Source organism: Vibrio sp. 1874 (genome assembly GCF_033344395.1).
In the GTDB taxonomy this organism is placed as follows: Bacteria; Pseudomonadota; Gammaproteobacteria; order Enterobacterales; family Vibrionaceae; genus Vibrio; species Vibrio alginolyticus.
The window spans coordinates 115,344-173,014 of sequence record NZ_JAWPOR010000009.1 but is presented as its reverse complement, the minus strand read 5'-3'; the positions used below and the strand labels follow the sequence as shown (position 1 = coordinate 173,014).

Here is a 57,671-nt window from a genome sequence, read left to right as displayed (position 1 = left end):
ATTTTTTTCGATTCAGGCATGATGTCCCATTCTACTGACTTATGCTTCTCGTTGAGATTGATAAAATTACCAGATTGATTTAGATCAATTTTTAGAGTGCTACTTTCTGTCGTTTCGAGCGAAATTCCCATTGAGTCACGATTAATCGTGATTATTTCTCCTTCAATTGTTACATCGCATCGTTCTTTTTGTGAACAGTCAACGCTATTAACACTCTCGTGTGTAAAGGTACGCCAGAAAAATGCGCCTATTAAAACACTGAGCATGATTAAGATTTGTGCAAGTCGCGCCTTTGTTAACTTTTGTGCAGGCATAATTACTAATATCCTTGTTACAAACTTCAAACTTTTTAAATAAAAAATGATTTCCAGAGGTCCAGTAAGGTTACTACCCTGTCATTGAATTGTTAATTCAAGTATAGTGTCACGCTGAAAATGCCACTTTTTATTAAAGTCAGCAATGGAAATAAGGTGATGATAACACTTGAATTCTAGAGTTTACTTGGGTGGTGTTACGACGCAAGTCGTGTTGGAAGTAAAAGTGTAGTTAATTAGAAATTGGAAGCATGCAAATGAGCCAAGTAAAGCAGCTTGAACAAAACTACAACTATACAGTCGTTCGCCAATTTACCCTTGTGACCATTTTATGGGGCATAGTTGGTATGGCTGTTGGTGTTTTGATTGCCGCTCAATTAGTTTGGCCACAGCTAAACTTTGATACGCCGTGGTTGACGTACAGTCGCTTACGTCCACTGCATACTAATGCGGTAATTTTTGCGTTTGGTACCAGTGCTCTGTTCGCAACGTCTTATTATGTTGTACAGCGCACATGTCAAACACGTCTTTTTGGTGGCCCACTCGTTGCCTTCACCTTTTGGGGTTGGCAAGCAATCATCCTGGCAGCAGCCATTACTTTGCCTCTCGGTTTAACATCGGGTAAAGAGTATGCTGAGCTAGAATGGCCTATTGATATCGCAATTGCGCTAGTATGGGTATCATATGCGGTGGTGTTCTTCGGCACACTAGTGAAGCGAAACACGTCACATATTTATGTGGCAAACTGGTTCTTCGGTGCCTTTATTATCACAGTAGCAGTACTTCACATCGTGAACAGCATGGCTATTCCTGTGTCACTTGGTAAATCTTACTCGATTTACTCGGGCGCAGTAGATGCGATGGTTCAGTGGTGGTATGGACACAATGCGGTAGGTTTCCTACTGACCGCTGGTTTCCTAGGTATGATGTACTACTTCGTTCCTAAACAAGCTGAACGTCCTGTTTATTCTTACCGTCTATCTATCGTTCACTTCTGGGCACTTATTTCTCTATATATTTGGGCAGGCCCTCACCACCTTCATTATACAGCGCTACCAGACTGGACTCAGTCTCTAGGTATGGTTATGTCGCTGGTTCTATTTGCTCCTTCTTGGGGTGGTATGATCAACGGTATTATGACGTTATCTGGTGCATGGCATAAGCTTCGTTATGACCCTATCCTACGTTTCCTAATCGTTTCACTGTCGTTCTACGGTATGTCTACCTTTGAAGGCCCGATGATGTCGATTAAGACGGTTAACGCACTTTCTCACTACACAGACTGGACCATTGGTCACGTTCACTCTGGTGCGTTAGGTTGGGTTGCGATGGTTTCTATCGGCTCTGTATATCACTTGGTACCTCGCCTATTTGGCCAAGAGCGTATGTACTCTGTTGGTCTAGTTAATGTGCATTTCTGGCTAGCAACAATCGGTACCGTTCTTTACATCGTTGCGATGTGGATCTCTGGTGTAATGCAAGGTCTTATGTGGCGCGCGGTTAACTCTGACGGTACGCTAACTTACAGTTTTGTTGAATCTGTAGAAGCGTCTTATCCGTTCTACTTTGTACGTTTCCTTGGCGGATTTATCTTCCTATCTGGTATGTTCCTAATGGCATACAACACGTACAAAACGGTAAGTGCACCTAAAGAAAGCCTAAAAGCTATCCCACATCCGGCATAAGGAGATTTAAGAATGAGTAATAATTCTAATAATCGCCATGAAATCTTAGAACGTAATGTCGGTTTGTTGGCTATTTTTATCGTGTTTGCTATCAGTTGGGGTGCTCTTGTAGAGATCACTCCTCTGATTTTCCAAAAGCAAACGACTGAACCTGTAGAAAATCTGCGCGCTTACACTCCTTTGGAGATGGAAGGCCGTGATATCTACATCCGTGAAGGTTGTAACGTCTGTCACAGCCAGATGGTTCGTCCTTTCCGCTCAGAGACTGAACGTTACGGTCACTACTCTGTTGCTGGTGAGAGTGTTTGGGAACACCCATTCCTTTGGGGCTCTAAGCGTACAGGCCCGGATTTAGCTCGTGTTGGTGGTCGTTATTCTGACGAATGGCACCGTGTTCACCTGTTAGATCCTCGTGAGCTTGTACCTGAGTCAAACATGCCAGGTTTCCCGTGGCTAGCTGAAAACGTTTTAGACGGTAAGCTAACTCAGAAGAAACTTGAGCTATTTCGTGATCAGTTCGGCGTTCCATACACTGATGAAGAGATCGCGAATTCGGCTAAAGAAGTAGAAGGTAAAACAGAGATGGATGCAATCATCGCTTACCTTCAGTCTCTTGGTCATGCAATGAAGTAAGGGGATCATATGGATTTCGGTACAATTCATAGTATTTATACCGTTGTACTCTTCGCTAGTTTTATTGGCATCGTATGGTGGGCATTTAGTAAAAAGCGTAAAGCACGCTTTGAAGAAGATGCCAACTTGGTGTTTGCTGACGAAGAACAAAAGACCCCTAATAACCAAGGAGTGAAGAAGTAATGACTACATTCTGGAGTCTCTGGATTATCGTGATTACTGTCGGTACGCTAGTAGGCTGTGCGATTCTCCTGACTTGGTGCGCTAAAGATAAAATGGGCGTCGAGGAAGGGGAAGACATGGGCCACGAGTACGATGGTATTCGCGAGCTAAACAACCCTCTACCAAAGTGGTGGACTTACCTGTTTGTAAGCACATTTGTGTTCGCAGCAGTTTACCTTGCCCTATTCCCAGGTCTAGGTAGCTTCAAGGGCTTTTTAAACTGGCAGAGTTCGGCTCAAACCGTTCGCTCACTAGAAGAGTCAAAAGAAGCCATCGCTGCAGCACAAGAGAACAAGCAACTAAACCAATATGCAAAAGAACTGGATGATGCCGACGCTTACTTCGGCGAAGCATTCCGTAAACTTGCGCACAATGACAGTGGTCTACGCCCAATTCCTGAAATTGCGCAAGATCCTGAAGCATTAAAAGTTGGTCAGCGTTTGTTTTTGCAAAACTGTTCTCAATGCCATGGCTCTGATGCACGTGGTCAGAAAGGCTTCCCTAACCTGACTGATGATGCATGGCTATATGGTGGCGAGCCAGCAGCGATCGTTACAACCATCATGCACGGCCGTATTGGTCAAATGCCAGCATGGAAAGATGCCCTTGGTGAGCAAGGTGTTCAAGAAGTTGTAAGTTACACACTTAGTTTATCTGGTCGTAAAGTAAATGCTCGTGAAGCCGCGGCAGGTAAAGCACGCTTCGTAGTGTGTGCTGCTTGTCATGGTACCGATGGTAAGGGTAACCCTGCAGTCGGTGCGCCTGACCTTACAGACCAAGACTGGTTATTTGGTGACTCTCGTGCAGCTGTAACAGAAACCGTAATGAACGGACGCTCAGGCGTAATGCCTGCGTGGAAAGACATTTTGGGTGAAGATAAAGTTCAGCTCGTTGCCTCATATGTCTGGAGTTTAAGTAACTCAGAGAGTAAGTAACTGAGATATTACGTAACATAGCAATAACAGCCCCTTTCATAGGGGCTGTCTTTCCTTTAAATTTAACGCCTTACATTTTTTCATTTAGCTGTTGAGAACTTTTTTATGGTAAAGCCTTGGTATAAACAATTTTGGCCGTGGTTCCTAATCATCCTTCCTCTTACTGTCGTAGTTTGGACTGTGATTACTGTGGTCGTTTTCTCGAACAACTCTGTTTCTTTAGTCGCCGAGGATTACTATAAAAAAGGCAAAGGCATTAATATCGACATTAGTAAAATGAATGTCGCTCGTGACCTAGGTCTTAACGCTGAGATTTCCTCTGAAAATAACAATGTTGTGATTGTTTTCGCTAAAGGGAAGCTACCTCATTACCCTGCTCTAACGGCCACTTTCACTCATCGTACTCTTCCTGATCGTGACTTCACAAAGCTTGTAACAGCGGATGCATCTGGTAATTACCGACTAAAAGCTGAGGAATCTATTCAAGGACCATGGTTTGTTGAACTACAACCACACGACAAGCAATGGATGATCCAAGGTAAAGTTGAGTTTCCTGCCTCTTCAACACCGTTAATGAAGTAAGCATATGTGTAAATCCTGTTATCACTGCGGTGAAGATGTACCAGCCAACACGGATTTCAAAGTAGAAATATTGGGTGAAATTCGCGACATGTGTTGTCCGGGCTGCGAAACTGTGGCGCAGACTATTGTCGATAGTGGTCTTGTATCATATTACCAATACCGCACTGCGCCTGCAGAAAAGGCAGATCTAGTACCAGAGCAACTCCAAGCTTTAATTCATTATGACAATGCGGATGTACAATCTGAATTCGTACGAAATCGCGAAAATGTTTCTGAAGTAACCCTTTCTTTGGAAGGCGTTTCATGTGCCGCTTGTGCGTGGTTAATCGAAAAGCAAGTTTCTAATACGGCCGGGTTGGTATCTATCCGTGTTAATACAACCACCAATCGAGCGTTACTAGCCTGGGATAAAACTCAGGTACGGTTAAGCGAGCTCCTTTCCGTTATTCATAAACTTGGTTACAAAGCTGCACCTTTTGAAGCAGATAAGCAAGAAGCCTCTTACCATCGAATGATGAAGCAATATCTATATCGGCTAGGTATTGCAGGTTTAGCAACCATGCAGGTCATGATGCTCGCCGTTGCACTGTATCTCGAAGTCTTTGGTGATTTAGAGCCAGAGTTTAAAAGTTACTTTCGTTGGGTAAGTTTGATTTTTGCTACTCCTGTTTTGCTTTATTCCGCTCTTCCATTTTACTTAAACGCATGGCGCAGTATCAAAGGCCGAACCCTTGGTATGGATGTCCCGGTTTCTATCGCGTTGATCTTTGCCTATGTTGCAAGTTTAGTTGCAACAGTAACTGAACAAGGCGAAGTCTTCTTTGAATCTATCTCGATGTTTACCTTCTTTTTGTTAGTAGGTCGATTCTTAGAGATGCGCGCTCGTCGCAAAGCTGCTGCTGCGAGTGGTAACCTTCTTAAGTTGATTCCTGCAATTGCTACAACGCTGGACGGTGATCAGATACCCGTGAAGACGCTAAAAGTTGGCGATCGTATTCGCGTTCTACCTGGTGAACATATCCCCGCTGACGGTAAAGTTATTTCAGGCCGTATTCATATTGATGAATCCATGTTAACGGGTGAGTCAGTGCACGTTGTGAAACGAGAAGGCGATGTCGTCTATGCGGGAACGCTAAACGGAGACGAATCATTTGAACTTGAGGTAGTAAGCTCAAAGGCCGATTCAATGATTTCTAACATCGTGCGTTTACAAGATGAAGCTCAACACTCCAAACCTAAAATTGCGGAAATTGCAGACATTGTCGCCCGTTACTTTGTTGGTGTGATTCTTATTATCTCTGCTGGTACTTGGTTTTACTGGCATCAAACAAAACCAGATGATGCGTTTTGGATCATGCTGTCTGTGTTAGTCGCTACATGCCCATGTGCGCTATCTCTGGCTACTCCGACCGCTCTCACTTGTGCTACCTCTAGAATGGGTAATTTTGGCATTTTGCTTCGTAAAGGCCATGTGTTTGAGACACTATGTAAGATCAACCACTTAGTTGTAGATAAAACAGGCACTCTAACGAAAGGTGATATTGAGATCTGTGAAACAAAGGTACTTAGTGATCTCCCACAGAAAGATTGTCTATCACTAGCTGCAGCTTTAGAGGCTCATGCAAACCACCCTATCGCTCGTTCTTTTGCAACTTACACCAATGATGACTTTATCGTGTCTGACGTGCAAAACGTGATTGGTTCAGGGATTGAGGGTATGTGGAATGGCAAAATCGTTAAGATAGGTAGTGCTGCTTTTGTTCAAGGCAAAGAAAGTGGTGAAAGCCAGGCGGTCTATCTGTCGGTTGGTGGCAAGCATGTCGCTAGCTTTTACTACCGCGACCCTATCCGAAAAGAAAGCAAAGCCTTTATTCAACGTTTTGCTGACGCTGGAATTAAGACAACCCTGCTAACTGGTGATTCTCTCTCAAACGCCCAACCAGTGGCGAATGAAATTGGTATCGATCACATCGTCGCGTCAGCAAAGCCAGAAGATAAGCTTGCATACCTTAAGAGCTTGGACGAAAACAGTATCACTATGATGGTTGGTGATGGAATCAATGACGCGCCGACTCTCGCCGGAGCTCACCTTTCTGTCGCAATGGGCGGTGGTACAGATGTCGCTAAAGCTTCTGCAGATATGACGTTACTTGGGGATAATCTCGAAAAGCTACTAGAAGCACGTTTGCTTGCACTGCGTACAAGAAAGATTATTCGAGAAAACTTGGCTTGGTCTTTGGGTTACAACCTGTTAATTTTGCCTTTGGCGGTCGCAGGTTTAGTGGCTCCCTACATTGCAGTAGTTGGCATGTCTGCAAGCTCAATTATCGTTGTATCTAACTCTTTGCGCCTGCTCAAAGAGAAATAAGTAGAGAAAGCAAACATGGAAAGTCTTTATATATTGATTCCCATCGCTATCGTTCTCGTTTGTGTTGCTGTCGCCGTTTTTCTTTGGGCGGTAAGAAGCGATCAGTTTGAAGATCTTGAACGGCAAGGGCACAACATTCTTCTCGACGAAGAAGACCAATCTAATAGTGATAAAAAGTAGCGACCTTTATGACTCCTGATTTTATCGGTGCGTTGATGATCGGCTTAGTAGGAGCCGGTCATTGTATGGGTATGTGTGGTGGTATCGCGTCTCTACTTACCATGGGCTCTTCTGCTAAAAATAAAACTACCCCTCTTATCCCCCTCTTCTACAACCTCGGACGATTGATCAGTTATACCTTAATAGGTGCATTAGTGGGTGGTGCTATATCAGGTTTATCTGAGCTTAGTGGGTTAACGCACTCTCTTGCTTGGTTAAGGCTGATTGCTGCGTTATTCATGATCCTGGTCGCGCTGTATATTGCTAAATGGTGGCAAGGCTTACTTTTAATAGAAAAGCTAGGGCAGTATATCTGGCGCTTTATCTCGCCGGCAGGGAAGAATCTGTTGCCACTAAAGCATCCTCTTCACGCGTTGCCATTTGGCTTTATTTGGGGTTGGTTACCATGTGGCTTAGTTTATTCAGCGCTTACTTGGTCGGCGGTTTCTGGTAGTGCGATGAACGGCGGCCTAATTATGCTTGCGTTTGGGCTCGGAACGCTACCTGCAATGCTTATTATTGGATACGGTGCCAATCATTTTCAGAAATTACAAAAATCATTAATATTTAGAAATATTTCAGCATTAATCCTTATTGGCTATGGTACGTATACCGCTGTAGGAGCCTTAGCGTTACTCGGTTTCATATAACGTTAAACTCTATTGAGGTGACATTTTTGCTACCCTTTAGGATTAAGCGATGCTAAAATATTGATGTATATCAAATAGTGAAAGGTTGTTATGATTTCTGAAAAACCTGCAACAAAGCGTATCCAATCAGGCGGTTGCGCCATTCATTGCCAAGATTGTAGCATTAGTCAACTGTGTATCCCGTTCACTCTAAATGAGGCAGAACTTGATCAGCTTGACCAAATCATCGAACGTAAGAAGCCTATTCAAAAAGGACAAGAGCTTTTTAAGGCCGGTGATGAGCTAAAATCGCTATACGCTATCCGCTCTGGTACCATCAAGAGCTATACGATCACAGAGCAAGGTGATGAGCAAATCACAGCGTTTCACTTAGCTGGAGACTTAGTCGGTTTCGATGCTATCACTGGTGACTCCCACCCTAGCTTTGCTCAAGCACTCGAAACGTCGATGGTATGTGAAATCCCATACGAAATTTTAGACGATCTATCGGGTAAGATGCCTAAACTTCGCCAGCAAATCATGCGTTTGATGAGTAACGAAATTAAAGGTGATCAGGAAATGATTTTGCTTCTTTCTAAAAAGAATGCAGAAGAGCGACTAGCTGCTTTCCTTTACAACCTATCAACACGTTTTTCTCAGCGTGGCTTCAGCCCTAGAGAGTTTCGTTTAACTATGACTCGTGGTGATATTGGCAACTACCTTGGTCTTACAGTCGAAACGATCAGTCGTTTGTTAGGTCGTTTCCAGAAATCTGAGATCCTAAGCGTAAAAGGCAAATATATCACTATCTTAGACCACGATGCATTGATGGAACTTGCTGGTGTAACTAAAGAATAATACACCCTAATTATTGATGTAGCTCGAAAATGAGCTACATCATATTTCTCATAAATTCCTTTCGAAAGTCCTCAAAAAGTTCTCCAAACTAAGCTACAGTAAAAATGTACGGTGAGTACTCCAAAATACTGATTTAATTTACATTCAGTATCTGGTTTTGCAATAGAAGTGGGCTTAGTTATGAGTATATACAGTAAGATCCTTGTTGTAGCTGACATCAATAATGATGAGCAGCCCGCACTTGCAAGAGCTGTTCAATTAGCTCAGAAAAGTGTATCTAGAAGCCGAATCACTTTCTTTTTATCCATTTACGATTTCTCGTATGACATGACGTCAATGCTATCAGTGGATGAAAGAGATGCTATGCGTCGAGGTGTCATTCATCAGCGTGAGCAGTGGATGCGTAAAATTGCTCAACCATACCTAAACGATGGCTTCGACTTTGATGTTTGTGTTGTCTGGCACAACCGCCCTTATGAGGCGATTATTGCTGAAGTCTATGCAGGCAATCATGACCTAGTCATCAAAGGCACACGTAAGCATGATGTTTTAGAGTCTGTCATTTTCACACCGACAGATTGGCACTTGTTGCGAAAATGCCCTATTCCAGTGCTTCTTATCAAGAATGCTGCTTGGCCGGAACAAGCAAGTATCCTTGCCTCAGTACATGTGGGCTCAGAAAACCCGACTCATATTGATCTCAACGATACGATGGTCGAGCGATTAAAAGAAATCACCACTCGGCTTGAGGCCAAGCCATATCTTGTTAACGCCTACCCCGTTACACCGGCGAACATTACGATTGAACTTCCTGAATTTGACCCAACGACTTATACCGATGCAGTGCGAGGTCATCATTTAACGGCTATGAAAGCACTACGCCAAAAACATGGTCTTGATGAAGAACAAACGATAGTTGAGCAAGGTTTACCTGAAGATGTCATTCCGGCAGCTGCAGAGCGCTTGAACGCAGCAATGGTTATTTTAGGTACCACAGGGCGAACAGGGCTTTCTGCTGTCTTTATTGGTAATACAGCGGAGCACGTAATTGATAAAATAAATTGCGACGTGTTGGCTCTAAAACCAAAAGGCTACATTAGTCCTCTCGATCCAAATACAGCAACCTAATCTCTCTTTAGTATTGTTATGTATTGAGCGCTTTCAAATAAGCGCTAATAAATCCCCCCGAATACAGGGGGATTTTTGTTTGGGAACAGTTAAAGCGTTGGGTACAAAAAAGGAGGTCTAATTGACCTCCTTTTTTACGAGTTAGATGTTCGTAACATCGATGAACATTGATTCATCAATATTCGTCGAAGAAACGACAGCCTCATTAAATTCATACTCTTCGCGGTTACCTTCACGATCTAGCGGTAAGTTAACAAAGTCGAACAATTCGCGGTCTGCTAGTTGGCTTGGGCTTACGTTTTGAATTGATTTAAAAATCGCTTCTACACGCCCTGGCGTCTTCTTATCCCACTCAATCAACATTGCTTTTATAGATTGACGTTGAAGGTTCTCTTGAGAGCCACAAAGGTTACACGGAATAATTGGGAAATCCTTGTGCTCAGCGTATTTGATCAGATCTTTTTCACGACAGTAAGTCAATGGACGAATGACCACGTTACGGCCATCATCAGAGCGTAGCTTTGGTGGCATCGCTTTAAGGCGAGAGCCGTGGAACATATTCAAGAACATTGTTTCGACGATGTCATCCATGTGATGGCCTAGCGCAAGCTTAGTTGCACCAATCTTCTCTGCAAATGAATACAGCGTACCACGTCGCAGGCGTGAACACAGACCACAAGTGGTTTTGCCTTCTGGTACCTTCTCTTTTACGACGGAATACGTGTCCTTATCGACAATATAGTAAGGGATATTCAGTGTTTCGAAATACTCTGGCAGAATGTGCTCCGGGAAGCCCGGTTGTTTTTGGTCTAGGTTTACTGCAACCACTTCAAATTTGATTGGCGCAGCTTTTTGAAGATTCAACAGGATATCAAGCATCGCGAATGAATCTTTACCACCGCTAATACATGCCATCACAACATCGCCTTCTTCGATCATGTTGTAATCAGTAATGGCATTTCCAACATGTCTTCTCAGGCGTTTCTGAAGCTTGTTGAATTCTAGGGTTTCTTTTCTTGTATCTATTTGGTTCATTGCGGGCTCTCACATCGCCGATAAATCGACTAGGACTTCCTAACATGGGTTTCTTTGGGGCGTGGATTATACGAGCTTTTTACACAGGATTAAATGCTTGTCTTATTGAGTCTTTAAGAAAAGAGTGTGAAAGATACTTTAGTTACGGTCACAAATGAAAAAAGAGCTGCGATTGCAGCCCTTTCTAAACGTTCAGTGTTCATTTCTTTGCGTTAGGTAGATAAGGTAACACTCGCATCGTCGGTTCTGGTAGTGTCATTGTGCCACCTTGCCCTATTTCACTTAGTGCGACTTGTATCTTGCCATTGACAATTGGCTTTTCGGTTCCGTTTGAGAAAATCACTTTATCATTCAGTTGATTTGCAAACTCCATCGTCACACCTTGAACTTCCGGTGTAAACCAACCCGCAAACATACCGCCTAAATCTTCCAGCATCGTCTGCATTTGAGGTAGAAGAGGCTTAAGTTGCTCGTAAGAAACGTTACCCTGTAATGGTTCTTTGGTCATCACGACAAGTGAGTAATCGCAACGTGTATCTTTTTGGGTATCGATAAAAACCAACGGATTCGCTGACTTTAAGTTTTTATCAACAGGTAAAGGCAACTCTTGTGAAGCAGGGATAACAAACTCTTCATAGTGCTCTTCTTTTTCCATCCAAGCTTTTTCTATCGTACAAATTTGTTTAGTTTTTGCGTCCACAAAAAAGACACCAACTTTCACATCGTCATGCCCTTCTTTATTGTTGTTTTTTAGTTGAGTGTATAACTTTGAGTACGTGAACATGTACTCTTGAGCTTGGGTTATCGGCGATACAAGAATTAGCGCCGCACTTCCCAATAGACTTAGGCTTAACTTTTTCATTTTATCCGTTATTTTATTGCGTCCAGTAGGCGTTGTTATGACGAATCATAGCGCGAAGATCGTGTACATAGGCGATGCCACGTTCAGAATAGGCTAGCAACCCATGCGTTAACTCTGACGCGGTTGCAACCGTTAACAAGCCCTTGTTCTTTTCAGCCAGAGATGTTCTGATTTCACGCAGGTCTGCATACGCTGGGTTTCGATTAACATTCATAAAGTAGCCATGAACAGACTGTTGTACAGAATCGAATTTTTCAACTTCATGAACTTTGTTAGCGCCACGTTGCGCTGGAACAATTCCACAGCCCTTTTTATAACACCATTGGCCGAACAAGTTGTTTGCTTGAGTAGCAAAACGAGAAGTGCCCCACGCAGATTCATTTGCCGCTTGAGTTAGAACCAAGGCTTCAGGTAAGACGTTCACTCGCACAAGCATCTCGTCTAGCCATGCTTGATCAATCTTATCGTTACTCAAGGGCAACGAATACAGAGATGATAACCGCTGAGCATACTCTTGTTGTTCTTGCGTCACTTGTCCCACCTTTAAAGAGGTAAGAAAGGCCCGCTCATGACGAATTCGTTGATTCTCAAGAGCAATTTTAGGCCTTAAAAAATCAAAAAAAGCAGCTTTTTTCTCTTTCGTATCTTTTATTGAATTGAAGTCTGGGATATCACCGATGTATGGCAAGTGTGATAAATCGACATGCTTAATCTTGCCAGAGAGTACGTCAGGATTTTCCACATATTTAAACTGTTTCTCGTAGTGTAAATATGGGCCTATAGAAATGAAAGTGGCGGCTATACAGGTTGCCGCCACTCGTAAACTTATTGATTTCAAAGAATTAGGCATCAAACACCTGTGAGTTACCATCGTGATCATTATCGTTTTTCTGTGTTGTAACGATCTTAAGCTTAATTCCAAACATTTCGCGGTAGAGTATGCCTTTCAAATGGAAGAAGAATGGCAGCACAAAAATCAAGCCAATACCGTAGAACATTGCTGCAATAATAAACATTAACATCACGCCTAAGTAAAGCCCCGCGACCACAAAAATCTTCTTGTTGATTGCGCGAAGTGATAACAGCAACGCTTGCATTGGTGGCACCCTTTTCTCACAAATCAACAAAATAGAGTGACTAAATGCCAAGGAAAGATACAGCGACAGTAAAGGAAAAATCATACCAACCACACCTTGTAGCATTAAGCTCATGAGCGTTGCTAGAATAACAGGAATGGTGAACTGCAACCCCTTTCCAACATGGCGCAACTTAGTCTTCAGGCCAGCGACATGGCTCATAGCCATCAAGCTGATCCCCGCATAAATTGGTGCGCTAATCACCTCATAACTGAAATTCGCGACATAAATAGAAGACACAATATCGTTTGTGAACGACTCTGGGTTCTCAAATGCATCAAGAATAACGGTCAAATCGCCCAACTGCAGTTTTAATGCAATATAGAAAATACCTAATTGGACAAAAAGCAATACAATAATGGCAGGAGAAAATGATAAAAAGTGCTGGATGGTTGCTCGCCAAGCTTCGTTAAAAACCGCGCCAGCTTTAAGCTCGTAGTTGCCAGACAAAGCTCGCTCTACACTCCCCCCAAGATTGAAATCTTTCTCAAAATCGTCGTTCATAGTTTATCCAAGACTAACTTGTAAAATTTTGACTGGAATTCCAGTCAATTAATGTAATCGTCATTATAAAGAAATCTTTCCACATCTAACATCACAACTCACCTACAATCCTTGCAATCTCAACTGTATGGTTGATAATTAACCACTTTCAAGGTCATGAAATTGAAACAATTGTTGAACAAAGTTTAGTGCTATCAAACTGTGTCTAGATGCCAATTAATCTCATAAAAACAGTATGGTAAGGAATGATGGCTTTTTCCTGCAAAATTATTTCTGTTTCAAGATAAGAAAATGCTTTAATTTCACACTTTTGGTGATTATGATGCGCGCCTCAAAAGTGAATGGTTAGTGTCACATCAGCTGGGATAATCCCGGCTTGAACGTGGGGGAAATACAGACGTTGAACGCAAAACCGCAAGCAGGAAAGCCAGTTATTCGTTTATCTGGTATTAGTAAAAGTTTCGATGGTAAGGAAATCATCGGTAATTTAAATCTGGATGTTAATCATGGTGAATTTCTGACGATTCTCGGGCCTTCTGGTTGTGGTAAGACAACAGTTTTACGCATGATTGCAGGTTTTGAAACGGCAGATAACGGTCAAATTATTTTGGATGACCAGGATGTAACACAGGTTCCTGCAGAGCAAAGGCACGTCAACACGGTATTTCAAAGTTACGCATTGTTTCCACACATGACCGTATATGAGAATGTCGCTTTTGGTCTTCGTATGCAGAAAACGCCTACTGCGGACATTGAACCACGAGTAATGGAAGCGCTACGCATGGTGCGCCTAGAAAAAATGGCTCAGCGTAAGCCTCATCAGCTTTCTGGCGGTCAGCAACAACGTATCGCCATTGCGCGTGCGGTTGTTAACAAACCAAAAGTACTGCTGCTAGATGAATCTCTATCTGCACTTGATTACAAACTGCGTAAGCAAATGCAAATCGAGCTTAAACAGCTTCAGCGTCAACTTGGTATTACCTTTATCTTCGTTACGCACGATCAGGAAGAGGCCCTATCGATGTCTGACCGCATTATTGTTATGCGCGACGGTGTTATCGAGCAGGATGGTTCTCCACGTGAGATTTACGAAGAGCCGAAGAACCTATTTGTTGCTCGCTTTATCGGTGAGATCAACGTATTCAACGCAACCATGCTAGAGCGTATCGACGAGAAACGTATCCGTGCAGAAATCGAAGGTGTCGAGTCTGTTGTTTACTACGATCAGGAAGCGCAAGCAGGTGACAAACTGCAAGTACTACTTCGCCCAGAAGACTTACGTATCGAAGAGATCAAAGAGTCTGAAGAAAAAGGCATCGTAGGTCACGTAACAGAGCGTACCTATAAAGGTATGACGCTTGATTCCGTTATCCAATTGGATTCAGGCATGCGTGTAATGGTTAGCGAATTCTTTAACGAAGATGATCCTGATGTGGACCACTCACTTGGCCAGAAAGTCGCTATCACTTGGGTTGAGAGTTGGGAGGTAGTCCTCAATGATAAGCAAGAAGATTAATCTTCAAAACGCGATCATTACCTTAATCGTCGGTTGGTTAACACTTTTCGTGTTGGTACCAAATGTGATGATTATCGGTACGAGTTTCTTAACGCGTGATGAAGCAAACTTAATCGAAATGACATTTACTTTCGACAACTACTTACGTCTACTCGACCCCTTGTATGCGAAAGTGCTGATGCACTCGTTCTACATGGCGATTGTGGCGACGTTGTTGTGTTTAGTAATTGGTTACCCATTTGCTTACATCATAGCGAAAATGCCAGAGAAATGGCGCCCATTCATGTTGTTCTTAGTTATCGTACCTTTTTGGACAAACTCTCTTATCCGTACTTACGGCCTGAAGATTGTTCTGGGTACACAAGGTATTTTGAACAAATCATTAATGGCGATGGAAATCATCGATAAGCCATTACGTATTATGTACACCGAAACAGCAGTAATGATTGGTCTTGTGTACATCCTGCTTCCATTTATGATTCTGCCGCTTTACTCGGCAATCGAGAAGTTGGACAACACTTATATCGAGGCGGCGAAAGATCTTGGTGCGAACAAGTTCCAAACCACTACGAAAGTGATTCTACCTCTTACAATGCCTGGCATTATCGGTGGTTGTTTGTTGGTTCTGCTACCAGCACTAGGTATGTTCTACATCTCTGACCTTCTTGGTGGTGCGAAGAACCTACTGATCGGTAACGTCATTAAGAGCCAAGTATTGAACGCTCGTGACTGGCCATTTGGTGCTGCGACCAGTATCGCCCTCACCTTCGCAATGGCTGTGATGCTTTACGCTTACTACAGAGCAGGCAAACTATTGAATAAGAAAGTGGAGCTAGACTAATGGGACGCACAGTTAGATTTAGCTTTATGGCGCTGGTATATGCATTTTTGTATCTGCCGATCATCGTCCTAATTGTTAACTCATTTAATGCCAACAAATTTGGTATGAAATGGGGCGGTTTCACCACGAAATGGTACGAAACCTTAGTAAATAACGACAGCCTAATGCAGGCTGCATGGCATTCATTGAACGTAGCGGTATTTTCAGCGACAGCAGCAACCATCATTGGTAGCTTGACGGCTGTTGCCCTATTCCGTTACTCGTTCAAAGGTAAAGGCGCGGTAAACGGCATGCTGTTTGTCGTAATGATGTCTCCAGATATCGTAATGGCGATTTCATTACTTGCTCTGTTCCTTGTATTGGGCGCACAGCTAGGCTTCTTTACTCTATTGATTGCTCACATCACCTTCTGTCTACCTTTCGTTGTGGTAACAGTGTACAGCCGTTTAAATGGCTTTGATGTGAAAATGTTGGAAGCTGCAAAAGACCTTGGTGCAAGCGAATGGGTTATCTTGAAACAGATCATCCTTCCTCTCGCTAAACCAGCGGTTGCCGCAGGTTGGTTATTGAGCTTTACCCTGTCTTTGGACGATGTGATCATCAGCTCGTTTGTAACGGGTCCAACATACGAAATCTTGCCATTGAAGATTTACTCCATGGTTAAGGTGGGCATTTCACCAGAAGTGAACGCCCTAGCAACGGTGATGTTGATTGTTTCTTTGGTCTTGGTAGTAATTTCTCAGTTGCTAGCAAGAGAAAAAGTGAAGTAGAATCCGCACCTGTTAACATCACGAAACAGAATGGTTACATGCCATTCTGTTTTTCTATCTATCGTCCAAAATTGGACAACGTTTGGTTTGGAGCTAACGTCAATGAAAAAATGGGCTACTCTATTAGCTGGTAGTGCATGTGCGCTTTCTCTGTTCTCTGGTACAGCGACAGCGGATGATAAAGAACTAGTATTTATGAACTGGGGTCCTTACATCAACAGTAATATCCTAGAGCAATTTACTAAAGAAACTGGCATCAAAGTGATCTACTCGACTTACGAGTCGAACGAAACTTTGTATGCAAAGCTAAAAACCCATAACCAAGGTTATGACCTAGTAGTACCTTCAACGTACTTCGTAGCGAAGATGCGTGACGAAGGCATGCTACAAAAGATCGATAAGACTAAGCTGAAAAACTTCGGCAACCTAGATAAAAACTACCTAGACAAGCCTTACGATCCAAGTAACGACTACTCTATCCCACACGTTGTTGCGATTACAGGCCTAGCGGTTAACGCAGACATGTACGATCCAAACGACTTCCAAAGCTGGGCTGACCTATGGAAGCCTGAGCTTGAAGGTCAAGTAATGTTGATGGACGACACTCGTGAAGTGTTCCATATCGCTCTGCGTAAACTTGGTTACTCAGGTAACTCAAAAGACCCTAAGCAAATCGATGAAGCGTACGCTGAGCTACAAAAGTTGATGCCTAACGTTTTAGTTTTCAACTCTGACAACCCTGGCGCACCTTACATGTCTGGTGAAGTGGGCGTCGGTATGCTTTGGAACGGTAGCGCTGCAGCCGCACAAAGTGAAGGCCTGAACCTTAAACTCGTTTTTCCTAAAGAAGGCGGTATCGGCTGGGTTGATAACTTCGCTATCTCTTCCGGTGCGAAGAACGTAGAAGCCGCTCACAAGATGATCGACTTCTTACTGCGCCCAGAAATCGCAGAGCAAATCTCTCGTGATACTGGCTACCTAACGGCGGTTGAGGAATCGAATGCTAAGTTTAAAGACGTTGCCCCACTATTCCCTTCTCAAGAAGACCTTGACCGCGTTGAATGGCAAGATGCGGTTGGTGATCTAACCGTTAAATACGAAGATTACTTCCTCAAGCTGAAAGCGGGACAATAATCTAGCTTGTGTAACAAGTCATCAACCATAGGAAAATAGGCAGCAATACGCTGCCTATTTTTGTCTTAGGCTGATATAATCGCGCGTTGCTAGGTTTATTTGTCTTGGTATCATAGATTTATCGTCTCATAACAAGGAGACAACGATATTCAAGCTAAATGAACATATTTGTGCTTACTGCGATTTGGCTCAACTTGATAACTCCAGCTAGTATTGACTTGTCCAATCGCGAAACAAAACGGAAAACAAATGAAAAGTAAATTCTACGCAAGCGCTCTATGTGCAGCGACGCTCATCGCTACCCCTGCAATGGCTGCTGATCAAGAACTGTATTTCTACAACTGGTCGGAATACATTCCAAACGAAGTTCTTGAAGACTTTACAAAAGAAACCGGAATCAAAGTTATTTACTCTACATACGAATCTAACGAGAGTATGTACGCAAAACTAAAAACTCAAGGTTCTGGTTACGACTTGGTAGTACCGTCTACCTATTTCGTCTCTAAAATGCGTAAAGAAGGCATGCTACAACAGATCGACAAAGAGAAATTATCTCATTTTGCCGATCTTGATACTAACTTCCTAAACAAACCGTTCGATCCGAACAACAACTACTCTATCCCATACATTTGGGGTGCGACCGGTATTGGTATCAATGCTGACATGCTAGACAAGTCATCGGTTTCTAAATGGGATGATTTCTGGGATAGCAAGTGGGAAGGTCAACTAATGCTGATGGATGATTCTCGCGAAGTATTCCACATTGCATTGACTAAGCTTGGTTACTCACCAAACACGACTAACCCAGAAGAAATCAAAGCCGCTTACGAAGAACTGAAAAAGCTAATGCCAAACGTATTAGTATTTAACTCAGACTTTCCTGCAAACCCTTACCTTGCGGGTGAAGTTTCACTAGGCATGCTTTGGAACGGTTCTGCATACATGGCTCGTCAAGAAGGCGCGAACATCGACATCATCTGGCCAGAAAAAGGCACTATCTTCTGGATGGACAGCCTAGCAATTCCAGCTGGTGCGAAGAACGTTGACGCAGCTCATAAGATGATCGATTTCCTACTACGTCCTGAGAACGCAGCTAAGATTGCACTTGAGATTGGTTATCCTACGCCAGTTAAAACGGCACACGATCTGCTACCGAAAGAATTTGCTAATGATCCAAGCATCTTCCCACCACAAGAAGTGATGGACAGCGGTACTTGGCAAGATGAAGTTGGCGAAGCGAGCGTAATGTACGATGAGTACTTCCAAAAGCTAAAAGTGAACAACTAATTCGTTAGTTTTAAAGATATGAAAAAGCGGCTCATGAGCCGCTTTTTTGTTCTTAATGACAAGAAAAAAACTCTTCCTGTTGAAGTTATTACGCTCTTTCTTTTCCTTCTAGAGCCAGTATCTCGTCAACTAATTTTGGAACCTCAACGCTTGCTTTTCCGTAGCGTTTTTCCTCAAATTCACTTTCTACCGCACTAGGTTCTAGGTTAATTTCAATGGTATGTGCGCCGTGCATTTTTGCATCATGAACAAAACCTGCTGCGGGATACACAACGCCAGAAGTCCCAATAGAAATAAACAAATCTGCTTCTTCTAATGACGCGTAGATATCACCCATTCGCAGTGGCATTTCACCAAACCAAACAATATGTGGTCGCATTTGTGAAGGGATCTGACAACAGTGACAAAGCTCGCCGGTCTTAATGTCCTCATTGTGCTCTACTACTTGGTTAGATTCACTACAGCGGGCTTTGAGCAACTCACCATGCATGTGAATCACATTCTGACTGCCGCCTCTTTCGTGAAGGTTGTCTATATTTTGAGTGATGACCGTCACTTTACCTTCTAACTCAGCCTCTAAACGACCCAATGCTTCATGCGCTGCATTAGGCTTTATCGCATTATCTTGAAGTTTCTTGCGGCGTTGGTTGTAAAAATCTTGAACAAGGTCCGGATCGCGAGCAAACCCTTCAGGCGTTGCTACATCTTCGATACGGTGATTCTCCCATAGGCCATCTTGCGCACGAAATGTTTGAATACCAGATTCGGCCGAGATACCTGCACCAGTAAGTACTACAATATTTCTATAAGGGAAATTCATAACTCATCCTTGCTGTTTTTTCATTAGCTTAACACTGAAAGAATAGCAACAGTAGTAATATGGATTAGACCATAGTCGTAATGGTCACTATTAGAATTACAATTTAAGAGGAACAGCAATGAGACAAGTATCTCTAGCGTTTATATTGCTTATGACTTTGGCAGGCTGTCAACTTACCAATGTTGAAGGCGAAGTCGATGATGTAAAGGTAAGAGTCAGCACCAATGATGATGACCATCGAGGTAATGGTAATTTCTGTCCTCCTGGCCAAGCCAAGAAAGGCAATTGCTAAAAGAGCGGCTTTATGCCGCTCCCATATTGGCCTCAATCCTCGTTGGTCGAAGATATTTTATGAATGGCTAGGTCAGCGCCATTGAATTCGTCTTCTTCTGAAAGCCTTAGTCCCATACTGGTATTAATCGCGCCGTAGACTGCAAGTGCCCCAAGCACAGCGATGGAAAGGCCCAAAAGCGTTCCTAGAAGCTGAACGATAATGCTCACGCCACCTAGCCCACCCAATGCGCTTTGACCAAAAATCCCAGCGGCAATACCACCCCAAGCGCCACATACACCGTGTAAAGGCCAGACACCTAGCACATCATCAATCTTGGTTTTGTTTTGTAGGTGGGTAAAAAGATAAACAAATAGCACGCCAGCAATCGCACCTGTTACTAAAGCACCGATAGGATGCATTAAGTCTGAGCCCGCACATACAGCAACCAAGCCAGCTAGTGGGCCGTTATGAATAAAGCCAGGGTCATTCTTACCAGCCAACAGTGACGCGACAATGCCCCCGACCATTGCCATCAATGAGTTCATAGCCACCAAGCCACTTATGCCTGACACAGTTTGAGCTGACATGACGTTGAAGCCAAACCACCCCACACATAAGATCCAAGCTCCCAAAGCCAAAAACGGAATATTCGAAGGTGCAAAGTTGGTATGCTTTCCTGCTCGAACTCTGCCTTTTCTCATGCCCAAAAACACAACGGCAACCAGCGCTATCCAGCCGCCAACACCATGTACAACGACTGAACCTGCAAAATCGTGGAAGTCATAACCAAAGGTATTTTCAAACCAAGCTTGAACACCAAAGTTTCCGTTCCAGATCATTCCCTCAAATAACGGGTATACGATGCCGACAGTGAAAAATGTTGCGATAAGAATCGGATAAAAACGAGCTCGCTCTGCGATACCACCAGAAACAATAGCAGGAATCGCTGCAGCGAAGGTCAGCAAGAAAAAGAACTTCACCAACTCGTAACCATTGCCTTGAGATAATGTCTCTGCATCAGCAAAGAAGGTGCCGCCATAAGCGACCCAGTATCCAATGAAAAAATACGCAATGGCGGAAATACCGAAATCGGCCAAGATTTTAACTAAAGCATTAACTTGGTTCTTTTGGCGCACGGTTCCTACTTCAAGAAAAGCAAAACCAGCATGCATCAAAAAGACCATGATTGCGCCAAGTAGTAAGAAAAGTGTGTCGGAACTTTGCGTGAGAGTTTGTACAGCGCCGTGTACCTGATTGGCAGTTACACTCATTATGATTGTCTCCGTTGATCTGTAGCGCACTTATCCTGTGCATCAAAGTTAGGCTCATCACTAATTTGGTGAACTTAGTTTATAGAGCGTCTAACAGAGCAATTCTCATTCCATAATTTACATTTCTAACACTTACACTTTAATTTATTGTTTTGTATGAACTTTAATAAAATTATGCATTCTTGAAATGGTGCTTAACACGCTAATAAATGCACCAATGTGGTTTTAGTGCACCAACATAATGCGCACCATACAGCTCAACAAGCAGCAAACTCCCCACCATAAACATAAAAGCCACCTCATGAGAGGTGGCTTTTATACTGAATGGCTAACTAAAGGAGTTTATCGAGTGATCTTCCCTGCTTTTACTTCTTCTAGCCAACGCCCCTCGACGAGATAAGGAGGAAGCCAACCAGTTTCAACTGATAAACGGTTGCCTTTGTCGTACCACATACAGGCCATGCCAAGAAGAGGGAAAGATATGAAAGTTTCTATAGAAATCAAGTCCTCTGGCTTATCGAGCCTCATTTGGTATTGCTCTTGGAACTGTAGGTTCTTAATGAGTACCTCTTCAAAGTCATAACCGATGTCAGTTGTCAGGGCAGCAAAAGTTTCCAAAATACCCATGGCGATTTCTAACGCCCAATCATCACCCTGAGCAACTGCCGCGTCCATCGCGGCCACCAGTTTATCAGGGTAGTCTGCTGTACGTTGATGGAACGACTGAATTACGTCTACTAACATATAAGACAGCTCACCCGCTTTGGTAGAGCTCTGTCTCATCAAAGAAGTTGGAAAGTTCGCCAATGCGTCTAAACTTGGCCTGTCACGCACAATTGTCGATATGAAATACATATCAATCCATCTATTAGGATTTATGCACCCCGTTTTTAAAATACCCTCCCCGTCCCACTTTACTTCAGGATAGTCGAGAATCTTTATAGTTAGTTCATCATTGGGATTCATAGCAAGTCTATGATAACAAGCACCCATCAATGAAGTTTCGTAAAGACGTAATGTACAAATTTGTTCGTCTTCATGTGAAGTTTGAAACCATGTATACCAGCGAACCTGGTCAATGGCAAAATCACCAAAACTAACCAAGTTTTCTCGCCTGATTTTAAGACCTTCTTTGCGCTGATCTAATATCTTATTGATGAATTCTTTCTCAGAAGAAACTCCACTTTCACTCAACTCAGGATTTGCTTTGCGTTCTACAACTTTACTTTGCATTTTAAATTAGTCCTTTGGAATCAATTTTAAACTCTGCCGCATCTACTATTACGTCTGAGGCATTTCCACTTTCAGGGATGCTTGTTTGAGTATGTATATATCGAATAGGTATGCCGAACGAAGCTGCATGTTGAATTTTTCTTGCTGCTATTTTTTCAGTCGTTCCTTCTTTATTTTTCGACATTAGCCTGGTGATTTCTGCAGTGTATTCCGTTGTCCCTTGCTGATATGCCATATTTCCAATCTTGCGGCTGCCCAGCGGGCTGCTCCCTCCTTTGGCCTCAACAATTATAATTTCACCTGGTGGCGGCTCTTCCACCTCGTAAACCATATCAAAATCGCCCGGCTTCGAAATTGAGGTTCCAATATCTTTGGGATGAAGCAGCTTAGCATTAGGACGTTTACTCCGGACAAAGTCATCCGCGGCCAACTCACCTATTTTTGCAGACTGTTGGTTAATATTACCAATTTGAGCGTTATATCCCTCTTCGCCAGATCGAGCGTCCATTGCCTCTTGACGCTCTTTCAAGCATTCATCAATTTTTGCTTTGTTTCTTTCTGTTAGCTCATAATCACTCGTATTGAGTTCAGAGTTTTCTTTATACTCTGCTTTATTTAGCACAAGATCTTCAGTAAAGATCGTGCAACCTTCTTCCCCGCCAACTTTCTCTGAGTCAAAAACATGCGCATTGACAAACTCCTCAATCCCAACAACATACTGCACTTCGTGTCGGCTGCCATCTGAATGATTGATATGACGATAAAAAGTAATCTCGTTTCTTTCGCAATCAATATGGTCTAAATCGTATTCATATCGAATATGATTTTTACCTTTGGGTTTTCGGATTTTGACTTGCGAGCGAACGCCATCTTCTCCGACGGATGATTCTTTTGCTGCCTCTAAAATCTGATCGCAAACCTCTTGGGGGACATCGCTTTGCGCCTGATACTCTGCCTACATTTGACCCAAGCGTTTTAGCCCTTCTTCACACAAGAAGCCTGTTGGGTCAATCCACTGGATAGGATTGACTGCATATTGGTAATGCCACTATTGACAGTTCAACTAACAAGCTCCCAATCATAAATATAAAAGCCACCTCGTAAGAGATGGCTAAAAAAATACCCGAGGAGCTCTAAAAAGGACGCCATTCACTTTCTGACTTAAATACCACTCCTGAAAAATCTTTGTTCTCGATTAATTCAGCCAGTTTTTCATCGACACATAATAACCACTCGATAGCATCCAGTTGAAATATAGTTTTCTGCATTTCAATATCTTTCTTAAGGACAACTCGATCAATTGAATCAACCTCTCCATCAAACTCACTAAATATTGAATGATTTCTATCCAGTAAATCGCAAATCGCAAGAACATTTAAAAAATAGTATTCACCAAAACTTTTACCTTGGTAATTAACCTCAATCGGTAGGAATTCAACTTCACTCGTTTGTGTGTGCTTAGAAATTAAATCAGATAACCGTCGACTCACGATTAATAAAGGACCACTAAGAAAACTATCCGCAGGCTTGTCATCTGATATGACATCAATAGTAACTTTTGGCCATTTGTCTCCTAGGGCAACGCCTCCCGTCAGATTCAATCCTATTAATACACTAGACTGCGTTACTTTGCCTTGAGTAAAATCGGAGTCTCTATCTACCTTGTTGGTCCAAATTTTAAGTGTCATTACTACTTCCTACTTTTCCATTGCGGATCATCCAATTGCGATCGAGCTTCATTCTTTTCCAGAGCATTCCTAATGTTACTTTCTGTTTTTCCAATTTCATCTACAAAAATCATATCATCGATCAAACCACGACCATACTTAGTTTACAACGCTCTCATTTCTCGTCGAACTAAAGCACCTGAGAACCTTGGTGCCTTGCACTTAGATGTCTACCCACGTGTCAGGGAAGGCCTATTTCGACAGATGTTTTAATATTAGTTGGAAGTGCAATCCCATTTGCACCTCTGTTAATGTTGTAATCAAGTTCGGTAGCTCTATGCATGACCGGATATTCCTGAGCAATATTGATACTAATTTGGTGATTTCCAGCATGGTTTTCAGGTAACCCGCCAACTATTTCGTTATTTAACTTGAGCCCACAACCTCTTCTTAAAGAACCGCCATAATAATTCGCAACACTCCCCTCCTTTGAGTTTTATTTAAGGGGATGATTTGGACAATTTCCTCTATACCTACAACATATTGAACTTTGCGTTTACTACCATCTGAATGATTGATATAACGATGAAAAGTAACTTCGTTCTTCTCGCAATCAATATGGTCTAAATCGTATTCATATCGAATATGATTTTTAACTTTGGGTTTTCTGATAATGCCACGAATGATTGGTCGTTCGGCAAACAACAAACTCCCCACCATAAATATAAAGCCATTTCAAGAGAAAGATGGCTTATAGACTGAATTGCTAACTAAAGGGTGTTATTGAGTGATCTTCCCTGCTTTTACATCTTCTAGCCAACGTCCTTCAACAAGATAGGGTGGAAGCCAACCGGTTTCAACAGATAGACGGTTGCCTCTGTCGTACCACATGCAAGCCATGCCAAGCAGAGGGAAATTAATGAACGTGCGGAGCCCTATTCTATCTGGCCCTAATTCTCTAAGATGATATTTCTCTTGGAACTGTAGGTTTTTAACGAGCACTTCCTCAAAATCATAACCAATATTAGTAGTGAGCGCTGCGAAGGTTTCTAGGATCCCCATCGCAATTTCCAACGCCCAATTATCCCCTTGAGCTACCGCTGCGTCCATTGCTGCAACCAGCTTATTAGGATAATCCGATGTGCGGTTGTGGAACGACTGAATGACGTCTACTAGCATATAAGACAGCTCACCCGCTTTGGTAGAGCTCTGTCTCATCAAAGAAATCGAAAAGTTCGCTAACACATCCATGCTAGCTTTGTCACGAACGATGACAGAGGTAAAATACGCATCTAGCCACATTGAGGGGCAAATGAAGCCTGTTTTTAAAATACCTTCGCCTTTCCATGTTACTTCTGGATAATCAGGTAATTTAATGCTTTGAGGCTCGCTTGGCTTGATGGCAAGTTGATGGTAAAAAGCACGCATCAATGATGATTCATATAGACATAGCGTGCCGATTCTCTCATCATCGTCTAATGGAGGTAACCATGTATACAGACGGAGCTGATAAGAAATACCATCGCTCAAGTAAACCAAGTTTTCTCTTTTTATAGATATGCGCCTTTTCCTTTTGTCTAAACTCTCTTTTATTTCTTCTCGATAAGCTTCTCTTTCAAAATCACTTAGTTCAACATGAGCTACTCGTTCAACCTTTTTTACCTCTGAGCTATCAACCACTTCTGAACTCTCCTATATCTATATCAAACTCTTTTGCTTTGAACTTGGAAACCTTACCGCTAGAGGGTATTTCTGCTTGTGTATGTAATTTCAGTTGGTGCCTCGTAAATCATATCAAAGTCGCCTGGCTTCGAAATTGAGGCTCTATGTAACAACAGTTCAAAGGCTGAGCATATATTCCAAAAATGCCTCAAATGTTGTCCATGATTGGGCTTCTTTACCAAACAATTCATCTATGAAAAGGGCTACTTGCCCCGATCTTTCTGATTCATTTGAAAATAAAAAGTAGTAGCCACCTCCGGCATAGCGCTCTAATACGCAACCGTTTTGTGGTATTTTCTCAAAATCACTCGGTATCTCATCCTCGCGAAGTTCAAGAGTGCGCTCAACTGTAAGATAGTCCTCATCTTCAGAGTATCCATAAATCGTATGACCAAACCACTCAACGTAACCATATTTTCTTAGAAAAACTTTATATGGCTCCGGAAAGGATAATCCTAGCTGATTTTCCATTTCATGAATTGATACGTCATTCAACTCTCCAAAGCACTCAAACCCTTCTTTTTCGGTGAATTGATCGAGCATTACGTCTAAGCTTCTCATATTTAAAACTCTATTTTTGATATATATTTTGCCTTCATCGTACCAGTGCAATCGCTTATTGTACTTCTGATGAGGCTTGGAATTCATTACCCTGAAGTTATTGAACGAGTTATCCCCTTTCCGAAATAAAAGAGGTCTTATGGTGAATGATTAAATCCGTCGAGAAGTCTTCCTGATTTAATCATTTTGAACAACTGCTTTGAAGTAAAACGCTTCGCTGCCTCTTTTGTAATCGCGTAACAACGAACCCCTCACCATAAACTTATAAGCCACCTCGTAAAAGATGGCTTATAAGTAAAGAGAATTTATCTAGTGATCTTCCCTGCTTTTACATCTTCTAGCCAACGTCCTTCAACAAGATAGGGTGGAAGCCAACCGGTTTCAATAGATAGACGGTTGCCTTTGTCGTACCACATACATGCCATGCCAAGCAGAGGGAAGTTGATAAAAGTTCTGATGCCTATCCTATCTGGTCCCAATTCTCGAAGATGATATTTCTCTTGGAACTGTAGGTTTTTAACGAGCACTTCCTCAAAATCATAACCAATATTAGTAGTGAGCGCTGCGAAGGTTTCTAGGATCCCCATCGCAATTTCCAACGCCCAGTTATCCCCTTGAGCTACCGCCGCGTCCATTGCTGCAACCAGCTTATCTGGGTAGTCCGATGTGCGGTTGTGGAACGACTGAATGACGTCTACTAGCATATAAGATAACTCGCCCGCTTTGGTAGAACTCTGTCTCATCAAAGAAATAGGAAAGTTTGCCAATACGTCCATGCTAGCTTTGTCACGCACAATCACCGAAGTAAAATAAGCATCTAACCATCGATTAGGGTGTAAACATCCAGTTTTCAAAATACCTTCGCCTTTCCATGTCACTTCTGGATAATCAGGTAATTTAACGCTTTGAGGTTCATTTGGTTTAATGGCAAGTTGATGGTAAAAAGCACGCATCAATGATGCCTCATAAAGGCAAAGCGTTCCGATTTGTTCAGTTTCTATTGAAGATGGAAAGCAACTATACCACCTCACTTGTTCTGAAACGTCGTCGCTAAGAGCGACTAAGTTCTCCCTGCGGATTGCTATTAGCTCTTTGCGCTCATCTAAATCTTCATTGATATACATTTGGTAGTCAGCGACATCATTTGGTGTCAATTGAGGTTCCGCCTTTCTCCTCATGCTAACTTTCTTTTTATTATCAGACATTTAATCCAGTCCTAATTCTACGTTAAATTCTTTTACATTAACTGAAGAAACCTCTCCAGCATCAGAAATAGCCGCTGCGGTGTGAATATATCTAACAGGAGTTTTTTTTCTCAATGCTTTTTATACTTCTGGCCGCTTTCTATTCGGTTGTATCTTTGTCCTTTTGAGCCATTAGATCAGTAATTGCAGTTGCATATTCAGTTGTCCCTTGCTGATATGCCATATTTCCAACCTTACGGCTGTCTAGTGGGCTAATACCTCTTAACGTCTACGAGAATAATTTCCCTGGGTTTTGGGTTCTTCTACAAGGTAGGCCATACCGTAGTCTCCTGGTTGTAAGAAAACACGCCATTATTTTTTAGGGGACAACTCCTAGTTAAGTGACATACCGTTGAGTCTTAGCCATAAAATGCCATGTGTCACGAAACATGAACGCCAAAAATAGAGATCTAACCTATTTTTTCCAGTACCCTCTAGATGCTCGCTCTGGGATTACCAGATTCCAAACAGATTTACTGCCTATAGATTCGTAAAACTCGGCGGCCCCGATCTCTTTAGTGGACGGCTGAAACCAATGAGGTTGAGGCACTTTTTTAGAATTCCATTAGAAACTGCCATAGCAATTGCTGTTTCACAGCACTCAACGTCGGTCAAGCCTTTGAAGGGGCCCTCCTTATATAAAATAAGTTTTTTCCGAGCCACTATATTGAGCAATTACAGACGTAACTGCCTTTCTATCACCATTATTTATTTTCAAAGTAAGTCCTGACTTTCCTAGCAAGGCTTTTAAATCGCACTCATTATTAGTAACCCACTTTTTAAGAGCCATATCATTAATAATGTTATCTCTGAAATTTATGAGTATAGTCACAAGATCATCTTCAAAATTCATTTTATCCTCAACTTTGTAATGGGATAACCTAGCTATCGTCCCAACTTTTAGTTTCTCCTAGAAATTGATTAACTCCACCTTCACCGACTGCTGGGTAAAAATCGCTCGTAGGCTCCCATCCAACGCTTAATGCCCCCAAAAAGGGCGAGATACCGTTAGTTTTATTAATTCATTGACTGGAATTTTGACTAGAGCTTCTGATATGTTTTTTACCTTTTGGCTTTCGGATTTTGACTTGCGAGAGAACGCCATCTTCTCCGACGGATGACTCTTTTGCTGCCTCTAAAATCTGATCGCAAACCTCTTGGGGGAAAGTTATTTTGTGCCTGATACTCTGCCAACATTTGCTGTAAGCGTTTTTCACAGAGGAAACCTGTTGAGTCAATCCACTAGATGGAGTTGATTGAATATCGGTAAACATATAATCCACCTCGTGAAAGGTGGATTATTTACTGAATTGCTAACTAAAGGATTTATCGAGTGATCTTCCCTGCTTTTACATCTTCTAACCAATGTCCTTCGACGAGATAAGGAGGAAGCCAACTGGTTTCAATAGATAGACGGTTGCCTTTGTCATACCACATACATGCCATACCAAGCAGAGGGAAAGATATGAAGGTTTCTATAGAAATTAAGCCCTCTGGCTTATCGAGCCTCATTTGGTATTGCTCTTGGAACTGTAGGTTCTTAATGAGTACTTCTTCAAAGTCATAACCGATGTCAGTTGTCAGGGCCGCAAAAGTTTCCAAAATACCCATGGCGATTTCTAATGCCCAATCATCACCCTGAGAAACTGCCGCGTCCATCGCGGCCACCAGTTTATCAGGGTAGTCCGACGTGCGGTTATGGAACGACTGAATGACATCTACTAGCATATAAGACAGCTCACCCGCTTTGGTAGAGCTCTGTCTCATCAAAGAAACCGGAAAGTTCGCCAATACATCCATGCTAGGTTTATCACGCACAATCACCGAAGTAAAATAAGCATCAAGCCACATTGAAGGACAAATAAAGCCTGTTTTAAAAATACCTTCACCATCCCATGTCACTTCTGGATAGCCGAGTATCTGGATACTTAATTCTTCATTGGGATTCATAGCAAGTTGATGATAACAGGCTCCCATTAAAGAAGTTTCGTAAAGACGTAATGTACAAATTTGTTCGTCTTCATGCGTAGTTTGAAACCAGGTATACCAGCGAGCCTGGTCGATGGCAAAATCACCAAGACTAACCAAGTTTTCTCGCCTGACCTTAAGACCTTCTTTTCTGTTATCTAAAACCCGGTTTATAAAATTTTTTTTACTCACAATGGCTTGTGTGTCAAGTTCAGGATTTGCTTTGCGCTCTACAATCTTGATCGATTCTTTACTTTGCATTTTGACTTAATCCTTTTGAATCAATTTTAAACTCTACTACTTCTACTACTACGTCTGAGGGCTTCAAGCTATTCGAGTAAAAGGGCTTAGGTATCTTTAAAAAGGACACATAATGCCAAGTGTAACGCAACAAAACGTCAGAAATGATGACCTAGCTCCCTTTGAATCTTAGCGAATTATATTTCCGGCTTTTACATCCTCTAACCAACACCCTTCGACGAGATATGGAGGAAGCCAACCAGTTTCGACAGATAAACGGTTGCCTTTGTCGTACCACATACAAGCCATGCCAAGCAGAGGGAAGTTAATAAAAGTGCGGATGCCTGTCCTATCTGGTCCTAATTCTCGAAGATGATATTTTTCTTGGAATTGTAGGTTTTTGACTAGCACTTCCTCAAAGTCATAACCAATGTTAGTAGTGAGCGCTGCGAAGGTCTCTAGGATCCCCATCGCAATTTCCGACGCCCAGTTATCCCCTTGAGCTACCGCTGCGTCCATTGCTGCAACCAGCTTATCAGGATAATCCGATGTGCGATTGTGGAACGACTGAATGACGTCTACTAGCATATAAGACAGCTCACCCGCTTTGGTTGAGCTCTGTCTCATCAAAGAAATCGGAAAGTTCGCCAATACATCCATGCTGGGTTTATCACGAACGATGACAGAGGTAAAATACGCATCTAGCCACATTGAAGGACAAATGAAACCTGTTTTTAAAATACCTTCGCCTTTCCAAGTTATTTCAGGATGATCAGGTACCTTAACCGTCAAAGGGCTTTCAGGTTTTTGAGCTAGTCGATGATAGCTAGCTTGCATTATCGAGGCTTCAAATAGACGCAGCGTTCCTATTCGGTCATTTAGTTCAGACACTGGAAACAAAGTATATAACCTAACTTGCTCCCAAACCCCGTCTGTTAGATATATCAAGTTTTCGCGCTTTATTGTGATACGATGTTTTCTTTTCTCTAAGTTTTTTTCTATTTGTTTTGTATAGTAATTAAGTTCCTCAGTATTCAACTCGTAGGCTGCTTTTCTATTTATCTTTTTCATACTAACTTTACTTCCCTTAACCTAATTCTTCGAGGCTAATATCAAACTCTTTTACATTCACTTTAGATACGCCATCTGAAGCATCAATTTCTGTTGTACCAGCTTTTTGTTCAGACATTAATTTAACGATTTCCGCCGCATATTTGCTTGTCCCTTGCTGATATGCTTCATTGCCAATTTTACGACTGCCGAGCGGCCTGCTGCCACCCTTAGCCTCGACGATGATGATTTCTTCAGTATCATCTGAGAGGTACACCATATTGAAATCACCTGGTTTCGATCCCTAAGTTGCAAGGTCTTTGGGATGGCTCAACTTAGCATTAGGGCGTATATTCCGAATAAAGTCATCCGCGACCAACTCACCAATTTTTGCAGACTGCTGGTTAATATTACCAATTTGAGCGTGATATCCCTCTTTGCTAGCTCGAGCGTCCATTGCCTCTTGACGCTCTTTCAAGCATTCATCAATTTTTGCTTTGTTTCTTTCTGTTAGCTCATAATCACTCGTATTGAGTTCAGACTTTTTTATACTATGCCAGTATTGGCTGCCCCAAACCTGTTGGGTCAATCCACTGGATATGGTGGACTGCATATTGGTAATGCCACCAATGATGGAGCGTTCAACAAACAACAAGCTCCCCACCTCAAACGTAAAAGCCACCCCATGAGAGATGGCTTGTATATTGATTTGCTAAAGGAGTTTATCGAATGATCTTCCCTGCTTTTACATCTTCTAGCCAACGTCCTTCGACGAGATAAGCTGGAAGCCAACCAGTTTCAACTGACAAACGGTTGCCTTTGTCGTACCACATACAGGCCATGCCAAGAAGAGGGAAAGATATGAAAGTTTCTATAGAAATCAAGTCCTCTGGCTTATCGAGCCTCATTTGGTATTTCTCTTGGAAATGTAGGTTTTTAACGAGCACTTCCTCAAAATCATAACCAATATTAGTAGTGAGCGCTGCGAAGGTTTCTAGGACCCCCATCGCAATTTCCAACGCCCAGTTATCCCCTTGAGCTACCGCTGCGTCCATTGCTGCAACCAGCTTATCAGGATAATCCGATGTGCGATTGTGGAACGACTGAATGACGTCTACTAGCATATAAGACAGCTCACCCGCTTTGGTAGAGCTCTGTCTCATCAAAGAAATCGGAAAGTTCGCCAATACGTCTAAACTTAGCCTGTCACGCACAACTGTCGATATGAAATACATATCAATCCATCTATTAGGATTTATGCACCCCGTTTTTAAAATACCTTCCCCGTCCCACTTTACTTCAGGATAGTCGAGAATCTTTATAGTTAATTCACCATTGGGATTCCTAGCAAGTCGATGATAACAAGCGCCCATTAGAGAAGTTTCGTAAAGACGTAATGTACAAATTTGTTCGTCTTCATGCGAGGTTTGAAACCAGGTATACCAGCGAACCTGGTCAATGGCGAAATCACCAAGACTGACCAGGTTTTCCCGCCTGATTTTAAGACCCTCTTTTCGCTGATCTAGTATCTTATTGATAAATTCTTTCTCAGAAGAAACTCCACTTTCACTCAACTCAGGGTTTGCTTTGTGTTCTACAACTTTACTTTGCATTTTAACTTAGTCCTTTGGAATCAATTTTAAATTCTGACACTTCTACTTTTACATCTGAGACATTCCCACCTTCAGGGATGTTTGCTTGAGTATGTATATATCGAATAGGTATACCGAACGAAGCTGCATGTTGAATTTTTCTTGCTGTTATTTTTTCAGTCGTCCCTTCCTTTTTTTCAGACATTAGGTTGGTGATTTCTGCAGTGTATTCCGTTGTCCCTTGCTGATATGCCATATTTCCAATTTTTCTACTACCCAAAGGACTGCTCCCCCCTTTGGCCTCAACAATGATAATTTCACCTGGTGGTGGCTCTTCCACCTCGTAAACCATATCAAAGTCGCCCGGCTTCGAAATTGAGGTTCCAATATCTTTGGGATGAAGCAGCTTAGCATTAGGACGTTTACTCCGGACAAAGTCATCCGCGGCTAACTCACCAATTTTTGCAGACTGTTGGTTAATATTGCCAATTTGAGCGTTATATCCCTCTTCGCCAGTTCGAGCGTCCATTGCCTCTTGACGCTCTTTCAAGCATTCATCAATTTTTGCTTTGTTTTTTTCTGTTAGCTCATAATCACTCATATTGAGTTCTAAGTTTTCTTTATACTCTGCTTTATTCAGCACAAGATCTTCAGTGAAGATCGTGCAACCTTTCTCCCCACCAACTTTCTCAGAGTCAAAAACATGCGCATTGACAAACTCCTCAATCCCAACAACATACTGCACTTCGTGTCTGGTGCCATCTGAATGATTAATATGACGATAAAAAGTAATCTCGTTTCTCTCGCAATCGATATGGTCTAAATCGTATTCATATCGGATATGATTTTTAGCTTTTGGGGAACGTTATTTGCGCCAGATACTCAGCCAGCATTTTCTGCAAGCGTTTTAGCCCTTCTTCACAAAGAAAACCTGTTGGGTCAATCCACTGGATGGGGTTGATTGAATATCGGTAAACATATAAGCCACCTCGTGAAAGGTGGCTTATATACTGAATTTCTATATAAATGATAATTTATCGTGTGATCTTCCCTACTTTTACATCTTCTAGCCAACGCCCTTCAACGAGATAAGGAGGAAGCCAACCGGTTTCAACAGATAAACAGTTACCTTTGTCGTACCACATACAAGCCATGCCAAGCAGAGGGAAAGAGATGAAGGTTTCGATTGAAATCAATTTTTTAGGAGCATCCAAGCGCATTTGATATTGCTCCTGGAACTGCAGGTTCTTAATGAGTACCTCTTCAAAGTCATAATCAATATCGGTTGTCAGGGCGGCAAAGGTTTCTAAAATGCCCATGGCGATTTCTAATGCCCAGTCATCACCCTGAGCAACTGCAGCGTCCATTGCTGCGACTAGCTTATCGGGGTAATCCGATGTGCGGTTGTGGAATGACTGAATCACATCCACCAGCATGTAAGAAAGCTCACCAGCCTTCGTAGAACTTTGTTTCATCAGAGAAATCGGAAAGCTCGCCAATACGTCCATACTTGGCCTGTCACGCACGATCACCGAAGTGAAATAAGCATCAAGCCATCGGTTAGGGTGTAAACACCCCGTTTTTAAAATACCTTCACCTTTCCAGGTTACTTCCGGGTATCCAGGTAATTGAATACTTTGAGGCTCGTCAGGTCTCATGGCGAGCTGATGATAAAATGCACGCATTAATGATGCTTCATATAGACATAGTGTGCCGGTTCTCTCATCATCATTTAATGGAGGTAGCCATGTATACAGGCGAATTTGCTCAGACACATCATCACTCAAATAAACCAAGTTTTCTCTTTTTATCGCAATGCGCCTTTTTCGTTTATCTAAGTTCTCTTTTACTTCTTCTCTGTAAGCATCTATTGCCGCTTGAGTTAGACTAATATGAGCCAATCGCTCAATCTTTTTTAATTCCTTGGCATCAAACATTTCCAAATTCTCCCATGTCTATATCAAATTCTTTCGCTTTAATTTTCGAGACTTTACCATCTGAAGATATTTCTGCTTGTGTATGAATATAACGAATCGGAATATCATCTTTGATAGCGGATTTGATGTGATTTGCAGCAATCTTTTCCGTTGTACCTTGTTCTTGCTTAGACATCTCACCAATAATTGCTGCTGTATATTCAGTTGTCCCTTGCTGATATGCCATATTTCCAATTTTACGACTGCCGAGCGGGCTGCTGCCACCCTTAGCCTCGACGATGATGATTTCTTCAGGATCATCTGAGAGGTACACCATATCGAAATCACCTGGTTTCGATCCCGAAGTTGCAAGGTCTTTGGGATGGATCAACTTAGCATTAGGGCGTATATTCCGAACAAAGTCATCCGCGACCAACTCACCAATTTTTGCTGACTGCTGGTTAATTTTAGCAATTTGGGCGTTATGCCCTTCTTCGCCGCTACGCGCATCCATTGCCTTTTGACGTTCTGCTAAACACTTATCAACCTTTTGTTTGCATTCTTCAGAAAGTTTGTATTTCTCATCCTCATCCTTATTATTGAATTCGAATTCTGAGTTATCCTTGTAATCCGCTTTATTCAGCACTAGGTCCTCGGTGAAGATGGTGCAGGTCTTATCGCCACCGACCTTCTCTGAATCAAACACGTGAGCATTAACAAACTCTTCTATCCCGACTACGTACTGCACTTCATGTTTGCTTCCGTCAGAATGATTAATGTGGCGATAAAAAGTAATCTCGTTCTTCTCGCAATCAATATGGTCTAAATCGTATTCATATCGAATATTGTTTTTACCATTGGGTTTTCGGATTTTGACTTGCGAGCGAACGCCACCTTCTCCGACAGATGACTCTTTTGCTGCTTCTAAAATCTGATCGCAAACCTCTTGGGGAACATCGCTTTGCGCCTGATACTCAGTCAGCATTTGCTGTAAGCGTTTTAGCCCTTCTTCACAAAGAAAACCTGTTGGGTCAATCCACTGGATAGGATTGACTGCATATTGGTAATGGTTAATGCCACCAGCAATAGATATCGGGTCTTGTTGGATAAAACGTCCTAGCTTAGGGTCGTAATACCGAGCGAGGTTGTAGTGTAAGTTGGTTTCTTGATCGAAATACTGTCCTTGAAAACGCAATGGATTTACTACTTTTTCAATATGTACATGAGCAAAGCCGTTAGCATCGTAGCTGGCACTCCATACAACATTCCCTTCGCAATCGATTAGTCGCTCTGGTTTACCAACTTGATCGCACTGGTACCAATAAATAACGTCATTTTCTAGCAGTGCCACTGGCGTGTAAGTTTCGGGTTGATATAGGTACCAACGGAAAGCACCTGAAGAGCGTTCACCAATTAAACGTTCACCTTCCCACAGGAACTCCTTAACGCCTTTTTGTGTAATTTTTTTCGTTCTGCGCCCTAATGCATCATATTCATATTGACTGATACCATCGTCGGTGTGAACTTCAATGAGCTGATTTAACGCATCAAATACGCGAGTCTGAACGTGTCCTTGCCCCTCACGTTTTGTCTGGTTTCCTTGCGCGTCATATTTGAACCGTACATCATCGTGTACTTCAATACGATCAGCGAATACATCTGAAGTTGGCAAAGTAGGATTGCCAAAACTATCGTATTCAAATTTAGTCACATCTCCGGAAGCATTGACTCGTTTAAGTTGCCCTAAGGTATCGTACTGATAGTGCGTTGCTCCTGCCGTATTATCAATGATTGATGAAATACGGTTTTGTGCGTTGTAAACGTACTTTTTCTCTCTATCTGGCCAATGCTGTTCAACCAAACGACCAACACCATCATAAATGATGCGCTCATTAAAATATGCCGTTTCAATTTGGGAAACTCGTCCCATTTCATCGTAATGAAATTTGATTTGAGGTAAATCTAGGTTTCCAAACCGAATCGCTGAAAAACGCCCATATCGATCGTAAGAGAAGTTCAGTTCCGTATTATCTGGCAGTACCTGAGATACGCGTTGGCCAACTCTGTTAAACTCCTGCGCTATCTCAAACTGGCCTTGAATGCGCTTTGTTAAATGCCCAAATGAAGAGTATTGGTATTGCAATGTTTGATGGCGATTGGATGCTAAAGTAAGTCGCCCACCAAGCGTATAATTGAAGTGGTTCTCTACAATACTGCTACCATTTCCTGCTTTGACGTGCATGAGATAACCCGCAGCGTCATAGCGATACAGCACCGTTCTATCGGCGACTTGCTTACGATGGAGCCGCCCCATATGATCATAATCAAATTGGCTTTGTAGATTATCAAACCCAATAGTTCCTGATAGCTGGCCTTCATCGTCATACAGGAATTCGAACTCTAAGCCGTCACTCCGAACTAATTTAGTCAGGTTACGTTGTTGATCGTATTCGTAAGAAATATGGCTGCCATCGGGAAAGATGACTGCTTCTTGTTGCGCGAGTGCTCCCCATTGATACGAGGTAATGCCTGCTGGCGTCCGAATCTGAGCAACACGACTGTGCTCATCGTAAGAATATTCTTCGCTATAACCGGCTTTGTCTTCGTCGTTAAAATAACGAACTGATGTACGCCTGCCAAATTGATCATAAGCGAGTTGAGCAATACACCCATCGGGATAAGCAACGCCATTCACTAAATCTTCTTCATTGTAGCTGTAACGAAGTAATGTACCGTCTATTTCATTCGCGATAAGTCTTTGTTGTTCATCCCACCACCATTGACTTTTCTTACCATCTTCAGACTCTTTTTTGACGACTTGCCCGTGTTTATCGTAATCATATTCCGTGACACAGCCAAACTGGTCGGTATCCCAAACTCTTTGACCGAGGCTATTGTAGTAAGCCTTCTCGATATCCCCATCTGGCGAAACCGTTTTAACTAACTTACCTAAGCCGTCATAGCCATATTGAATTTCTTTGCCAGAGGAATGAAACTTAGAAACCAATTGACCATGCTGATTATATTGATAATTGACCGTTGACTGATCAGGATAGATAGCTTGTGCTTTTCTTCCTAATTCATCATATTGCCATCGCCAAGTTTTACCTGTGGGGCTTATTTTCTCGAGTAAGTTACCCTGCTCGTCATGCAAGAAAGACCATTGATGATCTAACGAGTCAGAATAAGAAGAGTGATTTCCCTGATAATGGAAGCGATAGTCATAAATTCCTGCGTCCCCAACGTTCCTGATGCATTTCGCGTTAGCACCTTCGCCATCCCATTCAAAATAATGAGTAAAGCCAGTTGGTCGTACACGCTTAACAATTAAATGGCCGCGGTATTGATACTGTTCCTTTAAGCCTAAATGATTAGTTGCACTGACCAAATCATCGTGCTCATCATAGGTATAAGTTGTCAGAACTTTTTGGGACTTTGCATTAAGCAGTTCTACAAGGCGTCCTTGCTTATCATATTGACATTCAAGAACCGGACGCTTGTTATATGCGATCTCGATCAATCGATGGTTTCGAGAATACTGCAATTGAAACGTTGAAAACGTGCCATTTCTAACTTGTTTAACAAGCCAGCGATCATCTTTTTGCTCAAACCGATATTGATGCCCATTAGCGAGCGTTACAATCCGAGTTGTTGAGCTCAGGAAATAACAGCTCGCACCAGCGTATATTTGATAACTTGTTGCTCCAATATCTACTGGCTCAAATTCTGTGATATCGGCCTTATCGTCAACAAACTCCCAAGCGATAACATTGTCTTTCTCGTTCGTCTTTTCGCGTAATTCAAACTGAAATGCATGTCGCCAACCAAAGCCCATTCCATGATTTACATCCGACTGCGAAGAGCGGTAAGTACGCTGCCAAGTAGTACCTTGTTGTAGCTCGATATCATAGAGTTCGAGAATTTCTTCACCCGTCACAAGTGATACAGGATCACCGGCTTTCTCATGTTTTTCGCTGCTTTGTTGCTGAGGCTTGGCGGATGCGGCACTTCTGCCACTCTTTTTATTCGACTTCCCCTTTCCCTTCGATGGTTTTGCATTGACGGTATTTTGAGTCGGTGGAGGCGTAACCGCCGACGAGAGTGCGTAGTTTTCGCCGGTAGGTACAATTCGAGCGACATGCAAGTCACCGTTCACCAAAGCATTGGCAAACGTTGAATTATAGTGTTGGGAAGTAAGCTCACCGTCAGGTATGTTTGGCTTGAATTGACCAATCGCATAGAACAAATCCTCGACATAGCGAAGGTCAAGCTCACCAAAGCTCTCAAGAAACTCTATTGCCTCTTGTTTGGTCACGAATGTTTTAGGTTCGCCGCTAGTAAGTAACTGACCAGAGAAGTGATAACTTTCGCCAAAGCGATTCGTGATAGGAATGACGAATTGAGGGATCATAGCCGTAACGTGTTTGTCCTTTTCTTACCTTGCCGCATCATTTAATGCTCGTTTCGCTCTTTTTATTTGTGAGAGCAAGATGCCTTAATCAAACATCCTCCGATAGAGATTCCTCTGTATGCGTAGACTGAATGTATTGATGGCAATTTTCACGTATGCAACTCTTTGAATTTCTGAGCGCAGCGTACTTTAACGGGACGATGAATCCTGAGTAAATGAACAATAGCGTGAGTGAGACTAATGTCTCATCGTGACGCGATTTTTTTACATGTTTCTTACTTAACTATGATTTTCTGCCCAGTTACGTAAATTCACTCAATAAGTTGCATCAAGTATCACCACTGCGACTCAACGCTTCATATTTGAGACAAAACAGCAACAAAAAAACCGCCTATTACGGCGGTTTTTCTTAAAGAATACTGATTAAAGGTTTGGACCTGTCGATGGTCTGTGTGGTTGGTTATTGAGCAGTTGCTGCATCCCTTGAAACATTCGCATAAACCACACCAAGATGGCTAATGCAGCAAACACCATCCCTACCCAAGGAATAAAGTAAGCGATGGTTTCAAGCAAAGTACTATGCAACCAATAATCACTCACGCCAACGAGTACACCGTTAGAAGTCGCGACGGTGACGATCAACACAACAAAAAACGTCAGGTAGAGAAAGAAGGTGCGAATTAAACCGTAGTAATGAGAAATCACTACGTCGCTGTCTTCTCCCTTATCTAATCGGTAACCCGCATAGATAATTGCGATAACGCCTGAGATCAGAAACGTAAACGGGGTCAGACAGCTCAGGATGTACGCAACCCAAATCCCGTTATGAGGTTTGTTCATTCGCTTTCGCTCCTTTTACTTCCGTTTGTGCCGTATCTGTTTCACCCATCGCTTCTTTGGACTTCACTTCCTCATACCAAAGATCGTGATGCTCTTTCGCCCATGTTTCATCAACTTCACCTGTCACCATGCCTTCTAGCGCACCTTCCATACCGAATAGACCAATATAGATGTGGAAGATAAAGCCACAGATTAGAATCAGCGCCGAAATCGCATGAATTAAGTTAGAAAGCTCCATGTCGCGGCGAGTTTGGCCAAAGATAGGAAAGTCCAGAACTAAGCCACTCACTGCCGCGATAGCACCAAAGAAGATTAACAACCAATAGATTGCCTTCTCACCACCGTTTGAGAAACCAGCTGACGGATGTGTGCCTTTGTGTTTACCAACCATGCCGCCCATTTTCATAAACCAACGAACATCTGTCATGTTTGGAATCGACTTGCGCCACCATTTAAAGAGCACGAGCATCAGTAAAATGAAGAACAATGGTCCCATGTAATTGTGGTACTGCTTCGCCAACATGACGATAAAGCCCCAGAACTCAGTAGGAACGTACGGTTTTAAGAAGTGCTTACCGTAAACCAGCATCAAACCACTGAATGCCAGCGTTAAGAATGTAAACGCCATACTCCAGTGAAGCGCGCGGTCTAAACGAGACCAACGCTTCATCTTTTTACCAGTACGCGGCTTGCTAAGCATCAAAGGACCAACGAATACGTAAGCCATGATAACCATCGCGATACTGCCGAAAATCGCGACAGCACCAGCAGGAGACATCCATTTCTCTTTTAGAATGTACCAAGTCTCACCAGGTTTACTGATCAATACGCCATGTTCTGGCGATTGGGACGTGGTGTAGCCTTCTTGCCCCTCTCTGACTTCGCGCCAATAGTCTGCCCCGGCGAGTTGCGTGATCTCCTGTTGAATAACTTTAGAAGATTGTTCCTCTCCTGAAGCAGGCATTGCGAAAGTCAGCAGCAATGCCGTCATCATTGACAGCATTGCTAGAGATGCACGTTTAAGCGTGTTTAACATGTGCCTCTCCTTACTTAGCTTTTCGTCGCATCGTAAGAAAGATCGTTTCCGTCTGTCCAACCTGCGTTTTTCGCGCCGCGTTCTACCACACGTTGACGGAAAATGTCAGAGACTTTCTCTGCGTCACCCGCAAGCAGCGCTTTGGTTGAACAAAGCGATGCACACATCGGTAACTTGCCTTCTGCGATACGGTTCGCACCGTATTTTTGACGTTCTTCCTCAGAGCCAGGCTCTGTTTCTGGGCCGCCCGCGCAGAAAGTACATTTATCCATTTTGCCACGTTCACCAAACGCTTCTTGTTTAGGAAATTGAGGTGCGCCAAACGGACAAGCAAACAAACAGTAACCACAACCGATACACAGATCTTTATTGTGAAGAACGATGCCGTCTTCGGTATGTTCGAAACAGTCTGCTGGACAAACTGCCATACAAGGTGCATCGGTACAGTGCATACAAGCAACAGAGATAGAGTTTTCACCAGCTTCACCGTCGTTTAGTGTTACCACGCGACGACGTTGAATGCCCCATTCAAGCGCATCGTCGTTTTCGTTCTTACATGCAGTAACACAGCCGTTACACTCGATACAGCGCTTGGTGTCACATAGAAATTTCATTCGTGCCATTGTCAGACTCCTTACGCTTTACGAATGTTACATAGGGTTACTTTGGTTTCCTGCATCAAGGTAACCGGGTCGTAACCGTAAGTGGTTGCCGTGTTAGCCGATTCGCCAACAACGTAAGGTTGTGTACCTTCTGGGTATTTAGGGCGTAGGTCTTCACCTTCGAACTTACCGCCAAAGTGGAACGGAATGAACGCCAAACCAGGTTTCACACGACGTGTTACCATCGCTTTCACCTTGATTCGTCCTTTCTCTGCACCTTCAACCCAAACATCATCACCATCTCTAAAGCCAAGATCGTTCGCGTCTTTCGGGTTCACTTCAACAAACATTTCTTGTTGAAGCTCGGCAAGCCAAGGGTTTGAACGCGTCTCTTCACCACCACCTTCGTATTCAACCAGACGGCCAGAAGTCAGAACGATTGGGTACTCGCCCGATTTGTCTTGCTCTTGAATGGATTTATACAACGTAGGAACACGGAAGATTGCATCTTTGTCTTCCCAAGTTGGGTAATCCGTTACAAGGTCACGACGTGGTGTGTAAAGTGGTTCACGATGCAGTGGCACACGGTCTGGGAACGTCCAAACAATCGCACGCGCTTTCGCGTTACCAAATGGAATACAACCGTGCTTGATCGCGACACGCTGAATACCGCCAGAAAGGTCAGTCTTCCAGTTTTTACCCTCTGCTGCCACTTTCTCTTCAGCAGTTAAGTCGTCCCACCAACCAAGTTGTTTCAACAACTTGTCAGTGAACTCTGGGTAACCGTCTTTGATTTCACAGCCTTTCGAATAACTGTCTTCTGCAAGAAGGCTCTTGCCTTCAAATTCCACACCAAAGCGCGTACGGAAGTTACCGCCACCTTCTGCAACCGTCTTAGACGTATCGTACAGAATGTGTGTACCTGGGTGTTTCATTTCTGGTGTGCCCCAGCATGGCCAAGGTAGACCATAGGTTTCACCGTTGACAGGGCCACCTTCCGCTTCCAATGTGGTTTTGTGGAACGTATGCCAGTTTTGTTGGTGCGCTTTCAAACGCTCTGGGCTTTGGCCTGTGTAACCAATCGTCCACATGCCTTTGTTGAATTCACGCGTTAGGTCTTCAATCACCGGCTGGTTGTTTTCAACACGGATGTTTTTGAACAGAAGATCGGAATAGCCCAGTTTCTTCGAAAGCAGGTACATGATTTCGTGGTCTGGTTTTGATTCAAACAAAGGTTCAATCACCTGATCACGCCATTGTAGAGAGCGGTTAGATGCGGTAACGCTGCCGTGTGTTTCAAACTGTGTTGTTGCAGGAAGCAGGTAAACGCCGTCGGTACGGTCGTTCATTACCGCAGCAACCGTTGGGTATGGGTCCACAATCACCATCATGTCCAACTTCTGCATCGCTTTTTTCATCTCAACACCACGTGTTTGAGAGTTCACTGCGTGTCCCCAGTAGAACATTGCACGGATGTTTTCGCGTTGACGAATGTTGTCTTTGTTTTCCAGTACACCATCAACCCAACGAGATACAGGAATACCTGCACTGTGCATTGGTTTCTGACCGCTATAAGCGTTGTCATCGAAACGACCTTTGATCCATTCGTAATCGATTTCCCACACTTTTGACCAATGACGCCAAGCGCCTTCAGAAAGGCCGTAGTAGCCCGGTAGCGTGTCAGAGAGCACGCCAAGGTCGGTTGCGCCTTGTACGTTATCGTGACCACGGAAGATGTTTGCACCGCCGCCTGATTTACCAATGTTTCCAAGCGCTAGCTCAAGCACACAGTAAGCACGTGTGTTGTTGTTACCAGTAGTATGCTGAGTACCACCCATACACCAAACAATACAGCCCGGGCGATTTTCAGAAAGCAGTTTTGCTGTTTGGTAAACGTCTTCTTCGCTTACGCCTGTTACGCGCTCAACTTCTGCTGGCGTCCATTTCGCCACTTCAGCACGGATCTCATCCATACCGAATACACGTTGACGGATGAACTCTTTATCTTCCCATTGGTTTTCGAAGATGTGCCACAACACACCCCAAATGAATGCTACGTCAGAACCAGGACGAAGTGAGACATAGTGATCCGATTTTGCTGCCGTACGTGTACGACGAGGATCCGCTACGACGATCTTACAGTTGTTCTTCTCTTTTGCGATCAGAATGTGCTGCATCGCTACTGGGTGTGCTTCAGCTGGGTTTGAACCAATGAATAGCATCGACTTACAGTTGTGCATGTCATTGAAAGAGTTGGTCATCGCACCGTAACCCCAAGTATTCGCTACACCCGCCACGGTTGTTGAGTGACAAATACGCGCTTGGTGGTCAACGTTGTTCGTACCCCAAAGTGATGCCATTTTTCGGAACAAATACGCTTGTTCGTTGCTGTGCTTTGCGCTTCCCAAGAAGTAAACCGAATCAGGGCCGGACTCTTTACGGATGTCCATCACCTTGTTACCGATTTCTTCGATCGCTTGATCCCAAGAAAGCTTTTTCCACTTACCGTTTTCAAGCTTCATTGGGTATTTAAGACGGCGCTCACCGTGGCCATGTTCACGCAGTGCTGCACCTTTTGCACAGTGACCACCGGCGTTAAATGGGTGGTCGAATGCAGGCTCTTGACCCGTCCAAACACCATTTTGAACTTCTGCGTAAATACCACAACCCACTGAACAGTGAGAACAGATAGTACGTTTTACTTCTGTTTTCGCTTCTGGATCGACTGATTTTGCTTGCGCTTTTTTCATCATTCCCGGTGCGAATAGACTAGCACCAACCACTGCGCCACCAGCGGCAAGCGAAGTGTTTTTCATGAATGCACGACGAGATACGCCAAGCTGGTTCGTTTCTTTGCTCACACTGTCGGAGCGTTTGACAAGTTTCATCCGTTATCTCCTAAAGTGTGTCGTAGTAATCGCGAATGTGTTGAGTTTCACGATACCCTTTCTTCTTCACGTCGTTTTCAGAAGGCTCAACCGTTTCTGAAGCAACGGCCACTTTCGTGGTTCCCGCAACAACAGCACCGGCAACGGCAGCGGTTGTGAAGCCTTTTAGGAGATCCCTACGGCTTGTGTTTATTTCTTTATTATCTTTCATCATTGCTTCCTTACCTTACGGTAGATCTTTGGAGACTCATGCCTCTCTATCGATATGACCAAGTACTGCTCGATTACTCGTAATCAGTGACGTTTTTCACATCAATTTTTAATTTGTTCTTACTGCTTTTGGTGTTCACGCTAAAGCGGACTTGCTCTAACGTTAAAAATGCATCGCAAAGCTGTGCAGCTGGCTTGTAGAAGTTCACGCTTTCGGCGCTCTCTAGTTGGCGCGTAAAAGATTGGAACCAAGGAGCAATGTGTTTGTTAAACACCGCTTGTTGAAGTTCTTCCTCTTCACCTGTCAGCATTGCCATCACTTCGCACAGTGCAGAAATATGGTCTTCAGGCTCTTTCACGTTCTCTTCTCGTTCGATGCCTAAAAGATCCAAATCGCGACGAATTTCCGCTAACGGTTTTTCCATCATCGAGCCAGTGCGATGCCAAGATCCGAATGGCACAACTTCACCACGTCCAATGCCAATAAACAGATCTTGATATTCTTCTTCTAACGCTTCTCGCTGCGCTTCGTTCGCGGCTTGTTGCAGTGCGAGCCAAGCTTTTTGCATCGCGCTCTCAGACGGTTCAATTTCTAGCGATTTCAGGAACGCCAGCATTTCATCACTAGGCGCACTACGAAAAAGTGCAGATAGAACGAGATAAATGTCTGTTCTCAGTGTTTGTTCTTGTTGTGTGTCCACTGCGAGCTCCTAGTATTTCAGTTGTTTCATTGGGTCTTCTGCCATCGACTCAAACATGTCGATCACACGGCAGTCTTCACACATCGCGATACGATTGATCGCCGCTTCATCAGAGAAGTGAGAGTGACCGCGTAACTTGTTTTGTAGCATGTCGATCATCGATTGCGGAGCAAAAGGCTTGTGACAACGAATGCACTCGGCTGCCTTTTCTTCATGAATCACAACCGCTTTCTGGCGTTCTTCTTTCACCCAGTTCATACGAGGAGTAAGCGTCAGCACTTTCTCTGGACACGCTTTCTCGCACAGCCCACATTGAATGCAGTCTTGCTCGACGAATTTAAGTGACGGAGATCGACCGTCCGTATGCAATGCACGTGTTGGACACACCGCCACACAGCTCATACACAACGTACAATCTTTGCTCTCACAAGAAACAGTGCCGTAAGGTGCGTTTGCTGGCAGTTCAACAATATTCTCAACTGGAATACGAGAAGACGACATCGCATCAAGCGCCGTAAATAGACGCTGACGTTTGTTACCTTGCAAATCACCTAATGCCAAATCAAAAGACTCTGTACAAAGTGTCGGAGCACCTTCACGTAGTGACTCTAGATACAGAATGTCGATGGTTTCTTTGGCGATACCAAGCTGACCGAGCAGCTCTTGAGCAATACCTACTTCGCTATTAAGCACACGAATAATGGTTTGAGGCATAAAACGTGAAGCCGCAAACAGCACCTGAGTAGCACCATTCACAAGCGCGGCGAACCAAGTATCAATACCAACCGAAGGCAGTTCTTCCACCACAATTGGAATCACATTATCTGGCAGTGCTTTTAGTGCCATCACGTTGTAGCTCTCGTGGCGAGAACTGCAAATCAATACGATAGGATCTAAACCACCCGCTTGCTCATAGTTGGCGAGCGTACGTTCAATAAACTTTTGCGTATCTTCAGGGTTTGGCAGTGCGTAATGAATCGCTTCTGTCGGACACGCTGTAGCACAAGTACCCACGCCTTGACATAGGTATGGGTTGATCTCGATGCGATGGCCCGTTTTGTCGCTGCCTTCACTCGATAGTGCCCCTGCCGGACAAGCATCCACACACCGTTCGCAACCTTTTACGCCACGAGAGCTGTGTGCACATAAATCGGTATCTAAACGGAAGAATTTCGGTTTATCGAACGTCCCCATTAAGGTTGGAATCTCTTCCAACGCTTCAGCCAGTTTCGGATAGCCACGACCTACTGGGTAGTAGCCCGGTACTGGGACTTCTTCCGACATGCAGCTGTTAAGGCAAAGATCGAGTACGATATCGAAACAATCGCTATTGATCGCGACCTTGGCAAGATTGTTGGTCGAACCATGATTTTCAATCAGAACTTCAAACGTACCTAAGAACCCTGAAACCTGAACCGAATTGGCGTAATAAAGCTCGGGATTTGTGCCCTTTTCGCCATCGGTAGAAAGCAGCGTTAGGCTGTTCATTTGCGACAATTGCGCTGCCGCACTTTCGATGATTGCTGTTGGGCCCACAATCAAAGTATTACCGCCGCTTTCATAGCTTACGGTTGGTGGAATAAGATTGGTCAACTCTACGGTATTTTCGAAAGCGTACAGCCTCGCTTTACCGTTATTGGAAGTTGCTTGTTCTAATAATTGTTTCAGCATTGCTCAATTCCATTTATGAACATGGATAGTCTTTTCCATCTCTTAGTGTAGTTAGCGCCGGAGATTCTGCTGATTAACTTATCAATGAGCATTCTTATTCCGCCATCTATAGGCGATGAATACTACGCAGTGCGTCCGTACTAACTTCAACCAGATTGGTATTGAGCAACAGATAGCAAGTGTCATGCCAATAAAATATCAACTAAAAATCAATAGGTTATCAATTTTACTGACAAATAGTAGGGATAAAAAAACCGGTTGAGACATTTTGTCTCAGCCGGCTCATTGAGTGTTTAGTCAAAATGTACCTATTCTTTGTGTGGTATATTTTGTCTCACCTCGTTAGGCGGTGATTCTTCAGCAAAAGTATCACTTTCGCCAAGCACTGTATTTATATACAGTTCATTTTCATCTTGAGTAATTTGGGCATTTTTGTCGGTGTTTGACTCTGCGTCTTCAACTACCTCAGATGCGATATCGTTAACATTAAGCTCAGACCCTTGCGCAGTTTCAGCGTCTGGTTCGTCTTCCACTTTGTCTTTAACCCAATCACGCAGCGTCTCAGCGACGTCTTGAGAAAGTGACTTTAAGTTACTGTAATCATCATCGTAATCATCTAGGCCGTCACGCACGTTAAATTCTTCGGACAAGAACATTTTGCGCAGCGCGGCTTTCTTAACGCTTTCTGAAGCTTCAGAAACCAGCAGTTGCGCCACAGACATTTCTTCGGTTTTTTCAGTCTCTACACTCGCGGTAATGTCTGGAGCCTGACTATCCTCATCGATGTTCAAAGCATCTGAGCTTTCGTCAGCGTTTGAAAGCGCTGTGACATTATCTTCGGATTGCTCCGTCTCTGCTATCGGCGTAATCTCTTCATCATGTTGGGAAGATTCTTCTAGTTTACGTTTCGACCAACGGCTTAAAAAACTAGTTGCCATTTGCTCTGCCTGCTCCTTTGCGTTTCTTGCGTCTTACTTCTAACAACTCACCGTGACGACCAATAAAGGCTTCCATCCAAGCCTGAACGGCTAACGGCATATCGTTAGATAGTACAAGGTTATCACCATCCATATATTGCGCCGCAACAGATTGTGAAGCCGTCAGTAACTGTATCGCTGGTTTTTCACCAGACTCGACGTTATCCATCACTAAAAAGAGTTTAGGTTGCTGAGAGCTTAAGTTAAAGCGGTAGTCTGTACGTTCATCTTTATGTAATTGCAACGGACAAACATCTGGAGTCTCTTCCGTCGGATTCAGCGCAAATCCTGTCAACTGCCATTGGGTTGTCACCCAAATCCCTGTACTGATCTCATGCTCAACAAGCTCTACGCCGATTGGCCATGTATCCTCAGTCTTTTCGTAATTTTTTTCGAAATCTTTCTTATCCGACATAACTCACCCAGTCTTTCTATTTTTGGCCTGAAAACACACAAGAGATTTTGCCCCCGTTTTCGACCATTTTTATTGTCTTCGAAGCAATAAACGCGCCAAGCTGATATAACTTAGTCTATATACTCCCTCAGGCTATAAGTACCAAACTAGACGAAACTCAAATGTATTGATGTGTCATTACTGCGAACTCGCAGTTTTAATGCATTGTTGACATAAAACCTCGCAATTTCTGTGGGAACCGCTATTTTGGAATGAGATTTGCTAGCCACTTAAAAAGCTAAAATGCGTAGCAACCTAACGCTCTTAATCACTAGGACACGACTGTGCTGAAACCAAATATTATTAAAACCAGTGAAAATCCCCTGCAAACCATTGAAGTCGATGTGTACGACGAGTACGGCGAAAAGCTCACGAAGCAAATCGCTTGCGAGCGTCCTCTTACGGTCATGCTGAACTGGAAAGAAGTGGTCACGCTCATGACGCTAGGTTCGCGTCCAGAAGCACTAGTACTGGGTTATTTAAAAAACCAAAGCTTCCTGTCCGATCCAGCCGCGATTGAATCCGTTATTATTGACTGGGAAACGCATTCCGCAGCGGTGATTACTAAAGAAAACACTGAACACTTAGAAGGCGCCCTGAAAAAGAAAACCGTCACCTCAGGTTGTGGCCAAGGCACTATGTATGGCAACGTGATGAAGCAGCTTGAAAATTATCAAGTGCCTCAAGTTCCTCTTAAGCAGTCAGAGATTTATTCTGCGCTGGAAGCGTTAACTCATTACAACGACACCTACAAAAAAGCGGGCGCAGTACACGGCTGTGCGGTTTGCAAAGGTAATGAAGTGTTGTCATTTGTGGAAGATGTCGGCCGTCACAACGCAGTGGATACACTTGCAGGTGAGATGTGGCTCAAAGAAGAAACAGGTGAAGATAAAATTTTCTACACAACTGGTCGCCTTACATCAGAGATGGTGATTAAAGTGGCTCAAATGGGCATTCCTGTTCTGCTTTCTCGCTCTGGCGTTACTCAAATGGGGTTAGATCTAGCGAAGCAATTTGGTATTACGACCATTGCGCGTGCGAAAGGTTTGCGCTTCCAAGTGTTTACAGGAGCCGACAAGGTTGAATTTGATGTAAAAGGCAACCAATAACACCTTTTCAGTGTAAACTAAAACCAATAATGCGGATTCACAGAGGATGTGGACTATGAATAATGACCAATTGTGGAATTTTCTGCTTACGCCCAGCGGTATCATGCTTTCTATGATTATTACCTTTGGCGTGGTCGGGCTCTATGCGTATATAACCGGTCAGTTTAAGGATTAAGGCCAAATATCAAAAAAGCCTCGCTAAATAGCGAGGCTTTTGCTTTTTAAACGCTTTGCGAGTAATTACGCGTCAACGCCACGAGATTTTAGGAACTCAGAGTAAGTGCCTTTAAAGTCTGTGATTTTACCATCGCGGATTTCGATAATACGCGTTGCTAACGAGTCTACGAATACACGGTCGTGAGAGACGAAGAACAACGTGCCTTTGTATTGCTCAAGCGCGGTGTTCAAAGATTCAATTGATTCCATGTCCATGTGGTTGGTTGGTTCGTCCATTAGCAGCATGTTTGGCTTGTGCATCATTAGCTTACCAAGCAGCATACGACCTTGCTCACCACCAGACAGTACTTTTACTGACTTCTTAATGTCATCTTGACCAAACAGCATACGACCAAGGAAACCACGAACGACTTGCTCGTCATCACCTTCTTGACGCCATTGACCCATCCAATCCGTTAGATTCATATCTTCTGCAAAGTCATGCGCGTGGTCTTGCGCGTAGTAACCGATGTTTGCATTTTCAGACCATTTGAACTCACCAGCACGCGGTTCAAGTACACCAGCAAGCGTGTTTAGAAGTGTTGTTTTACCCACACCATTTTCACCGATGATCGCAACGCGCTCTCCCACTTCAAAAATTGCATTGAAGTCTGAGAACAAGTCCTCTTCAAAACCTTGGCTCAGGTTTTCTACAATCAGAGCGTTACGGAACAGCTCTTTAGACTGTTCAAAACGAATGAATGGGTTTTGACGACTAGACGCTTTCACTTCGTCCAATTTGATCTTGTCGATTTGCTTCGCACGAGATGTCGCTTGTTTTGCTTTCGATGCGTTTGCAGAGAAACGCGCAACGAAAGTTTGTAGCTCAGCGATTTGTGCTTTCTTCTTAGCGTTGTCGTTTAGTAGACGTTCGCGAGCTTGAGAAGCCGCCGTCATGTACTCGTCGTAGTTACCTGGGTAAACACGTAGTTCACCGTAGTCCAAGTCAGCCATGTGTGTACATACTGAGTTTAGGAAGTGACGGTCGTGCGAAATGATGATCATTGTGCAGTTACGCGCGTTTAGCGTGTCTTCCAACCAACGGATTGTGTCCATGTCCAAGTTGTTGGTAGGTTCGTCAAGAAGCATCACATCTGGGTCTGCGAATAGAACCTGCGCTAGAAGCACACGAAGTTTCCAGCCTGGTGCTACTTCACTCATTAGACCGAAGTGTTGCTCCATTGGGATACCTACAGCAAGAAGAAGCTCGCCCGCTTTGGCTTCTGCCATGTAGCCGTCCATTTCAGCAAACTGAACTTCTAAGTCAGCCACTTTCATGCCGTCTTCTTCGCTCATTTCAGCAAGTGAGTAGATGCGGTCACGCTCTTTCTTCACTTCCCATAGCTCTTTATGACCCATGATAACGGTATCGATTACAGTAAATTCTTCGTAAGCGAACTGGTCCTGGTTCAGTTTTGCAACGCGCTCGTTTGGATCGTAGCTTACGTTACCACTGGTTTGCTCAAGCTCGCCGCTGAGGATCTTCATAAAGGTTGATTTACCACAACCGTTAGCTCCAATTAAGCCATAGCGATTGCCTTCGCCGAACTTAACTGAAATGTTTTCGAATAGCGGCTTAGCGCCGAATTGTTGAGTAATATTCGCTGTGGAGATCAAAACCTTTACCTTAGCAATTGGGGTGTATTTAGAAAAACCGGGCAACGGTACTTGTTCATGCTACATACTGCAAGTGTTGTTTTTATTAATTCACTCCAAGTGAAATCATTGTAAGGTTTCTAAGAAGCAAAAGCGTAAACATAAATGCTTCATCAAATACAAAAAAGAGCCACTATCGTCAGTGGCTCTTTTTCCATTAATACTTCAAAAAAGTGACTAAGCGATGTTCGTCACCTCTAGGATCAGTTCGGCTTTTTTAGGTAAATAAATACTGAATTTACTGCCTTTTCCCCATTCAGACTCTGCTTTTAACTCACCACCCGTTTGGCTGAGAATACTTTGGGAGACCGATAGCCCTAACCCTGTGCCTTCTCGTTTCGTTGTGTAAAATGGCGAGAAGATTCGACTCAAGTTTTCTGGTTTAATACCGCAGCCCTCATCGATAACATGAATCGCGGCTCCTTTCACTTCGCCCTCTTCAATCCAGTCTTCACTGACTACTGTTAATGTTCCTTTACCGCTCATTGCGTGAATGGCGTTCATTTGCAGGTTAACTAAGATTTGTAGCAAATGATGGCGGTTTATCTCAACTGACGTATGTGCTTGTAGATCAGTCACAAACTCGACGTCGCGTTTCTTGGTGCCAGTTTTAACCAAGGTGATGCTTTCATCAATGATAGGATTGACATGTTGCCAAGTGATTTCATCTTGAACACCGCCTTGGCGACTGTATTGCAATAAACTGCGTGTGATATTGCGGATACGATCAATTTGCGCGTGAATCGCATCAATTTCTTCTTGTACTCGACTTGCATCGTCACCCAATTCAAAATGGATCAATTCTACGTTGCCAAGAATCACGGCGGTTGGGTTATTAATTTCGTGAGCAATCCCCGCGGTGAGTTCTCCCAGTGCTGCCAGTTTTTCATGAACAACGAGTTTGTCGCGGGTTTGGTTGAGCAATTGAATATGCAGTTCAAGATCTTGGGTTTTTTCTCTCAGGCTTGCCGTACGCTCTTGAACTTTGCATTCAAGTTGAGCTGCGGAGTTTTTCAGTTCAATTTTGCGCTCTTCTAGCGCGTCTAACATATCATCAAACTGTCTGGCTAACTGCGCAAGTTCATGATCGGCATCTAATCCTAACGGGCCAATCCGTTTTTCTTTACCTTGTTGGACCTGCTTCACCACTTTGTGAATGCGTTCGATCGGTCGAAACAGATCATAAGAACCGCGATATACCATCACGCCAGAAACCAGCAATAACATAACCGTAATCAAGCTGATTTCGGCAATGTTGGTCATGTAGGCTTTAACGAATGGCCACATTAGGTAACCGGTATAAAGCATACCAATGACGTTGTCGTATTGGTCTTTGATCGGTTGATACGCCGTAATATACCAAGCGTCATACACATATGCTAGGTCAACCCACTGTTCACCCTTCGAAAGTACTTGGTTATACACTTCTGCGCTCACGCGAGTGCCTATGGCGCGCCCTAGTCTATGATCGCTGTCTAGAGGAACGTTGGTGCTCACACGCAAATCATCGAGAAATACCGTCAACGTACCCACAGGGCGAAGGCGGTCATTATCACTTAAGTAAATGAGATCGCGGATTTGATCCACCAGCACTGTGCTGTTGTTAAGGAGCAAACCACCATCAAGAAAGCCGATCAAATCGTTCGCTTGGCTGTATACCGGAATCACGGTTCGACTGACTAACCCACGCACTTCCCTGTCACCATCAGCAAGAATAGGCACTTCAGCTCGTTTGGCGAGTTCAGGATCGAGGCGTTCGAGTTCTTCTTTATTGAGTACATCAAAAAACGATTCGCGCTTGGTGAGATCCATAAAGCGGAATTTGTTTTCCATGGAATTAACGCGTTGGAAAGAGAGAAAATCTAAAGCATATCTTTTCTTCTGCTCTGTGACCCACTTTTGCAGGTCACCTTGTGGCGTTCCTTGATTAATGCGAATACGGAAATCGTACGAATCGGCAAACGCCCGCACGTAATTGGCTTGCTTTTGCTGTAACAACGTTACGCTGTTATTTGCAACACCAAGACGCTCCGAGACATCAAGCAGCGCATTTTGCCACGTGTAATGAATAGACCAATAAATGGTAATGCCGATCAGAGCTAACAATGTGAGGAAAATCGGCGCAGAGGTTAAGAATAACAAGCGATAACGCACCATGGTTTTAAAACGGTGCGTCCATTTTGACAATCCTTTGTACTGTGGGCCGTTAGTCGGCATATTCCTCATCCTCAGAATCCCATTCTTTGTATTTACGTTCTAAGGTCTTGCGAGCTACGCCCAAATCACGAGCAGCAGCAGACTTATTGCCTTCATGCAAGTTAACGACTTGTTTAATATGTGCTTTCTCGACTTCTTTTAACGTCCAGCTGTTTGGATAGCCTTCGCCAGTAAATTCTTTGCCTTCTCTAAAGGTTGGTAACTCAGCAGAGTGAGAAACAGTAATCGATACATTAGGCAGTGAATGCCCGCCATTCAGCTCTCGCCAATAGTGTGCAGGTGGTTTGCCAAGCAAGATACAACGCTCAATCAAGTTTTTCAGCTCACGAATGTTTCCCGGCCAATCGTACTCACTCATGGCTTCCATGTCCTCGTGCGCCCATTTGGGCGCAGGCATACCGAGCTCGCGCGTCAGCATGTTGCTGAAAAATGGCACCAACTCAAATAAGTCGGTTTTGCGCTCTCGCAGCGGACACACTTCAATTTTCAGAACGTTTAAACGGTAATAGAGGTCACTGCGGAAATTACCTTGATTGACCTCTTCTTGCAGGTTTCGGTTGGTTGCCGCTACGATACGGACATCAATACTGATCTCTCTTTCTGAACCGACAGGGCGAATCGTACGCTGCTCTAACACACGTAATAATGATGCCTGCATTGCAAGTGGCATCTCCCCGATTTCGTCAAGAAATAAGGTGCCACCGTTCGCAACACGGAACAAACCTTCACGCGATTTTTTTGCACCGGTAAACGCGCCCGATGTATGACCAAATAACTCACTTTCTAAAAGCTCTGGTGCAATCGCACCGCAGTTGATTGGCACAAACGGGCCCGTTCGCCCACTCGCCTGGTGGATACCTCGTGCAACTAGCTCTTTACCCGTACCCGACTCACCTTCCACCAAAACAGAAGCACGTGATGGTGCAAATTGGTTAATAAGTTGCTTAAGCAGACGCGTTTTTTCTGAGCCGCCGATGATCTCTGAGGTATTGTGACGTTGGTAATCGCGTGTCATGGCGTACTGCATGCGTTCGTTCAAACGGCGATCCATACAGCGACTGACCGCTTTTAACATCTGCTCAAGGTTGAATGGTTTGAGGATAAAGTCGGAAGCACCGAGCTGTAGCGCTCGAATGGCAATTTCTAAATCCGCATAACCCGTCATAAAAATCACATCGGCACGTTTGTCATCATCTTCAAACGCTTCTTCCCACTCAATTCCAGAACGCCCTGGCAGATTAATATCCAGCAAGATCAGATCATAATGTCGAGAATTACGCAGTTGTTCTGCTTCTTCGATGCTACCAGCTGTATCGACATGTGAAAAAAGCTTACCCAATGCCTTTTTCAAGATGGCTTGCATGCCTAATTCATCATCGACGACCAGTACGGAAAAGGCGCTATATTGTTGGTTTGTACTAAGATGGGATTGAGTAGACATATTTACCCCAGATGGATTTCGATGGGACAGAGTGTACCAAGTTTAAACAGAGATACCCTACAAAAAGTGCGACATTTTGTACCAACGCAAACTTTTATGCAAATAACCCCATGATTTAGTGCATAAACCAAGCACTTTAAGCTTGTAAAAGGTTGGCATCTTGTTTGCTATAAGGTGGATACGGAGCGCATTTAAGTGATCTCAGGATGTTGATGTTTGCTTATTCCAACACCCTAAGACAACTTGCGTATTACGCTAATCGCTCTCGTCCAAAAAGGCTTCTCCCTAAAACCTGGAGAGATTCCAAAGAATCATTGGAAAGGAACACATAAAAATGAAAAAAATTGCGCTAACTCTGGCTGCAACGTCTATCACGCTTGTAAGTTACTCTGCGTTTTCTGCTCAAGACGGAGAACATGTTCGCCTTGCAACCACAACCAGTACTTACCATTCAGGTTTACTTGATTACCTGCTTCCACAATTTGAAAAAGACACGGGCTACAAAGTCGATGTTATTGCTGCAGGTACGGGTAAAGCCTTAAAAATGGGCGAAAACGGTGACGTAGATTTGGTGATGACACATGCACCAAAAGCTGAAGGCGCATTTGTTGAGAAAGGCTACGGCGTTTTACCTCGCAAGCTAATGTACAACGACTTTGTGATTGTAGGCCCGAAAGCTGACCCAGCAACAATCAAAAATGACGAAGGCGTGTTAGATGTATTCAAAGAGATCGCAAACAAAAACGCAACGTTCATCTCTCGCGGCGATGATTCTGGTACGCACAAAAAAGAAATGGGCTTCTGGGCTCAAACTAAAATCGAACCGAACTTTGGTGGCTACCGTAGCGTAGGTCAAGGTATGGGCCCAACTCTAAACATGGCGTCTGAAATGCAAGGCTACACCATGACGGACCGCGGCACATGGCTGGCTTACCAAAACAAATTGGATCTAGAAATTCTGTTCCAAGGCGATGAAAAACTGTTTAACCCGTACCAAGTTATTCTTGTTAACCCTGAGCGTTACCCAACGATCAACTATCAAGGTGCGAAGGCATTCAGTGATTGGTTGGTAAACCCTCGCGGACAGGAACTTATCAATGGTTTCCGCCTAAACGGTAAACAACTGTTTGTTGCGAATGCTGAGAGCAAATAACGCAATATGAATCTTGCTGATACAACACTGGAAGCGCTTCGCTTACTGGTGAATTTTGATGCTGACCTATGGGAGATCGTTGCGGTCTCCTTTAGTGTTTCTATCACGGCAATATCCCTAGTGGTATTGCCGGCTATGTTGATGTCCTTTGTACTGGCGTATACCGACTTTCGCGGTAAATGGTTTTTGTTGTCGATCGTAAATACGCTGCAAGCGGTCCCTACCGTGGTGATTGGCCTGTTGCTGTACATGTTGCTGTCGCGTGCTGGCCCTTGGGGAGACTGGCAAATGCTGTTCACTCAGAAGGCAATGATCTTCGGCCAAATGGCGATCTGCTTCCCTGTTTTGGTATCGATGATGCATGGTGCATTACAATCTAGCGACCGTCGTGCAGTGGAAACTGCCATCACGCTGGGCGTCTCCATTCCGCGCTTGGCAGCTACGATGATTTGGGAAACCCGCTTTCCTCTACTTGCGGCTATCATTGCAGGGTTTTCACGTATCGTGACCGAGGTGGGCTGCTCAATGATGGTTGGTGGGAACATTATGGGCGTGACGCGAAATATTCCCACGGCTATCGCAATGGAAAGCAGTAAAGGTGCTTTTGCGCAAGGAGTTGCATTAGGAATTGTATTACTATCTTTAGCGTTGGCTCTAAACTTCTTCTTATCAAGTATGAGAGGCAAAGGCTACCTCAGAACATAGAACATGAAGCAAACAAACGACTCACCATTAACCCCATGTCGAGGCGAATTATGACTATAAAAATCACCGCCGAACAGTTATCCATGCGCTTTAAAGAGCGTGTGCTTTTCCACATCCCTGAGTTAGCCATCGGCCCAAATGATGCCATTTATCTCAAGGGTGACAATGGTGTGGGCAAAACTACCCTACTCAAAATCCTTGCTGGCTTGCTCAAACCCTCTACTGGCGATGTTGTTGCGCCAAAAGATACGTGGCTGAAAAGACTGACGCGTCGCAATGGTCGTGTCGATGTGATTTATCTCCATCAATCCCCTTACCTTTTTGACGGCACTGTATATGAAAACGTAGTCTATGGAGTGAAATATCAACAAGATACGCAAAAAGATAAGCGAGCTCAAGTTATTCACGCGCTGCGCATGGTAGGTTTAGAAACCTTAGCGGACGAACATATTTCCGTGTTGTCCGGCGGTGAAAAACAGCGCGTTGCCATGGCAAGGGCTTGGATCTTAAAGCCGTCGATTTTATTGATGGATGAGCCAAGTGCGTCTTTAGACCAAGAATCCATTGAACGATTGGTAGTGATGGCGAAAGATCTTTTGGATCGTGGTTCCAGTATCGTGGTGACAAGCCATCAGGCCAACGCACTGACCGACTTATGTAAAAAACAGTGGTGGATTAAAGACAAGACTTTGATAGAGTCTCCTCTGTTGTATGTCATACCAAAAGAAACATCCCAAGAGAATGCATATGCTTCAACCAACACAAACTAGTTGGGTCATTTTGGCTGGTGGCCAAGCCAGCCGTATGGGTGGAAAAGATAAAGGTCTGATTGAGTTAAATCAGAAGCCACTCATCGAACACGTTATTGAACGTTTATCTCCACAAACTCCACGCATTTTAATTAATGCCAACCGAAACCAAGATGCGTACAGCAAATTTGGTTTCGTATTTAGTGATCAATTCAAAGATTTCCCTGGGCCTATGGGCGGTATTCACGCGGGTTTGATGCATGCTGAAACTGACTGGGTCGGATTTGTACCTTGCGATAGTCCACAAATTAACACCGACCTTGTCGAGCGTTTCTGCCAGTTTGTCAAAGAAGACAGCGATATTTTGGTCGCGCATGATGGTGACCATCAGCAACCTGTTTTTACGCTCTACCACAAGC

At 43.5% G+C, this 57,671-nt stretch carries 52 protein-coding genes and 4 pseudogenes (2 of these 56 cut by a window edge); 21 read left to right on the top strand and 35 right to left on the bottom strand.

The features are described from left to right. A protein-coding gene (locus R8N46_RS16650) for a hypothetical protein (RefSeq protein ID WP_005377473.1) crosses the window boundary here: on the bottom strand, positions 1-314 show its 5' portion. 43 nt of this gene lie to the left of the window's left edge; 314 of the gene's 357 nt are visible here — the first part of the coding sequence; it begins with the start codon at positions 312-314; its stop codon lies off the left edge, out of view. Positions 315-571: 257 nt separating this feature from the next. On the opposite strand from R8N46_RS16650, the gene ccoN reads away from it, so the two are divergent. From ccoN to uspE, 10 genes are all read left to right on the top strand, one after another. Beyond that, complete coding sequence (gene ccoN, locus R8N46_RS16645; protein ID WP_005396488.1) at positions 572-1,999, top strand: cytochrome-c oxidase, cbb3-type subunit I; 1,428 nt, start codon at positions 572-574, stop codon at positions 1,997-1,999. A gap of 12 nt (positions 2,000-2,011) precedes the next feature. Next, positions 2,012-2,632 carry a cytochrome-c oxidase, cbb3-type subunit II gene (ccoO, locus tag R8N46_RS16640; RefSeq protein ID WP_005377475.1) on the top strand — a complete coding sequence of 207 codons (621 nt, stop codon included), beginning with the start codon at positions 2,012-2,014 and terminating at the stop codon, positions 2,630-2,632. A 9-nt stretch (positions 2,633-2,641) separates the two neighbouring features. Next, complete coding sequence (locus R8N46_RS16635; RefSeq protein WP_005377485.1) at positions 2,642-2,815, top strand: cbb3-type cytochrome oxidase subunit 3; 174 nt, start codon at positions 2,642-2,644, stop codon at positions 2,813-2,815. Then, on the top strand, positions 2,815-3,789 hold the full coding sequence (ccoP, locus tag R8N46_RS16630) for a cytochrome-c oxidase, cbb3-type subunit III (RefSeq protein ID WP_005377487.1): 975 nt from the start codon (positions 2,815-2,817) through the stop codon (positions 3,787-3,789). The genes R8N46_RS16635 and ccoP overlap by 1 nt, the downstream gene beginning before the upstream one ends. A gap of 105 nt (positions 3,790-3,894) precedes the next feature. Next, on the top strand, positions 3,895-4,371 hold the full coding sequence (locus R8N46_RS16625; protein ID WP_005377489.1) for a FixH family protein: 477 nt from the start codon (positions 3,895-3,897) through the stop codon (positions 4,369-4,371). Positions 4,372-4,375: 4 nt separating this feature from the next. Beyond that, positions 4,376-6,739 carry a heavy metal translocating P-type ATPase gene (locus R8N46_RS16620; protein WP_171346169.1) on the top strand — a complete coding sequence of 788 codons (2,364 nt, stop codon included), beginning with the start codon at positions 4,376-4,378 and terminating at the stop codon, positions 6,737-6,739. 15 nt (positions 6,740-6,754) lie between these two features. Continuing rightward, positions 6,755-6,919: a cbb3-type cytochrome oxidase assembly protein CcoS gene (ccoS, locus tag R8N46_RS16615; protein ID WP_005377493.1), complete on the top strand. Its 165-nt coding sequence runs from the start codon at positions 6,755-6,757 to the stop codon at positions 6,917-6,919. An 8-nt stretch (positions 6,920-6,927) separates the two neighbouring features. Continuing rightward, complete coding sequence (locus R8N46_RS16610) at positions 6,928-7,608, top strand: sulfite exporter TauE/SafE family protein (protein WP_017634899.1); 681 nt, start codon at positions 6,928-6,930, stop codon at positions 7,606-7,608. Between the two features lie 90 nt (positions 7,609-7,698). Continuing rightward, positions 7,699-8,445, top strand: a complete 747-nt coding sequence (locus R8N46_RS16605; protein WP_005377497.1) for an FNR family transcription factor — start codon at positions 7,699-7,701, stop codon at positions 8,443-8,445. A gap of 180 nt (positions 8,446-8,625) precedes the next feature. Further along, positions 8,626-9,573: a universal stress protein UspE gene (uspE, locus tag R8N46_RS16600; protein WP_005377500.1), complete on the top strand. Its 948-nt coding sequence runs from the start codon at positions 8,626-8,628 to the stop codon at positions 9,571-9,573. 141 nt (positions 9,574-9,714) lie between these two features. Here the strand turns inward: uspE and ttcA are convergent, their stop codons facing one another. From ttcA to R8N46_RS16580, 4 genes are all read right to left on the bottom strand, one after another. After that, positions 9,715-10,608 (bottom strand): tRNA 2-thiocytidine(32) synthetase TtcA, encoded by an 894-nt coding sequence (gene ttcA, locus R8N46_RS16595; protein WP_005377502.1) that lies wholly within the window; start codon positions 10,606-10,608, stop codon positions 9,715-9,717. 199 nt (positions 10,609-10,807) lie between these two features. Further along, positions 10,808-11,470, bottom strand: a complete 663-nt coding sequence (locus R8N46_RS16590; protein ID WP_213972503.1) for a DUF2987 domain-containing protein — start codon at positions 11,468-11,470, stop codon at positions 10,808-10,810. 13 nt (positions 11,471-11,483) lie between these two features. Then, a complete protein-coding gene (locus R8N46_RS16585) occupies positions 11,484-12,320 on the bottom strand; it encodes a glucosaminidase domain-containing protein (protein WP_017634900.1) in 837 nt (278 codons plus the stop codon). Then, positions 12,313-13,110 (bottom strand): hypothetical protein, encoded by a 798-nt coding sequence (locus tag R8N46_RS16580; protein WP_005377508.1) that lies wholly within the window; start codon positions 13,108-13,110, stop codon positions 12,313-12,315. The genes R8N46_RS16585 and R8N46_RS16580 overlap by 8 nt, the downstream gene beginning before the upstream one ends. A gap of 400 nt (positions 13,111-13,510) precedes the next feature. On the opposite strand from R8N46_RS16580, the gene potA reads away from it, so the two are divergent. From potA to R8N46_RS16555, 5 genes are all read left to right on the top strand, one after another. Continuing rightward, positions 13,511-14,626: a spermidine/putrescine ABC transporter ATP-binding protein PotA gene (gene potA / locus R8N46_RS16575; protein ID WP_216613637.1), complete on the top strand. Its 1,116-nt coding sequence runs from the start codon at positions 13,511-13,513 to the stop codon at positions 14,624-14,626. Then, on the top strand, positions 14,607-15,467 hold the full coding sequence (gene potB, locus R8N46_RS16570; RefSeq protein ID WP_213972502.1) for a spermidine/putrescine ABC transporter permease PotB: 861 nt from the start codon (positions 14,607-14,609) through the stop codon (positions 15,465-15,467). The genes potA and potB overlap by 20 nt, the downstream gene beginning before the upstream one ends. After that, a complete protein-coding gene (potC, locus tag R8N46_RS16565) occupies positions 15,467-16,237 on the top strand; it encodes a spermidine/putrescine ABC transporter permease PotC (RefSeq protein WP_005389180.1) in 771 nt (256 codons plus the stop codon). The genes potB and potC overlap by 1 nt, the downstream gene beginning before the upstream one ends. Before the next feature lie 102 nt (positions 16,238-16,339). Further along, positions 16,340-17,371, top strand: coding sequence for an extracellular solute-binding protein (locus tag R8N46_RS16560; RefSeq protein WP_017634902.1), 1,032 nt, complete (start codon positions 16,340-16,342; stop codon positions 17,369-17,371). Between the two features lie 249 nt (positions 17,372-17,620). After that, positions 17,621-18,658: an extracellular solute-binding protein gene (locus R8N46_RS16555; RefSeq protein WP_005377521.1), complete on the top strand. Its 1,038-nt coding sequence runs from the start codon at positions 17,621-17,623 to the stop codon at positions 18,656-18,658. An 88-nt stretch (positions 18,659-18,746) separates the two neighbouring features. On the opposite strand, the gene cobB is transcribed toward R8N46_RS16555, so the two are convergent. Further along, entirely contained in the window at positions 18,747-19,478 is a 732-nt protein-coding gene (gene cobB, locus R8N46_RS16550; protein WP_005377522.1) for a Sir2 family NAD+-dependent deacetylase, read from the bottom strand. 118 nt (positions 19,479-19,596) lie between these two features. On the opposite strand from cobB, the gene R8N46_RS16545 reads away from it, so the two are divergent. Further along, entirely contained in the window at positions 19,597-19,770 is a 174-nt protein-coding gene (locus R8N46_RS16545) for a hypothetical protein (RefSeq protein ID WP_165401620.1), read from the top strand. Positions 19,771-19,802: 32 nt separating this feature from the next. On the opposite strand, the gene R8N46_RS16540 is transcribed toward R8N46_RS16545, so the two are convergent. The 26 genes and pseudogenes from R8N46_RS16540 to R8N46_RS16415 form a co-directional block, all read right to left on the bottom strand. Continuing rightward, positions 19,803-21,023: an ammonium transporter gene (locus R8N46_RS16540; protein ID WP_115385988.1), complete on the bottom strand. Its 1,221-nt coding sequence runs from the start codon at positions 21,021-21,023 to the stop codon at positions 19,803-19,805. A gap of 342 nt (positions 21,024-21,365) precedes the next feature. Next, complete coding sequence (locus R8N46_RS16535; protein ID WP_025766647.1) at positions 21,366-22,256, bottom strand: immunity 49 family protein; 891 nt, start codon at positions 22,254-22,256, stop codon at positions 21,366-21,368. 1 nt (position 22,257) lies between these two features. Then, positions 22,258-23,301 (bottom strand): annotated as a pseudogene (locus tag R8N46_RS16530) (type IV secretion protein Rhs); the annotation flags it as partial. Between the two features lie 88 nt (positions 23,302-23,389). Next, positions 23,390-23,944, bottom strand: a complete 555-nt coding sequence (locus R8N46_RS16525) for an imm11 family protein (protein ID WP_033905294.1) — start codon at positions 23,942-23,944, stop codon at positions 23,390-23,392. 429 nt (positions 23,945-24,373) lie between these two features. Next, positions 24,374-24,628, bottom strand: a complete 255-nt coding sequence (locus R8N46_RS16520) for a hypothetical protein (RefSeq protein WP_226084321.1) — start codon at positions 24,626-24,628, stop codon at positions 24,374-24,376. A 75-nt stretch (positions 24,629-24,703) separates the two neighbouring features. Continuing rightward, complete coding sequence (locus R8N46_RS16515; protein ID WP_064353925.1) at positions 24,704-25,603, bottom strand: immunity 49 family protein; 900 nt, start codon at positions 25,601-25,603, stop codon at positions 24,704-24,706. A 159-nt stretch (positions 25,604-25,762) separates the two neighbouring features. After that, the gene (locus R8N46_RS16510) at positions 25,763-26,206 is read right to left on the bottom strand and encodes an SMI1/KNR4 family protein (RefSeq protein WP_169644514.1); all 444 of its coding nucleotides are present in this window, start codon (positions 26,204-26,206) and stop codon (positions 25,763-25,765) included. A 305-nt stretch (positions 26,207-26,511) separates the two neighbouring features. Beyond that, on the bottom strand, positions 26,512-27,411 hold the full coding sequence (locus R8N46_RS16505; RefSeq protein ID WP_064353923.1) for an immunity 49 family protein: 900 nt from the start codon (positions 27,409-27,411) through the stop codon (positions 26,512-26,514). Between the two features lie 673 nt (positions 27,412-28,084). Then, positions 28,085-28,303: a hypothetical protein gene (locus tag R8N46_RS16500; protein WP_033905291.1), complete on the bottom strand. Its 219-nt coding sequence runs from the start codon at positions 28,301-28,303 to the stop codon at positions 28,085-28,087. 196 nt (positions 28,304-28,499) lie between these two features. Continuing rightward, positions 28,500-28,713, bottom strand: a pseudogene (locus R8N46_RS16495) (hypothetical protein); the annotation flags it as partial. A gap of 63 nt (positions 28,714-28,776) precedes the next feature. Beyond that, positions 28,777-29,679, bottom strand: a complete 903-nt coding sequence (locus tag R8N46_RS16490) for an immunity 49 family protein (RefSeq protein WP_033905290.1) — start codon at positions 29,677-29,679, stop codon at positions 28,777-28,779. Positions 29,680-29,847: 168 nt separating this feature from the next. Next, positions 29,848-30,729, bottom strand: a complete 882-nt coding sequence (locus tag R8N46_RS16485) for an immunity 49 family protein (protein WP_213972499.1) — start codon at positions 30,727-30,729, stop codon at positions 29,848-29,850. A gap of 16 nt (positions 30,730-30,745) precedes the next feature. Continuing rightward, positions 30,746-31,255 (bottom strand): annotated as a pseudogene (locus R8N46_RS16480) (type IV secretion protein Rhs); the annotation flags it as partial. Between the two features lie 175 nt (positions 31,256-31,430). Next, positions 31,431-32,321 carry an immunity 49 family protein gene (locus R8N46_RS16475; protein ID WP_213972498.1) on the bottom strand — a complete coding sequence of 297 codons (891 nt, stop codon included), beginning with the start codon at positions 32,319-32,321 and terminating at the stop codon, positions 31,431-31,433. Between the two features lies 1 nt (position 32,322). Further along, positions 32,323-33,268 (bottom strand): annotated as a pseudogene (locus R8N46_RS16470) (type IV secretion protein Rhs); the annotation flags it as partial. 66 nt (positions 33,269-33,334) lie between these two features. Then, positions 33,335-34,237 carry an immunity 49 family protein gene (locus tag R8N46_RS16465; RefSeq protein WP_053350543.1) on the bottom strand — a complete coding sequence of 301 codons (903 nt, stop codon included), beginning with the start codon at positions 34,235-34,237 and terminating at the stop codon, positions 33,335-33,337. Further along, positions 34,230-38,627: an RHS repeat-associated core domain-containing protein gene (locus R8N46_RS16460; protein ID WP_213972497.1), complete on the bottom strand. Its 4,398-nt coding sequence runs from the start codon at positions 38,625-38,627 to the stop codon at positions 34,230-34,232. Before R8N46_RS16460 ends, R8N46_RS16465 begins: the two co-directional genes overlap by 8 nt. Before the next feature lie 423 nt (positions 38,628-39,050). Further along, positions 39,051-39,467, bottom strand: coding sequence for a membrane protein (locus R8N46_RS16455; protein WP_005377532.1), 417 nt, complete (start codon positions 39,465-39,467; stop codon positions 39,051-39,053). Continuing rightward, positions 39,451-40,503, bottom strand: coding sequence for a formate dehydrogenase subunit gamma (locus tag R8N46_RS16450; RefSeq protein WP_115385978.1), 1,053 nt, complete (start codon positions 40,501-40,503; stop codon positions 39,451-39,453). Before R8N46_RS16450 ends, R8N46_RS16455 begins: the two co-directional genes overlap by 17 nt. Positions 40,504-40,517: 14 nt before the next feature. Continuing rightward, positions 40,518-41,126: a formate dehydrogenase FDH3 subunit beta gene (gene fdh3B, locus R8N46_RS16445; protein ID WP_005377536.1), complete on the bottom strand. Its 609-nt coding sequence runs from the start codon at positions 41,124-41,126 to the stop codon at positions 40,518-40,520. Between the two features lie 11 nt (positions 41,127-41,137). After that, positions 41,138-43,993: a formate dehydrogenase subunit alpha gene (locus tag R8N46_RS16440; RefSeq protein WP_005377539.1), complete on the bottom strand. Its 2,856-nt coding sequence runs from the start codon at positions 43,991-43,993 to the stop codon at positions 41,138-41,140. Between the two features lie 10 nt (positions 43,994-44,003). Continuing rightward, entirely contained in the window at positions 44,004-44,204 is a 201-nt protein-coding gene (locus tag R8N46_RS16435) for a twin-arginine translocation signal domain-containing protein (RefSeq protein WP_005377542.1), read from the bottom strand. Between the two features lie 73 nt (positions 44,205-44,277). Further along, positions 44,278-44,904 carry a molecular chaperone gene (locus R8N46_RS16430; protein WP_017820684.1) on the bottom strand — a complete coding sequence of 209 codons (627 nt, stop codon included), beginning with the start codon at positions 44,902-44,904 and terminating at the stop codon, positions 44,278-44,280. A gap of 9 nt (positions 44,905-44,913) precedes the next feature. After that, positions 44,914-46,575, bottom strand: a complete 1,662-nt coding sequence (locus R8N46_RS16425) for a 4Fe-4S dicluster domain-containing protein (RefSeq protein ID WP_213972496.1) — start codon at positions 46,573-46,575, stop codon at positions 44,914-44,916. Positions 46,576-46,883: 308 nt separating this feature from the next. Further along, positions 46,884-47,513: a DUF3306 domain-containing protein gene (locus R8N46_RS16420; protein ID WP_005389513.1), complete on the bottom strand. Its 630-nt coding sequence runs from the start codon at positions 47,511-47,513 to the stop codon at positions 46,884-46,886. After that, positions 47,503-47,967: a DUF3305 domain-containing protein gene (locus R8N46_RS16415; RefSeq protein WP_005377550.1), complete on the bottom strand. Its 465-nt coding sequence runs from the start codon at positions 47,965-47,967 to the stop codon at positions 47,503-47,505. The genes R8N46_RS16420 and R8N46_RS16415 overlap by 11 nt, the downstream gene beginning before the upstream one ends. Positions 47,968-48,290: 323 nt before the next feature. Here R8N46_RS16415 and R8N46_RS16410 point away from each other — a divergent pair, with 323 nt between their 5' ends. Then, positions 48,291-49,115 (top strand): formate dehydrogenase accessory sulfurtransferase FdhD, encoded by an 825-nt coding sequence (locus R8N46_RS16410; RefSeq protein WP_017820681.1) that lies wholly within the window; start codon positions 48,291-48,293, stop codon positions 49,113-49,115. 240 nt (positions 49,116-49,355) lie between these two features. Here the strand turns inward: R8N46_RS16410 and R8N46_RS16405 are convergent, their stop codons facing one another. The 3 genes from R8N46_RS16405 to R8N46_RS16395 form a co-directional block, all read right to left on the bottom strand. After that, a complete protein-coding gene (locus tag R8N46_RS16405; RefSeq protein ID WP_025766654.1) occupies positions 49,356-50,948 on the bottom strand; it encodes an ABC-F family ATPase in 1,593 nt (530 codons plus the stop codon). 216 nt (positions 50,949-51,164) lie between these two features. Beyond that, complete coding sequence (locus R8N46_RS16400; RefSeq protein ID WP_318098479.1) at positions 51,165-53,204, bottom strand: cache domain-containing protein; 2,040 nt, start codon at positions 53,202-53,204, stop codon at positions 51,165-51,167. Further along, complete coding sequence (locus tag R8N46_RS16395) at positions 53,194-54,645, bottom strand: sigma-54-dependent transcriptional regulator (RefSeq protein ID WP_017820677.1); 1,452 nt, start codon at positions 54,643-54,645, stop codon at positions 53,194-53,196. The genes R8N46_RS16400 and R8N46_RS16395 overlap by 11 nt, the downstream gene beginning before the upstream one ends. 334 nt (positions 54,646-54,979) lie before the next feature. Between R8N46_RS16395 and R8N46_RS16390 the strand changes: the two genes are divergently transcribed. The 4 genes in view from R8N46_RS16390 to mobA are tightly spaced (at most 50 nt apart) and all read left to right on the top strand, a layout consistent with a single transcriptional unit that may run on beyond the window. Then, positions 54,980-55,798, top strand: coding sequence for a substrate-binding domain-containing protein (locus R8N46_RS16390; protein ID WP_005389522.1), 819 nt, complete (start codon positions 54,980-54,982; stop codon positions 55,796-55,798). Positions 55,799-55,804: 6 nt separating this feature from the next. Next, positions 55,805-56,503: an ABC transporter permease gene (locus tag R8N46_RS16385; protein ID WP_213972494.1), complete on the top strand. Its 699-nt coding sequence runs from the start codon at positions 55,805-55,807 to the stop codon at positions 56,501-56,503. 50 nt (positions 56,504-56,553) lie between these two features. Next, the gene (locus tag R8N46_RS16380) at positions 56,554-57,273 is read left to right on the top strand and encodes an energy-coupling factor ABC transporter ATP-binding protein (RefSeq protein ID WP_025766658.1); all 720 of its coding nucleotides are present in this window, start codon (positions 56,554-56,556) and stop codon (positions 57,271-57,273) included. Then, a protein-coding gene (gene mobA / locus R8N46_RS16375) for a molybdenum cofactor guanylyltransferase MobA (protein WP_005377572.1) crosses the window boundary here: on the top strand, positions 57,251-57,671 show its 5' portion. Its footprint extends 167 nt past the window's final position; 421 of the gene's 588 nt are visible here — the first part of the coding sequence; its start codon is at positions 57,251-57,253; its stop codon lies off the right edge, out of view. Before R8N46_RS16380 ends, mobA begins: the two co-directional genes overlap by 23 nt.

What these genes read in the sequence shown, in the direction of transcription:
- ccoN (WP_005396488.1), top strand. Translation starts at nt 572, where the DNA reads ATGAGCCAAGTAAAGCAGCTTGAACAAAACTACAACTATACAGTCGTT.
- ccoO (WP_005377475.1), top strand. Translation starts at nt 2,012, where the DNA reads ATGAGTAATAATTCTAATAATCGCCATGAAATCTTAGAACGTAATGTC.
- R8N46_RS16635 (WP_005377485.1), top strand. Translation starts at nt 2,642, where the DNA reads ATGGATTTCGGTACAATTCATAGTATTTATACCGTTGTACTCTTCGCT.
- ccoP (WP_005377487.1), top strand. Translation starts at nt 2,815, where the DNA reads ATGACTACATTCTGGAGTCTCTGGATTATCGTGATTACTGTCGGTACG.
- R8N46_RS16625 (WP_005377489.1), top strand. Translation starts at nt 3,895, where the DNA reads ATGGTAAAGCCTTGGTATAAACAATTTTGGCCGTGGTTCCTAATCATC.
- R8N46_RS16620 (WP_171346169.1), top strand. Translation starts at nt 4,376, where the DNA reads ATGTGTAAATCCTGTTATCACTGCGGTGAAGATGTACCAGCCAACACG.
- ccoS (WP_005377493.1), top strand. Translation starts at nt 6,755, where the DNA reads ATGGAAAGTCTTTATATATTGATTCCCATCGCTATCGTTCTCGTTTGT.
- R8N46_RS16610 (WP_017634899.1), top strand. Translation starts at nt 6,928, where the DNA reads ATGACTCCTGATTTTATCGGTGCGTTGATGATCGGCTTAGTAGGAGCC.
- R8N46_RS16605 (WP_005377497.1), top strand. Translation starts at nt 7,699, where the DNA reads ATGATTTCTGAAAAACCTGCAACAAAGCGTATCCAATCAGGCGGTTGC.
- uspE (WP_005377500.1), top strand. Translation starts at nt 8,626, where the DNA reads ATGAGTATATACAGTAAGATCCTTGTTGTAGCTGACATCAATAATGAT.
- ttcA (WP_005377502.1), bottom strand. Translation starts at nt 10,608, where the DNA reads ATGAACCAAATAGATACAAGAAAAGAAACCCTAGAATTCAACAAGCTT.
- R8N46_RS16590 (WP_213972503.1), bottom strand. Translation starts at nt 11,470, where the DNA reads ATGAAAAAGTTAAGCCTAAGTCTATTGGGAAGTGCGGCGCTAATTCTT.
- R8N46_RS16585 (WP_017634900.1), bottom strand. Translation starts at nt 12,320, where the DNA reads ATGCCTAATTCTTTGAAATCAATAAGTTTACGAGTGGCGGCAACCTGT.
- R8N46_RS16580 (WP_005377508.1), bottom strand. Translation starts at nt 13,110, where the DNA reads ATGAACGACGATTTTGAGAAAGATTTCAATCTTGGGGGGAGTGTAGAG.
- potB (WP_213972502.1), top strand. Translation starts at nt 14,607, where the DNA reads ATGATAAGCAAGAAGATTAATCTTCAAAACGCGATCATTACCTTAATC.
- potC (WP_005389180.1), top strand. Translation starts at nt 15,467, where the DNA reads ATGGGACGCACAGTTAGATTTAGCTTTATGGCGCTGGTATATGCATTT.
- R8N46_RS16560 (WP_017634902.1), top strand. Translation starts at nt 16,340, where the DNA reads ATGAAAAAATGGGCTACTCTATTAGCTGGTAGTGCATGTGCGCTTTCT.
- R8N46_RS16555 (WP_005377521.1), top strand. Translation starts at nt 17,621, where the DNA reads ATGAAAAGTAAATTCTACGCAAGCGCTCTATGTGCAGCGACGCTCATC.
- cobB (WP_005377522.1), bottom strand. Translation starts at nt 19,478, where the DNA reads ATGAATTTCCCTTATAGAAATATTGTAGTACTTACTGGTGCAGGTATC.
- R8N46_RS16545 (WP_165401620.1), top strand. Translation starts at nt 19,597, where the DNA reads ATGAGACAAGTATCTCTAGCGTTTATATTGCTTATGACTTTGGCAGGC.
- R8N46_RS16540 (WP_115385988.1), bottom strand. Translation starts at nt 21,023, where the DNA reads ATGAGTGTAACTGCCAATCAGGTACACGGCGCTGTACAAACTCTCACG.
- R8N46_RS16535 (WP_025766647.1), bottom strand. Translation starts at nt 22,256, where the DNA reads ATGCAAAGTAAAGTTGTAGAACGCAAAGCAAATCCTGAGTTGAGTGAA.
- R8N46_RS16525 (WP_033905294.1), bottom strand. Translation starts at nt 23,944, where the DNA reads ATGACACTTAAAATTTGGACCAACAAGGTAGATAGAGACTCCGATTTT.
- R8N46_RS16510 (WP_169644514.1), bottom strand. Translation starts at nt 26,206, where the DNA reads ATGAGAAGCTTAGACGTAATGCTCGATCAATTCACCGAAAAAGAAGGG.
- R8N46_RS16505 (WP_064353923.1), bottom strand. Translation starts at nt 27,411, where the DNA reads ATGTCTGATAATAAAAAGAAAGTTAGCATGAGGAGAAAGGCGGAACCT.
- R8N46_RS16500 (WP_033905291.1), bottom strand. Translation starts at nt 28,303, where the DNA reads ATGAATTTTGAAGATGATCTTGTGACTATACTCATAAATTTCAGAGAT.
- R8N46_RS16490 (WP_033905290.1), bottom strand. Translation starts at nt 29,679, where the DNA reads ATGCAAAGTAAAGAATCGATCAAGATTGTAGAGCGCAAAGCAAATCCT.
- R8N46_RS16485 (WP_213972499.1), bottom strand. Translation starts at nt 30,729, where the DNA reads ATGAAAAAGATAAATAGAAAAGCAGCCTACGAGTTGAATACTGAGGAA.
- R8N46_RS16475 (WP_213972498.1), bottom strand. Translation starts at nt 32,321, where the DNA reads ATGCAAAGTAAAGTTGTAGAACACAAAGCAAACCCTGAGTTGAGTGAA.
- R8N46_RS16465 (WP_053350543.1), bottom strand. Translation starts at nt 34,237, where the DNA reads ATGTTTGATGCCAAGGAATTAAAAAAGATTGAGCGATTGGCTCATATT.
- R8N46_RS16460 (WP_213972497.1), bottom strand. Translation starts at nt 38,627, where the DNA reads ATGATCCCTCAATTCGTCATTCCTATCACGAATCGCTTTGGCGAAAGT.
- R8N46_RS16455 (WP_005377532.1), bottom strand. Translation starts at nt 39,467, where the DNA reads ATGAACAAACCTCATAACGGGATTTGGGTTGCGTACATCCTGAGCTGT.
- R8N46_RS16450 (WP_115385978.1), bottom strand. Translation starts at nt 40,503, where the DNA reads ATGTTAAACACGCTTAAACGTGCATCTCTAGCAATGCTGTCAATGATG.
- fdh3B (WP_005377536.1), bottom strand. Translation starts at nt 41,126, where the DNA reads ATGGCACGAATGAAATTTCTATGTGACACCAAGCGCTGTATCGAGTGT.
- R8N46_RS16440 (WP_005377539.1), bottom strand. Translation starts at nt 43,993, where the DNA reads ATGAAACTTGTCAAACGCTCCGACAGTGTGAGCAAAGAAACGAACCAG.
- R8N46_RS16435 (WP_005377542.1), bottom strand. Translation starts at nt 44,204, where the DNA reads ATGAAAGATAATAAAGAAATAAACACAAGCCGTAGGGATCTCCTAAAA.
- R8N46_RS16425 (WP_213972496.1), bottom strand. Translation starts at nt 46,575, where the DNA reads ATGCTGAAACAATTATTAGAACAAGCAACTTCCAATAACGGTAAAGCG.
- R8N46_RS16420 (WP_005389513.1), bottom strand. Translation starts at nt 47,513, where the DNA reads ATGGCAACTAGTTTTTTAAGCCGTTGGTCGAAACGTAAACTAGAAGAA.
- R8N46_RS16415 (WP_005377550.1), bottom strand. Translation starts at nt 47,967, where the DNA reads ATGTCGGATAAGAAAGATTTCGAAAAAAATTACGAAAAGACTGAGGAT.
- R8N46_RS16400 (WP_318098479.1), bottom strand. Translation starts at nt 53,204, where the DNA reads ATGCCGACTAACGGCCCACAGTACAAAGGATTGTCAAAATGGACGCAC.
- R8N46_RS16395 (WP_017820677.1), bottom strand. Translation starts at nt 54,645, where the DNA reads ATGTCTACTCAATCCCATCTTAGTACAAACCAACAATATAGCGCCTTT.
- R8N46_RS16390 (WP_005389522.1), top strand. Translation starts at nt 54,980, where the DNA reads ATGAAAAAAATTGCGCTAACTCTGGCTGCAACGTCTATCACGCTTGTA.
- R8N46_RS16385 (WP_213972494.1), top strand. Translation starts at nt 55,805, where the DNA reads ATGAATCTTGCTGATACAACACTGGAAGCGCTTCGCTTACTGGTGAAT.
- R8N46_RS16380 (WP_025766658.1), top strand. Translation starts at nt 56,554, where the DNA reads ATGACTATAAAAATCACCGCCGAACAGTTATCCATGCGCTTTAAAGAG.